Genomic DNA, 57,671 nt, shown 5'->3' with positions numbered 1-57,671 from the left:
TCTTAGTTCCCTGATTAGGGATGGTGTTAACCTCCAGGTCCAGTACGTCCCCAGGGTTGCCCATTAATTCGTGTAAGCCCGAATACGGACCACCAAACAAAATAGCTACGTGTTTGGAGCCCCTTAACCCCTCTCTAACTTCGTTTAAAACAGAAGTGATGGGTTCAGCATAGCGCGATGTACCCACCACCAGATCAGGTTGTGGTTTTAACAGATCTATGCTGTCATCTAAACTCTTATAAGTAGACAGTACATCATACCCCCAATAAAACTCAGGTTCATCAGGAGAAATTACTATTTCCTTTCCTAACTTATCTACCTTAAAGCTCATTACCCGGTTCACGCTGAGCTTTTCCTTGCACAACGCATCCCGGTCGGCACCTATATCAACTATGGTACCTTTCTTGGTCCTTTTTAATGTAAGTCCCTGTCTAAAATCACCCTGATGGAGTTCTCCAGTTGGGTGATGGGGAGTTCTAAGCGGAGGAAGTATTCCTACGTTCCGCAACTCCCGGGTTATAGGAAATACCTTTTTTCGAAGGTACTGTGGGGTATTCATATAAGTGAGGATATCACTAATAAACTTTACCCCTTTACGGTCTTCCGGGTCTTCAGTATCGCTGTAAATAACGATTTTTGTAGCCCGAAACAGGGCGGCTGATCTGCCAATCAACCCTACTTTGTATGTCTTTAGTTTTAAATCTTTTGTTTCCCTGAGAAAAGAAGAGGGTATAAAAATTGAAATGTTCTTAAGTGACATCTTTAAATTTCTGTTTTTGATCCTTATAATATATAGGGGCTGTATATTTTGAGTGAATCAATAATTGTACCATTATAAAAAAATGTGCAATTTATAATTAATATATTATTCAATTGAATATTCCTGAAAAATTTTATTTATTAAATTTTGAATTTAAATTTTGAAATATATTTGATAAAACACCACTGTTGATCAAACACCACTATTAAAACACCACTGAAATTATTTGATAAAACACATTGAAATTTTAATATGGGAAATAAAGGGATAGTAAAGTACTATTGTTTTTGTATTGAAAATAAAATTATAATATTTGAAAATAATTGATAATAAAGTACAATAGTGATCTGATATTGAAAATACATTGATTTAATATTGAAAGACCGTGATTTTATTGTTAAAACCGTAATTTTATTGTTAAATAATATGTTACTGCTCTTTTTGTTACTGCTCTTTTACTCCATTCTTTCTATCCTCAAAACAACCACTTCCACTTCACGTTTCTCATCCTGGTGAAAGTGATAGATGCGGGGTAGGGGGAAATTATAGTTAAAAACATGTGTTACATTGGAATTGAGAGCCTTTACTATCTGTTCTAGAAATTCCCTTGTCTTGGCCAGGTGAAACGAGTAAATAACTGGTGCTACTTCAAGGGCTTTTTCAAGGAACCTGCGATCAGCATCCTTCCGATGGGCTTTCTGTGCCCCAAATGGTGGGTTCTGGATAACTGTATCTGCCTTCTCATGGAAATCATTCATATCCATATTCAAAAACCGACATTTATCCTGAACTTCAAGCCTAACTGCCTCTGAGTTTGCCACTTGGAGTGCATCGATATCTACATCCACACCTACAACTTCCACTGCACCCATTAAAGCTACTCCCAGGGCCAGGATTCCGGTCCCACAACCAAGATCCACCACTTTCATATCCCGAAGATCACCGTAGGCCTGGGCATTCCATACAACATCAGCGGCAATACTGGCTGGGGTGTGGTACTGTTCCAGGTTTGGATCTGGATGGGGATGGGAGGGTATAGCCTGCAGGGCCATTTCCAACTGTCTTTTCTTGGTTATCATGATGATTCAGTTAAAGTATTCTATTGGTGTTCTATGGGTGTTAGAAATATGGGTGTAGAAATATTCTGATAAGGTAGATTATTCTGATGAGATTATTATGAAATATATTTTTTTATTCATTATTTGAATTATTTGAGATTCTATTTTGAGATTCTATTTTAAGATTCTATTTTGAGATTCTATTTTGAGATATTTTTTTAGAGACCTCATTTGGTTTTATTATCTTTTAGAGATCTATTTTTAGTTTTATTATTTTTTACCCAGTTTGAAGGATAACATAAAATCTTTAAGGAGATATAGATAATAGATATAATTTGAAAACAATGGAATATTATAGATTGTTGAATTTAGGTAATTAATATTGAAAAAACCATTAATAAACATACCCAGATTATAGATACAAAGGAAGATATCATGTTTGACAAGGTCCTGGTTGCCAACCGTGGAGAGATTGCCATCAGGGTGATGCGCGCCTGCAGAGAGCTGGACGTGAAGAGTGTTGCTGTATATTCAGAAGCAGATAAAAACTCGCTCTTCGCCAAGTACGCCGATGAATCATACTGTATAGGAGGACCCTCACCGGCAGATAGTTACCTGAATATTCCCCGGATCCTGGAAGTTGCCGAAAAATCAGGGGCAGATGCACTGCACCCTGGATACGGTTTCCTGGCTGAAAACCCCCACTTAGGGGATAAATGTGATCAGAATGGATTAAAACTCATAGGTCCATCGGGTTCGGTTATTGAAGCCATGGGGAGCAAGATTGAATCACGTAAACTTATGGAAAAAGCAGGTGTTCCTGTAATACCTGGTAACAGTAAGGGAGTAACTGATCCAGATGAAGCCCTTAAAATTGCAGAAGCCATTGGTTACCCGGTGATAGTTAAAGCATCCGCTGGTGGTGGGGGCATAGGTATGCGTACAGTCTATGAGGAAGATGAACTGTTACGTGCCCTGGAATCCACCCAATCCGTGGCAGCATCTGCATTTGGAGATTCCACTGTTTTTATCGAAAAGTATGTGGAGGAACCCCGCCATATTGAATTCCAGATCTTAGCAGATGAACATGGTAACACCATCCATGTGGCTGACCGGGAGTGCAGTATCCAGCGCAGACACCAAAAACTCATTGAGGAAGCACCTTCACCAATTATGACTGATGAACTCAGGGAACAAATGGGCCAGGCTGCTGTTAAAGCAGCTTCATCAATCGGATACACCAATGCCGGAACTGTGGAATTCCTTTACTCAAATGAAGAATTTTATTTCCTGGAAATGAACACCCGTATCCAGGTAGAACACCCCATAACCGAAGTGGTCACTGGAGTGGATCTGGTTAAAGAACAACTTAAGATCGCCTCAGGACGAGAGTTATGCTGCACCCAGGATGACATCCAGGTACGAGGTCATGCTATTGAGTGTAGAATCAATGCTGAGGACCCTTTAGCAGATTTCGCCCCCAACCCTGGTAAAATAACAGGTTATCGCTCGCCAGGAGGTCCGGGAGTGCGTGTGGATAGTGGGGTTTACATGAACTACACCATACCCCCATACTATGATTCCATGATCTCCAAGCTCATTGTCTGGGGACGTAACCGTAATGAAGCCATAACCAGGATGAGGCGAGCCCTCTCGGAATACATTATATTGGGAGTGAAAACCACCATTCCATTCCATAAGTCCATGATGTTAAGCCCTAGTTTCTGGGAAGCAAAATTACACACTCACTTTGTGGATGAATACCGTAAGGAAATAATGGACAACATGGAAAAAGTCATCAGGGAAGATAAAGAAAAAGAAGCCCGGCTTAAATCAACATTTTTACCATCTAAAAGAGTTGCTGCAGTTTCAGCAGCTGTTTCAAGCCACATCATTAGTTCCATGGCCAATAAAAAGAAATGAGAATTTAGGGATTAATATGGCCAAAAATTAGTATTATTATGGCAAATTTAGTAAAATAAACTTTCCAAAAAACTAATAAAAATGTTATATGAATCATAGGATTTAAAGGTGGTCCCATGCACCAGAAACAGATTTTAAAAACTTTCCATGCACAAAAGGATGAATATGTATCCCGTGACCAGTTAACATCTGATGTGGGTATATCAAATATTCAACTCAAAGATGAAATACATTCACTGAAAAAAGAGGGTTACATTATTGATTCATCCCCTGAACTTGGTTATCGTCTGATCAAAACCCCTAACAGACTCTTACCCTATGAAATACAGCTAGACCTGGCCACTAACTTTATTGGGCAGGAAATTCATCACTACTCTGAGGTGGATTCCACCAACGAAGTTGCCAAAGAACTTGCTGAGAAAGGCGCAGTAGAAGGAACCATTGTTATAGCTGAAAGTCAGCGCAGTGGTAAAGGCAGACGGGGTAAAAAGTGGTTGTCACCTTCAGGGGGGGTTTGGATGACTATAATACTCCGACCAGACATTCCCCTGTCTCAGGCCCCTTTATTAACACTGGTAACCGGGGTGGCTGTTGCTGAAACACTGGCCAAGGATTGCAGCCTGGATGTGGGTATAAAATGGCCCAATGACATATTAATTGGTGAAAAAAAGGTCTGTGGAATACTGACTGAAGCCAGTGCCATTGGCAAAAGACTGGATTATGTGGTGGTGGGTATTGGTATTGATCTTAATGTTGATGTAGAAGCTTTCCCTCCAAAACTGCGAGAAGGTGCAACATCCCTCAAAAGGGAACTTGATAAGGAAATCCAGGGAGTAGAACTGGTGCAGGATTTCTTGGTGAACTTCGAAACCCTTTACAATGATTTCACCAACGGAAAATTCACAGAAATACTTAACCAGTGGCGCAGACTCTCCAAAACCATTGGTTCTTATGTAGAAGTTCACCAAAAGGGTAGAACTGTTCGAGGAGAAGCTGTGGGTATAAGCAAAGAAGGTATTCTCATTCTGGAAATGGATGATGGCAGTCTGCACAAAGTTATATCCGGAGAATGCATACACTTTAAAGGGAATTAAACAACCACTAAAGGAAATAAACACCTATTATTTTTTTAGAAAAATTTTAAATGGTTTAATCAGGAATAACATTTAAATGTACTTTTATTGAAGGAGTTTTACATGAAGTGGAATTTTAAAATAATCCTATTAGCAGTTTTGATAGTTTCTTTGACTGTGATGGTTTATTCATACTCACAACTCCCATTTTACCCACCAGAATATCCTACAGGCCCCTCGATAAATGCAGGGGACAGGGTGCTGGTTGTAGCACCCCATCCTGACGATGAGGTTATCTGCAATGGAGGGATAATCAGTTACGCAGTGGAAAACAAAGCCCAGGTTAAGGTGGTGGTGGTTACTGATGGTAATGATACCAAAACTTCACCACTCATACGACATAATGAAACAATCAACGGAACAAAGATACTGGGTTTAGGTGAAGAGAACGTCACATTCCTGGGTTACAAGGATGGAAGTTTAAGGAATCTTTTAAATGATTACTGGGATTATAATAATCCTTTCACTGCTTCAAACGGTTCAAAACAGGTGACTTACCCCTATGCCTTCCAGAAGAACGCCATTTACTGTGGTGCTAACCTGGCAGAAAATCTGGAAACTGTAATCACCGATTTTAAGCCCACCATCATCATCTATCCCAGTGGGGATGATGAACAGTTTGATCATCAGGCCACCAATGGTTTCATTGAGTACGCCACCGTTCAAACCGGATATAATGGAAGTAAATACACTTACCTGTTACATTTACCCCCCAACTGGCCCAGTCCTAGGAGTTATTATCCAGAATATTATTTAGTTCCCCCAAAACAACTGGTTGGGGTTCCAAATGGTCCTGAATGGTTTGTATTTAATCTCACCACCCACCAGGAGCGTTTGAAAGAGGAATCATTACGGACCTATAAGACCCAAATTGTCCCCTCATCATATTTACTATCATTCCTGCGTAAAAATGAGTTATTCGCTGAATATCATACACTGAATGTGTCAAGGTCCACTGATAATCCATCACTTAGTGAATGTGGCAATGGTTCTAAAACTTTAAGCAATCTCTTTTATGATGCAGCTGGTGATGGAAAATATCATGGCAAAGAAGAATCACTGGACATAATATCAGTTGGAATAAATGTCAGTGATGGGACAACCAACGGAAATTCATTGCTATCTGTAAAAACAGTGGGTGAACCCGCACAAGATGCAGTGTATAATATTCGTATGAATATTTTCAATCCAAAGGGAACTGAAAGGGTGAAAATCTCAGTTCACAGTGGAAATGCAGAGATACAGAGGGAAGTAAATGGTAGTTCAACCCAGGATAATATTCCAGTAATTATCAAAAACAACACCATGGTAACGGAAATACCCTCTGATATTTTCAAAAACAGCCCTTATTTAATTTTAAGCGTTGATGCCACTAAATCCGGGGCAATAATTGATCAAACACCATGGAGAGTTATAAAAGTAAGCTGATAATAAACTGATAATTAAACTGTAATCAAACTGATAATTAAACTGATAAATCCATTCAAACTGTGATTGTGGTTACTTCCCCCAGACCACCGTCCACTTGGAATTTTTTGTCGGTGAACTTCTCGGCAGCGTAGATGTTGGTGAGGGTGTGCTGGGTCAGTTCTGATATTCTGACTGATGATGAGCCCGTAAGGGCCATGTAGGGAATGATCTGATCACCCATATATTTGTCCAGGGCAGCTCCTTTTGATAACCATGATAAAATCTCTTCTGCTGCTTGCCTTCCAACTATTTCTGCCCGCTTACCCACTTCTCCCCGGGAACTGGCACCCACACGGGGTGTGCTTTTATTTTTAAACTCGCTCCAGAGTACCAGCCCTGAACCTGGGCCTAGAGCATTATTATCATCTGATTTTATCTCGATTTCAGCTTCATAACCTGCACTGTGGATTTTTTTCTCGGCAGCCTGGGCTTGCCTGATGGCCACATGAGGCGGGAGCTTGGTGGCATGGGATATTCCTCTGATAACATCCACCTCCAGATCATGGAGCCTTAATGGTTTCAATTTCTCCACTGGCTCAATCAGGGCACGCACCATACCCCCACCACGAGGATAATATCCGCGCTGTAGTACTTCCAGATCAACAGCAGCACCCATGGAATTCAATACCGGTAGGGTTACATGTTCCAGATAATCCACTGGTGGGGCCCATCTAACATCAGTACCACCTTTGATATTAATTTCAACCCTCTGATCCGCAAATAACGAGGGTATTATCAGAGCTTGAAGGATCAGTGTTATGCTACCGGCAGTTTTTACATCCACCTCCAGTTTCCCCCCACTTATCTGGTCTGGAGTGAAAGTCATCTGGGTTGAACCTAATTCCAATCCAGTGACCTCTGCGTTGGAGAGTTGAGCCAGAGCCAGGGCTGCGTTTAAGTGTTGTGGCATCAGCCCGGGCTTTGGCCGGCTGCTCCTGATATTGGAAATGGCAAATGCATTCCCAGTTAAGGCTGAAAGGGCTGTTGAAACTCTTAAAAGAGCTCCTCCACCTTCCCCAAATGATCCATCGATTTCTATCATGTTAAACAGTTTTTTTAATCTTAAACATGAGAATTGATTGTTATGAGAATTGATTGTTAAAAATAGTTTATGGAGTTTATTATGAAAACATTAGCTTGGAATCATGTAAATTCATCTTTAGTAATTGATTCCACAGGATCAATTCACTTTATTCAGATCCCTTCATATAAAAGACTCAAACAGGCTTCATCATCATTTACAATTTCCCTTACTCGTTTTAATGAGTCCTTCAGAGCGTTTATTATTTGATTATCATCCACTCTTCCGGCATCAAGTGCAGCGAGATCCAGGCGGATGGTGGCCGATACCCCAGGCATTCCCACTGCAGGGATGGTAACTATGTGATGTTCTTTTAAGAGTATCATGGCCATTAAAGTGGCTAACTCGCGTGCGGAAAGGGTGGTGGTCCCTTCTTTTGAGGTGATTTCTTTTTCGAGGTTTTTTGCTGAAATCATGATCCCTGTGGGTGTTTTCTCAACACCATCCATCACATTCCTGGCCATAATATTGAGTTTATCCCTCCTATCCAGGGAATCTAAGAGTCTCTGGGGGTTGAAATCCTCCAGGGCCCTTACAATGCCTGCAACAATTGGTGGTTGGGCTTCCAGCCCAAACTGATGTGCCTTGTCTTTTATCCGATTAATTAATGTGGCTTTTCCTGCCATTAATCCTGCTCGTGGGCCGTTCATTAATTTGTCAGTACTGGTTACAACCAGATCCGCGCCCATGTCCAGTGCCCTGGGTTGATTATAGATAACGGTGCGTATCCGTGCTCCGGATGCATCATCAACCAGCACCGGGATCTGTTGCTGGTGGGAAATCTTGATGATCCTCTTAAAATCATTTAAAGGAAGCACCTGGTGATCCATGGTGGATCCGGTTATAATTACCAGTGCTGTTTCATCACTGAGCTGGAAATCAGGTAGATTGTCAAATTCCCGGTAAGATGCACCCCGGAGCTTTGCACTGCGGGGAATAGACGGGTGTGAAGGTAATTCTGGTAGGTAGTGTAGTACTTCTTCACCGGGTTTTACCAGGGCCAGTATGGCGGCCAGTATGGCGGCACTGGTGCGGTTGAATGCAGCTACTTTCTCCCCAGCCAAGTGTTTTTTTCCCTCTTTCTGGAGGTTTAATTCAAAAATAGCAGGACCGGAATAGGTTTCCAGTAGGTTAAGGTCTGATTTTTTAACTGGGAATCCTCCGGCTAGCCCTGAAAGGTCGTATAAACAGGATCTTCCCTCTTGATTTACCAGGGCTGCGATGAATCTTAATGCAGTTTCTCTTCTTTTTACTTCATCCAGGGAAGAACATATGAGCATTTCAGTCGTCCTTAGAATATTTTTTATGACTTTCTGCTTTCAGGATAATGGCATCGTCAGCCGAGTTTTGCAGGGCTGCGCTGAAACCAGGTTCAGCTCCAATAACTAGGGTTTCTTTCCCATTTTCCTTAGCTTTATTGATGATTGGTAAAAAATCAGCATCCCGAGTCATAAGGGCTACTACATCAATATTGGGATTGTAGATAAGTTCCATGGCCTCAACTGCCATGTAAACATCAGTATCTCCTGCCACCACAATAGGTGTGAATCCCTGGTTTACTATGGCTTCGATGAGTTTGTCTGAGGCATACTGGTTCAAAAGAACCTTACCCACCCTCATATTACCATATTCTGCTATTATCTCCCGTACCAAATCTAAATTAAGGCTGAATTCCTTCCTCAGCATGTTAGGGCCATCCACCAGGAGTCCTATATTTTTAGATCCCCCTGATTCTGACTTTCTAAGCGGGATGTAAGAAGTTAATTTTTCAAAACTTCGCATTTTTATCCTCCAATATAATCATGGTAAAAAACAGTTTAGGGGTGTGGTGAGTTAAATTGGATTATTATATTGACCTAAATGGATTATTTATTGACTTAAATGGGTAATCATTAAAAACCATGTTCAAACAATTTTTTAAAGTAAACATCTGAAATTAATCGAAAGTCAATAATCCCACCAATACCACAAAATCCCAATATTTGGCCTTTAAAAGGCAATTAGGCTGCTTATTTTTACCATCTTATTTAAATTATTTATATATTTATGAATTTTTACATATATAAACTTTGCAACATAAAGTTTGGGGCCTTAAACTCCCTTCACGAAGTTATTAAGGGCTACTTAAATGATTCGTTCAAAAATAATATCCCAATTTTGCATCCTTAATTAGCGGAATTACAATTACCTTAACAGATACAATTACATTTTAGCATATACAATTTACCATAAACCAGTGTGCATGCCACCTAAAATCATCAAAATAGCAGTGCGTGAAGTTTTTTAAGGTTTATTAGGGTGTTTAAAACTTTCTTTTAGTGAAAAAGAGTATTTTTGTTTACAATTTTTCTTATTAGAAAGATATTAACCCTATTTGTTTTTTTGGAAATCTATTTCCGATTTAAGACTCTGTTTTACATTTTTGGAAATCTGTTTACTCCACTTCCAGAGTAAATGCATCACCGAAAAGATCTTTTATTACAGGGAGATCTTCTTCAGATATGTTTATTACTTCCACATCAGCCATGTCTCGGAAGTAATATTCTGCATTGGCAATTTGACCCTCATCATTCATGTACAGGTATAGTCCGTCCACGAATTCCTCTGGATTTTGTGATGGGAGGAATATTTCAAAACGGATGAGGATTTGGGAACCTGGAATATTATCCTGAAGGTCCTGTTTCTTCTGTTCATCCTGCAAAGCTGCTCTAAATTCTTTCATCCGGGAATTAAGCTCCTTCAGTATTCTTTGTTCATCGTTACTCATGAATTCACCTAATCTCATATTTAATTTAACTCATATGTATTATACTTCTTATTGGTTTTTCTGCCTTTAAATATAACTGGAAGTGGATTTATACACTTCAGGAATATATAAAGAAACTTCAGGATATATATAAAGAAATAATAGGGTGAAGTATTAATAGTTTTTCCTCGAAGTAAAATTAGATTCTACTTGTATGAACTGTAATTCTTACTTGTATGTGTATTTCTTTTCTTCAAACTCAATGGTGAATTCTGTGCCTTTATCCCTTTTGAGTTCAATGTTTCCATCAATCTGATCAGTTAAAATGTTAACCAAACGTAAACCCAGTGATTTTGTGTTTTTATAGTCAATATTTTCCGGGAACCCCACACCATTATCAGTGACTGTTAGCCTGTATTTGGGATGGTTGTGATGGAAGCCTATATCTATCTGACCACTTCGATCATTGGGAAATGCGTGTTTCAGGCAGTTTGATAGAAGTTCATTCACAATGAGCCCTAAAGGAATCATGGTGTTGATGTCTATCATTACTTCCTCAACATTGAACTTAAGCTTCACACGATCTGGATCAGTGGCATAAGTCCGGAAAAGGTCGCTGGCCAGTGTTTGGATGTACTCCCCAATATCGATATTTTTAAGATGGCTGGACTGGTATAATCTGTCATGGATAAGTGCCATGGACCTGGCACGATTCTGACTGTCTTTGAAAACATTCAGAACTTCTTCATCCTTAATATAACGGGATTGAAGGTTCAAAAGACTGGATATGATCATCAGATTGTTCTTAACCCTGTGGTGAATTTCCCTTAAAAGCATCTCTTTTTCTTCAAGAGAAAGTTGTATCTTTTCTTTCATCTTGTTACGTTCAGTTATATCCCTGGCAATGGATAAAGACAGTTTATCCTCTTTTAAGGTGAAAATATGGGTGCTGATCTCAACTGGTATTTTAACACCATCCTTGGATATTAGAACTGTTTCAAAGGTGATTTTATCATTTTCATCCAGGTCTCTCATGTGGTTGGATCCAGTGAATGATTCAAGATCCTCAATATCCTTGGGTGACATTTCCAGGAGTTCTTCATGGGTGTACCCCAGTATCTGACTGGCAATACTGTTAACCTCAACAAAATTTCCGGAAATTCCATCTTCAGTGAGTTTATGCAGGAAAATAGCATCATTAGCATTGTTGAATAGGTTGCGGAATTTCTCTTCACTATCATGCAATGCCTCCTCAGCACCTCTATTTTTAAGTGCCACTGAGGATAGGTTCACCATGGTTTGAAGTGCACTGGAATCTAACACATCATTAACATCCAGGAATATGCTGGCACTGCCATATATCCGTTCATCCCACTTAAATCCAGTAACGTATATCTCCCCAATGTTCAGGAGCTTTTCAAGTTCTTGACATTGATTTTCAGGAACATTTCCCCCTAAGATCTCAAAAATACCCCCATTAACTCGGTAGGGTTGGTTTTTTAAAATGGCTCCTTTCCCCTTTTTAGTGAGTGAGGAACATTGAATGGTGAAATTATTTAAGTCTTTATCTGGGAAGTTATCCTGAAGGATTTTGATCTTTAGTGGATTTCCAGCTACATTTTTTACTTTAAAAGTATTCAGATACGGATTGTAGGTAGATATAATTACAAAACCTTCACCAATCAGTTTTTCTATTTTTTCACCTATGAACTGGTAAATATCAAATTCAAGGGGTAATTCCAAGAAATCAAGGGCAGTATCCGATATAAATGTCTCAAAGGATGGGAAAAGTCTTTTTTTGTCATTTCTGAGTTTGAAATTTTCTTCTTCCAGTGATGAAATTCTCTTGAGTGACTCTTCCAGCTCATTGACAAGGTGTTCTCTGGATTTATTGTGAATATTCATTTAATGCCTCCCCCAGATTTGTTTTAAGTGCAGAATTGAGGGTTAATTTTTTATTCAAGTCACCATGGGGATTTAAATTTTCAGTATTTAAATTTCAGTAACTTAGAATTTGCTGAAAACTTTTTTAATCCCCACACCTTTGTAGTCCCAATTCCAACATCTTAATTCCCCATTCTATATCCTAGTTGAATCTATTTTACTTTGATTTTCCGTATTTAGTTTCTTTGAATTTAATGCAGAATTCAGTTCCATTGGAGGTGTCCAGTTCTATTTGACCATCAATTTGACGAGTTAAATTGTTAACCAATTGTAATCCAAGTGATTCAGTGTTACGGTAGTCTATATCTTCAGGAAAAGCTATTCCCGTGTCACCGATTTTTAATTGGTACTGGTCACCGATTAATTTGAAATCAACGGTTATATCACCAGACATTCCATCAGGGAATCCATGTTTAAGGGCATTGGACACCAGTTCATTCAGGATCAATCCCAGGGGAATGGATGTGTTGATATCCATCATCACATCTTCAACATCAATATCCAGGTTGATCCGGCCAGAACCATCAGCATAGGTGTGGAAAAGGTCTTTGGATAGTGTTCGAATATAGTCACCGAAGTTGATCCGTTTTAGATCCGTGGATCGGTACAGTCTTTCGTGTATTAATGCCATGGAGTTTGCCCGGCTTTGACTCTCCTTAAAAATACCTAAAGCCTCTTTATCCTTAATGTACCGTGACTGTAAATTCAGTAGACTGGATATGATCATCAGATTGTTCTTAACCCGGTGATGAATTTCTTTAAGGAGCATTTCCTTTTCATGGAGGGACTGCTGTATTTCCTCTTCCATTTCCACCCTTTTGGTGATATCTCTACTAACCGCAAGCACACCAGTTATATTTCCCGCATTGCCGGTCATTATATTGGTTACAGCTTCTGTGGGAACTATGCTACCATCTTTACATACCTGGTCAACCCGGAATGTCTGCATTTTGACAGATTCATCTCCAGAAAGGAAGGCCTGAATTTTCAATGGTAACTTTTCCATTATGTACTGGTATGATTCCGAGGTTAACACATCTTCCAGGGATTGGTTTAACACTTCTTCTGCTGTGTATCCCCTTAATTTATAAACTGATGGACTTACATATGTAAATTTCTGAGAGTTTATGTCCATTACCCATATAACATCACCGGAATTCTCTGAAATGAGACGGTACTTCTCTTCACTTTCGGTTAAAGCTATTTCTGCTTGCTTGCGTTGGGTTATATTTTCGAAAACCGCCACAAAGTATTCCCGGGCTGGGCTGAATACGGATATGTTCAACCAGATTTGGAGGGGTTTGAAATAGGTTTCTATTGATTCAGACACTCCAGTCATGGCAACACGGCCGTATATCTCAAATAATTCTGGTTGCGCTTCTATGATTCCCGGAATGGCTTCTGTAATTTTTTTTCCTTCGATGTTTTCCAGACCGGTGAGTTTGTAAAAAGCACTGTTAACATCGATGTATATCCAGTCCTGGGGATGGCCTTCATCATCAAAGAGCATTTTACAGTAGGCAAATCCTTCCAGCATGTTTTCAAATAAGGTTCTGTACTTTTTCTCACTTTCCACCAAAGCTTTTTCAACTTTCTTACGTTCGGTGATGTCACGGGAAACAGCAATGGCAACTTCCTGGCCCTGAAGTTGGAAGAGGTGATTGCTCACTTCTACCTGTATTCGTTTTCCCTCCTTGGTAACGTGAATCATCTCAAAATTAGCATGACCATTTTTTCTGAGGGCTTTTGCATTTTCAGGCATTTTATCCCGGAAATCAGGGGCCACAATATCTGCTGGAGACATACTCAAAAACTCTTCCCTGGTGTAACCCAGTCTTTTTTGACCTACCTGGTTTACCTCCAGAAAGTTACCTGGAAGGCCATCTTCTTTCATAAGGTTCAAACTGATCATGTCATTGGCATTGTTGAACACTTCCCGGAACTTCTCTTCATTTTCCGTTAAGGCAACCTCCATTTGTCGGCGTTGTGTCACATCATGAGCTAAATGGATGCTACCTCTCAACTGGCCATCATCATCGATTATGGGTGAAACTGAGACACTGTAATCTCCGTGGAGTTTATCAATGAAGAATTCACTGCTGTGAGGTTGTTGATCCTGTATGAGCAAGGAATGGGGACAGAAAGAGGGTGGCTCGCTGGTGCCATGAACCACTGAATAACATTTCACACCAACCAGATTACTTGAGTCAGTATGTAGGCCCTGGGCCATGGCTTTATTAACCTTTTTTATGTTATGGTTCCCATCAATAATGGCTATGGGATCAGGCAAGGCATTAAAGGTGAGTTCCCACTCATCTTCAGAATGTCTCAGTTTTAATTCCGCATTTTTACGTTCAGTAATATCTTCTAATGTCTCTAAAACACCAATAATATCTCCTTTACCATCTCTGATTTCTGCAGCGGTGAAATAGAGCCATGTGCCATTTTCACCAACGTCCGGGAAGAAATCCTCGGCTTCAAAGGCATTTTCTACGTAGGGGGATTTTCTGCACTTGTCCTTGTACCATTCCCGGATCCCCTCTAGATCACGGTCCACGAGTAAATCAGCCATTAACGGTCTTTCTTTATGGTACAATATTGTACGGTGTTTATTTGTTCCCAGTATTTCACTGGCCATGCTTCCGGTGTATTTTTCAAGGGCTTTATTCCAAAAAATAACCTTGTGATTGTGATTTATGATAAATTGAGGAATGGGAGATGCATCTATTATTGCAAAAGTTAAATCAGCAACCCTAATATCTTTTTGCTCCATACATCTCACCCCCATATTCTACTTGAATTGTAAGTTTTTTTGATATTTACAGATTTTTTTTAGTATCCTAGAAAATAATTGATATTGTATCCTGCAAATAATTGAAATTGTATCCTACAAATAATATGAAATTTCTTATGTAGCCCCCAATCCAGGGCTATCCCATAGTATATTATAACTCTGTTTTTTAAAAAATTTATAACTATGCCCCTAACCCATTTCCTTTAGAAATAAATTGAAAAATTAAAATGTATTGATATACACTGCCCCTTTTTTTTAGTTTCCCTGTAAAGCTCTTATCAGCCCCGGCCCATCTCTTATCAGCCCAGTCCATGTGTTTCTTGATTTGGGGTACTTTAAATCGGTAAGGCTATTTAAAACACACTTTAAAATATATTAATAATGGGAAACATAAATAATACAACGTATAGGTGCTTGATTTCACTATTGATATCTCGGGGGTTCATTAATGAGCAGTAGTCCGTATAAATGGGGAGTAGTTTTAATTGCCTGCATGGCAATCTTTATCATTGTTTTAGATTCATCAGCAATGAACGTGGCCATAAGTACGCTGGTTGTAGAGTTAAACACAAGTTTATCTGTTATCCAAGCCATTATAGCATTATATGCCCTGATAATTGCTTCTTTTATGTTGTTGGGGAGTAAAATCCAGGATATTCTGGGTAGAAAGAAAACATTCATGGTGGGGCTGATGGTATATGCTTCAGGGACAATCATTGCCACCTTAAGTATCAATGCAGGGATGCTTCTTTTAGGATGGGCTGTTCTGGAGGGTATTGGTGCGGCGATGATTTTACCGGCCACCACCACCCTAGTGGGGGCCAGTTATGAAGGTAAGGATAAGGTCACTGCCTTTGGGATATGGGGAGGTATTGCAGCAGTGGGTGCTGCAGTGGGACCCATTGTGGGTGGGGTTTTCACCACCTACCTCAGCTGGAGACTGGTGTTTGGATCAGAGCTGATATTTGTTGTGATTATATTACTATTCCGGCACTACTTAACCGAATCAAAACCAACCCTCAAATGGAAAGATTTAGACATAGTGGGGGCGTTACTTTCCATAGTTTCTTTGATACTAATTGTTCTGGGTATTCTACTTCTCAGCAAACCACAGAACTGGGAATATGTATCGGTACTGGTGGTTTCAGGTTCAATTCTCTTTGTAATCTTTCTATTATGGGAGAGAAGAAGGATCAATAGGGATTTGGAACCATTATCAGATATAACCCTGCTGAAAAATCGTGTGTTTGGATTGGGAAACCTGAACTCGGTTATACAGCAGATACCCCTGGCAGGGTTTCTTTTCATCATCCCAGTATTCCTGCAGCAGGTAACCAAACTAAACGCCTTTGACACTGGTTTGGCCCTCTTACCTGCTTCGGTAACCATTCTAATCTTTTCACTCATTGGTGCCAAATTATCATCGGTTCTAGAGTCCAAGTATATCGTTATGATTGGATTTGTGGTTGCCGCAGCAGGGACCTATATACTTGGCGGGGTATTCAACCTGAACACCCAGATAATAGACCTGGTGCCGGGTACGGTTGTTTTTGGTGTGGGTATTGGTTTACTCCTCTCCCAGTTAACCAATCTCACCATGTCAGCAGCAGGTGATGATCAGGAAACTGATGCTTCTGGTTTGCTTAATTGCTTTAAAAATCTGGGTTACTCCCTGGGAACAGCTTTGATAGGGGTTTTGCTCCTGCTGGGCATATTTGGTGGATTGACCTCTGGAATAGAAACATCGGGGGTGGCTGGTAACATGTCCACTCAACAAATTCAGGATGGTCTTATGAGTTATGTGGAAAAGATGCAGACTGGTACTCCTCCCATACCACCAGAACTGGTGCCTTACTCTACCCAGATTATAAATTCATCCATAAGCTCTGCAATGAAGCAAACATTCACGGTATTATCCTTGATCCTGCTTTTAGGATTCATTACCAGCATATTCCTTCCATCAACCAAAAAGGCAGATTAATAACTGGAGGATGACCCGGAAACAGATAATAATAAAAGAAATGATTAATAAATTATATAATATGAACTGAAATTGCATTTGAAATAAAGAATTGATGGAGGTTGGGAAATTGAACAATCAAATAAACGGAATTATAATGATGGTACTGGGTGTAATACTGGCAATTCTCTACTTTGCTTTGCCCACGTTTCTACTGTACACCTACTGGCTAGCAGTAATAATATTCGTGGGATATGGTTTCTACACCTACCAAAAAAGAGGATAGTCCTGCACTACCCCCTTTTTTTCTTCTTTCGTGTAGGTTTACTTTTTTTAATATTTTCATTTAGGTTTTCTAAAAAATTATTATTTAGACCAATTTTTAATAGAAAAACATTTTTACCTGCAGAAATCCCTACCTGCAGAAATCCCTATTTATCAACTTTAAGCGCCTTTTCACCATACCAACTAACTCCCAGGGCACCTAGGGGTGCAGTGAATAATATGGCAATTACAGCTATGGCCAGAATCTCTTGCCCGGATGCAACACCCATTGAAAGTGGAATAGCACCTATGGCTGCCTGTACCGTTGCTTTGGGCATGTAAGCAATTATGCAGAAGATTTTTTCCTGTAAATTTAGATTTGAACCCAATAGTGACAAGTATACCCCTGCACTGCGTGCCATTAAACCTATTATGATTATGGTCAGACCCACCACTGCAAATGAAGCTGCCAGGTAGATGTTCACTTGTGCTCCCACCAGTACAAAGAGCAGTATTTCTGCAAATATCCATATTTTATCAAATTTACCCGAAATCTGCATTCCCAGTTCTGGCATTTTCCCCAGTATAACAAAACCAATCACCATAACACCTACCAGAGCTGCAATTGGAACCAAACTGCTTAATGCATCACCTAAATTCTTTAATATGATGGCTGAAGCGAGGATTATCAGTGTCTTCTCGGTGTTACGTATGTTAAAGCGTTTGAAGACATATATTAAGATAACCGCAATGATCAGTCCAAATAGAATTCCAAGAGCAAATTGTAAGGGAATACTCAGAACTGTCATTAGATAGTTTACCTGCTGGCCTCCGTATATTCCCAGGAATATGGAAAAGATGGTGATGGAAACCACATCATCAACTGAAGCACCGGTTAATATGATAAGTGGGATTCCTTTACTAGTTCCCATCCTTCTCTTGATGAATGAAAGCATTTGGGGGACGATAACTGCAGGGGATACCGCTGCAATGATAAAACCCAGCATTCCTGCTTCAACAAAAGGTAAACCTAAAAGATAGTGGGCTACGAACATTACAGTGAGTCCCTCAACCACATCCGGGATAAAACTCATTTTAACAGCGGACATTCCAACCTTCCGCAGGCTATCCATGTGGATTCCAAATCCTGCCCTCAATAGAATTATGATAAGTGCTATTGCCCTTAAATCCCCAGATATATTTAGTATGGCTTTATCAATGAGATTCAATCCATACGGACCAATAATTATGCCCAAAATAAGCATTCCCAGTAATCCGGGGAGTTTAATTTGTTTAAAGAGTTTGCTGAATAATAGACCAAGTAAGATTATAATGGCTACGCTAAAGGCCACGTACTGAAATTCCATTTAGATCAATCCTAATCTTTAAATAGTTGTTTAGGAGTTATTCCCAACAAGTAGTCAACTAAATTTGATTTAAATTTGTTCAGATAGTGGTATTTGAAAATAGTATTGTTTAGTGGGGTTTTTTCATATTCTAACATTTCGCTTCTTCCTTAGATTTTTTTTAAACAGGAGTCATTAGCTTGTTGTAAGCAGTTTATGGTGAACCCCATCACCGAAGGTAAGTGTTATAATTTTTTATTATATAATACTTTTGAATTTCACCATCCTTTTGAATTTCAATATATCTTACCTTTTTAATAATTTTCGTTGGTAAAAAATGTAAGAACTTAGGAAAATAAGCAAACCAAAAGGAAAATAAGCAAATCTAAAATTTTTCCAAAGAAAATAATGTTTTTTTAAATATTGTAATTTAAGTTAGTAGACCCGGTTATAATAAATCAAAGCAAAACAAGAAAGGGTTTTTTAGGGTTGAAATTCAATTATATAAGTTGAAATTCAATTAAAAAGTTTAATCCAATTAAAAAAAAAATGTATTCAAGTTATCATAACTTGAATTTATCCTGCTATTAGTGCAAAAAGGCCGGCAATAAACATTATGACTATTGCAATCCATAGTAACCACACCGTAAAAACAGGGAATAGCAGGAAAAGAATCAGGAAAATAATAGCAAAACCCACCAGTGACCCACCAGTTGCTTGTTGTTTTTCAACCATTTTTTTCACCTCCTCTACATAATTAATCTATTATTATAATCTCTTTTTTTAAATATAAGTTATTTTCGGGCATTAATTATATAAAAGGGCATGAATTATATTAAAATTCCATAAAATAATTTAAAATTTAACATTAACTTCACCTGAACATTTGTTCCTGCGGGGGTTTCCAGTTTGTCCATGTGCTCTTTTTAACAGTACTAAAAATTTATTTAAAACCAAAATATTTATATAGTGCTAGTACTGATTAGTCATATAACTGACTGGTGAGTCATAAAATAAAATAGCAGGTCATTGATCCATTAGTCACAATTGTTATGGTGAAACATATGGCACTGGCAAAATGGAAGGAAAGAGAAAAAGAACAACGTCGAAATGATATTATCGATGCTGCTAGGAAACTATTCGCTAAAAAAAACCTTGATGAAGTTTCAATGGATAAAATAGCAAATGAAGTTGGTTTTGGCAAAGGTACGCTTTATCTTTATTTTAAAAATAAAGAATCATTATACTTTGCTGTAACCTTACGCAGTACTCGAATTTGGGCAGAAATGGTTAAAAAAGAGGTTAAAAAGGGAAATACTAGTTTAGAAAAGTTAAAATTATATGGAAATGCAAATAGGGAGTTTTCTAATAAATACCCCGATGATTTCAGGCTATTGTATTCCCCTTCATCAATTAAAAAACAATTTGATATGGATAAAATGACGAGTAGTGACCAGTTCCAAGAAGAAAGGGACTTATTCAAAGAAATAATGTTCATAGGAATAGATTTGATACAAAAAGGAATAGATGAGGGTGAAATCAGACCCGATGTGGATCCTACTGAAGCTGCTATTCTCCTATCAGTAATCTTCAATGGTAATGTGAATATGGGGGACTGGAGTAAAGAGATACTGGAAAGCAAGGGGATTGGTGAACAAAAATTTACCAATGATATAGGGGACTTTTTTCTCCACATGTTAATGAAATAAAAGAAACTGGTGAATATCTCAAAGGGAATTAACTGATTAGCTAACTGAGATTTAAATGCGGACAAACATGATTGAATTGAGTTTTTATAGTAAAAAAAAGCTAAATGAGAATTATTATAGTAAAAAAAGAGCCAAATAAGAGCCATTATAGTAAAAGGAGAGATGAATATGGATTTTAATAGATTAGGAAATAATTTAAACCAACTTTTAAAATTGGAAAACGAACCAGTAGCCATAAAATGGTCTGTAAACGAACCAGAAAACGTTGAAAAGGAAGAGGGTAAATCAAGATTCTGCAGTAAACTTGAAAAAGCCATGAAAGGCGAAATGTTCTATGCAACTTTAGAAGAGGAGGAATGTATGGGTGGTGCCAGATACTCTGGACTTAAAAGTATGAGTGAATACCCGGCAAATGTACAAAGTGGTGCATTTATGGTTCCAAGGGGCCTATACAAGGATATTCCGGCAGTGCAGCGTTCAAGGAAAAATGAAACATACATAGAACCTGGAATTTTCAGTGCAATTATCTTCGCCCCGCTTAATAAGGCAGAATTTGAACCAGATGTTGTATTTATAGTCTGTAACGTGAAACAGGGAATGGAAGTACTCCATGCCAATGCATATGATTCAGGATCACATGGGCTGGGCGCTGACGCAGCCCCCATATGCAGTTCAATGGCTGCAGCTCCCTATATGACTGGAAAAGTCACTTATGGATTTGGTGACGTTGGAGCAAGACAAAATATGGATATAAATTCTGGAGAAATCATGGTCAGTATTCCTGGAAGTGATTTATCCCGTATTGTTTCTAATTTGAGTCAAATGAGAACTAAAATGCTATTTAAGGAAGAATAATGTTATTTAAGGAAGAACAATTTTAGGACTAATAAAAATTTCAGGGTATTGTATTTTATTTTATCTTTTTTAAAAGTCCATTTAGTAAAAAAAAGAATTTGACCCCCTCATAAATCGCTGAATCCCTTAAGAATGATAAATGTAAAAAAATAGACCCCAGTGATAACTATGGACTATGAAAACCATTATAAACTTCCTAAGAATAGAATAATCCTGATTATGGCCGGGTTAATGGTTGGGCTTCTGGTAGCTGCCTTTGATTATTCAATCATGGGAACAGCTATGCCTAAAGTTATTAACAGTTTACAGGGAATGGAATATTATACATGGCCCTTTACAGCCTATATGTTAACTTCAACCATTGCCATAATCCTTTTTGGTAAACTATCAGATATTTACGGTAGAAAACATGTTTTAATCCTTGGGATCATCACATTTGTTATAACTTCAGTTATGTGCGGGTTTTCCACCAGTATGTATCAACTGATCTTGTTTAGAGGGCTTCAGGGAATTGGGGGTGGAATTTTAGTATCCCTCCCATTTATGGTGGTTGGAGAAATTTTCTCTCCAAGGGAAAGAGCCAAATACATGGGAATACTGGGATCAGTATTTGGACTGGCAGATGTTTTAGGGCCGATTATTGGTGGAGTGGTCACTGATACTTTCGGCTGGAGATGGGTGTTTTTTATAAATATTCCAGTGGGGATCGCCGCTGTATGCATAATCTGTTATTCTCTTCCCAACTTCAAATTACCAGATGTTAAAAAAATCATTGACTACTCCGGGATCATAACCTTTACACTAACTTTAAGTTCACTGTTTCTGGCACTAACACTGGCTGGAGATTTAAATACATATTCATCAGCTGAGATAGCTGGACTTCTTGTATTTTTAGGAATCATGTTTATACTGTTCATCTCGGCTGAAAAAAGAGCAACAGAACCCATTTTACCATTACATCTATTTAAAAATCCAATATACAATGTATCCTCATTAGAAAGCTTTATAGCCGCAGCATTGATGTTCTGCGGGATAATTTACGTCCCCTTATTTGCACAGGGCGTTTTAGGTATTAGTGCAACAAATTCAGGTCTCCTCATGATCCCTATGCTTTTCAGTCTTACATTGGCCTCAGTAATCACCGGAGAAATAATTTCAAGGACAGGGAGATACAAAAAGCTGGTGATTGCTGAATTTATCATAACCGGAATAGGAGTTGTGCTTTTATCTTCAATGAATATTAATACACCGTATTACCTTTTGCTAGTCTATTCTACTGTTCTGGGTATTGGTTCAGGAATGGCCTATACAATATTCAATGTGGCAGTGCAGAATGCATTTCCACTACGAGAAATAGGTATTGTAACCGCTTCTATACGGTTTTTCAGAAATGTGGGTACCATTGTGTTCGTTTCAATATTTGGATACATAATGAATTTCACACTGGCTAGTTCTGCTACCGCTACTGTAAGTTATACTCAGGCTTTAGCACTTTCTATCCAGAATATTTTTTTAGTGGCCATAGTATTGGCCTTTGTAGGACTCGTTGTTGCATTCTTCCTTGAAGAAATACCTTTGGGTGATGAAAATGAATCAGATGAAGATGCATCCTAATAACTCAGGATAAATTTAAATTTTTAACAGGGAGACCGAATAAAGTTAAAAAGACCGAATAAATTAAAAAGACCGAATAAAGTTAAAAAGACTGAATAAAATTAAATTTTAAACAGAAAAACTGAGTAAATTAAATTGTTAACAGGGAGACTAACTAAAAAGGAAGATTGATAAAGTGATTAAAGTGGCTGTAACCGGCGCAGGTGGGAGAATAAGTTCCAAAATAATTAAAACCATACTCAAACAGGAAGATATGGAAGTTGTGGCAGTTATAGGGGCACCAAATACTCCACTTGAAGGAAAAGATGCGGGTGAAGTAATGGGCGTAGGAAAGATCGGTATCCCTGTAAATGGTGCACAAGGGCTTGCAGATGTCTTAAATGAAAAGAAACCTGATGTTCTTGTTGATTTTACCATAGCAAGTGCCACGGTGAGTACAATAAGAACTGCGGCAGAATGTGGTGTTAATGTAGTTGTAGGCACAACAGGACTTTCAGATGAACCGATGATAACTGAATCCATTGAAGAGAATAATATAAAAGCAGTTATCTCTCCAAACATGGCAGTAGGTGTTAATGTGTTTTTTAAAATCATCAAAGACCTTGCAAAGATTCTCCCAGATTATGATATTGAAATAATAGAAGCTCATCACAAACATAAAGTGGATGCACCTTCTGGCACAGCCTGTAAAGCTTATGAAATTATTGCTGATGAACTAGGGAGAGTAAAAGATGAATTCTGTGTCTGTGGTAGACATGGAATGGTGAGTGCACGAAGTCCTGGGGAAATAGGAGTACATGCAGTTCGTGGTGGGGATATTGTTGGAGATCATACCGTACTTTTTGCTGGTGAGGGTGAAAGATTGGAAATTATCCACAGAGCAGGAAGCAGGCAGGCATTTGTAACTGGAGCGATTAAAGCAATACGATATATTGATTTTGAAGCTCCTGAGGGAAAAATCAGTACCATGGCTGATGTTCTTGGTATAAAATAAAATAAAAAAAATAATAAAATAGTGCCTTATTTTTGCAAAAGGACCTACTTATTTTGCAAATGATACCTACTTATTTTGCAGATGAGACCTATTTATTTACAAATGAGCCTATTTATTATACAAATGAAACCTACTTATCCGTTAATTTCTCGGCATAGGCCCGTGGTCCGTAAAGCATGTACCCGATGCCCACAAAGATCAGAACATACTCACCGATGGTAACAGCAGGTGGAGGGGAGACCGTGAAGAAGAACAGTGCCTGGTCAGCGGGTGCGGTGAGAAAAAGGAGCGTCGCATCAATTACCGCCAAGACACCGGCGAGCCTCGGTCTTCGTAGCCACAGCGCAACCAGCCCGGCAAGTGGAATCAGCAAACCCACTGTTATGAAAAACCCAGCGAAAGCCAGGGTCCTTATTTCATTCATACGAGTCTCGACTCCCAACGGAGTCAACAGAAAGCCTAAAATGAATCCAAAACCAAACAAAACTGCCAATATGCGCTCTGCACTGGTGGAAAGACGTTTAGGCCGAGCTTTTGTTGATTGAGAGTTGTTTTTTTCCATAAATATACCCCCCTAATATTTCATTTTTTTTATGTTCTGATTATTTTCATTTTTATATTTTATATGGCTAGAAATAATAAATTTACTGTTTTCTCAAAAGATTTTGGCCTGAGAAAAAAGGTTTAAATTCTCTGAGTAGGCAGCTACAAAATAAAAAAGAGCTTATTTTTGCATAAGAACCACAATGGATATGACAGTTTTAAAAGGATTGATTGTGTTGAATTAGTGCTATTCTAGCCCCATTGGGATCTTCTATGAATGCCAGAGTCCCCACGGTTATAGGTATAGGTTCCATTATGATTTTAGCACCTTTTGCTTTAAGATCTTTAATGGTGCCATCAATGTGCGTGTTGAAGCATGGAATAATAAAGGCAGTACTCAGGATATGTTAGGAAAATACAAGGAATCTATTGAATGCTATGATAAAGTTTTAGAAATAAATCCAAATAACAAAACTGCCCAAAATAATAAAATGTTATCATATCAAAATTTAGAATTGAAGAATAAATATTAAATTATCCAGTTTTCTTCATAAAACCTTTTTATTTTTTCTAAAGTTTCTAAATTAATCATTCGGCGGTACTCATTAGGATCGTTTAAATTTAAAAGTTCATCAGTTTCCATATCTCCAATTATATTGAAATTATTTTTCAAATAATTCGAAAATACAGTTAAATCATTATGATCTTCAAAAATAATGAACGGGAATCCTGAAGTTCTAGTATCAAAATTAAAACTATTTTTTAATAATATACTTGCAAATAATCCATCAAATTCTTCTAAATTGTAACAATAAAATCCATGAGTGTCTTTGTCTTTAAATATGTACATAAAAGAAGGTGATGGAAATAATACTCGGCACCCATCACAATAAGCATATTCACATTCAAATATTACTGTTGAATTATGTTTAAAGAAAACTTTTCCATAAAACCCCGAATTATCTAAATAAAAAGCACAAAAAGGTTCCATACCTCTCTCTTCAGGTTTTGAAATTTCGATTGTGAATTCTGGATGTATTTTATGATATGCTGATCTCCGCTCGTCAAATTCACATTCCCAATTCTTATAATCTCCTAATAATTCTTTAAATCTATCTTCAATTTTTAAATTTAATCCAAATTGTTCTTTCCACATCATTTTTATATGATTATAATCTGCCGATTTATCAATACTAGTATTTTTATCGCCTATTCTAGTGTATATATAATTTGCTCTAACAATTTTCTCTTTTTTGCTTTTATTATAATCTTTAGTTAAAAAATATGGTTTAAATCTCTTATTTTCAATTATGATAACATCTATTTCTTTTTCATCAATTTTTAATGTTTGAACTTCAATTTCAGGACGGTTTTCCGCTGCAAAATGAACATTACTTAAAAAATCTACTAATTTCACTTGATTTTTCCTATTTTTTTGTTCTGAGGTTAATCCTTTTATTTCACAGCCCTTAGCAGGATCAGTAACTCCCAAAATTAAATATCTATCCCCTTCATGGTTACAATTAGCTAAACATATAAGATCATGCAATAATGATGCATTATCTTCGTGAGGTTCTTCTTTAAAATCCCAATATGTACCTTCACGTTTACTATCAATTAAATCTAGTATTATATCTTCTAAGTTATCCAAAAAAACACCCATTATATTTAATATCCTCAATTATAGATAAATTTACTGATTTAAAGATTTTGCCCGAGAAGAAGCGTTAAATTGTCTGAGTAGGTGATTATAAATAAAAAGAGCTTATTTTTGCGACGAGAACAGGAGGATAAGTAGTATTTAAAAAAAATAGGATTAATTGTGTTGGATTAGCGCTATTCTGGCCCCACTGGGGTCTTCTATGAATGCTAGTAATCCTACTGTTATGGGAACCGGTTCCATTATGATTTTAGCACCCTTAGCTTTAAGATCTGTAACTGTACCATGAACATCCTCAACATCCATTCCTATTGAAAATAGTCCAGGTTCATCTTCCGGGTTTTTAATGAGTTCTATCATAGCCTCCCCCTCACCCTTCAGCAGGGTGATTTCTCCGGCAGGCCCCAGATGGTACTGACTATCTATTTCAAACCCCAAAACATCGGTGTAAAACTTAATAGACTCATCCATATCCTTAACAATGATAGTAGTGTATTTAACTTTCATCTTCAAATCACCACTTTAATATCTGTTAACAAGGTTACTAATTTTTTTATTTTCATTTCTTATTCAAGACAATCCTGTATCAAACTTGGAAATACAATTGATTTGTCAAAACGAAGTGAAAACGATTATTTTTTCGAATATTCTATGTATTTACCTGCTCCATCAATTCTAGAGTTCTTAACATATACTGAAAGGTTTTAGGAATATTTTTAATCGCAATTCCTAAAATTACCATTAATCCATATCCAAAAATATAATGAATATTTCTAACAACATTTAATCACATTTCTTTCTTGAATTAATTGAACCTTATTTGGATCAATTTTAAATTTGAACCTAAAATGGATCATCCATCGTTTTTAGATAACTCATTTTCTAAAACCATTTTCTCCATACTATCATTGATAATTACCCATTTCTAAACTTTATAAATAGTTCTGGCAGATAATAAAGACTGCTCCCATTTTATATTTAATTTTAACGGTTTAAAGTTATTTTAAAAGTTAATGATTGGTTTTCTAAACAAATTAGAGATTAAAGCATGGATGAATGCAATTGGGGTTAAAATGGTTCCTAACATCATATTCAGCTCATAAAATATGCTGCTTCTGGGATCAGGCCGACCCCTTAATCTGTTGAAAAAGGAACTCCAGGGAATACCATAAATATTTCCAATCATAATCATGCAAGTAGCACCCAGGATGCCTATTGCTGTGGATATCCCATAGATTTCCACAATACGTTGCCATGATTCCAGGGTAGGGTTTCCTCGCATATCGGCATAGTGTTGTACAAACATAACTGCTGGAATTTCACCAGCAGGAACATCGTCCATGATTCCAGAAAGCATTTTCTGGATTTCTTCAGTGCTCATTCCACTTTCCAGAGCCCCTTTTGTATGGGCGTAGGAACATATTGCACATCCATTTACTTCAGTCACCGCAAGCATGATCCTTTCAATAAATTTTTGGCTCATATCCTTGCTCTTTTTAGCCTGAAGCATGTACCTCATAGTTCGGATTCCTTTATAAAAAATCCAGTAAGATTCTGAAACCGAGTAAAGTTTTTTACCAAATTCAGGTTCAACTTTTTTAATGTTGTCTTTTTCCACGAGTGTCATGACCTATTTCCTTAAAATTAGCAGATGGATATATTTAATGATTATTTCCTATTTATCTTCAGTGTTTAACGAAATATGAGTAGGATTTATAGTGAAAAAATGACGGTAATTGGACGACAAAGGATAGTTACTTTTGCTGTATTGTCGTTAAATTAATTCATGTACGACTTAACTCTCCTAATTTTATATTCCTTTTAAATTATTCACTTTATACTTAAAAGTAGCTACTCCAAGACTTAACTCAGATTCTCTAGATCCTAATTCTCTATACTTTTATTAAGATACGAACTGTTCGTATTGCATTTAGTGGTAAATCATAACTGTTGGGAGGAATTTGGGTCTGATCTGGGCATTAACTTGGAATATTCATTTATTAATTAATGACCATAGTGTAGTTTACACACATCAATTAAATGGAGGTGAAGTAGAGTGAACAAAACAAAAAAAGCAGCACTTATCTGTGCCATGGTCATGATGATTAGTATTGTACCTGTATTCGCATTGAACGACACATCAAATAACACAACGGATGAGAACGGACAATACCAGTATGGTCAGGATAACGGAAATGCTGGAAGTGGTAACTGCGGAAACTGTGATGGAGAACACAAATACATGTGTGGTCAGAAAAACGGAAATGCTGGAAGTGGTAACTGCGGAAACTGCCAAGGAATGAACTGTAACAACGCATCCTAAAAAAAACTTTAGAAAGGTTGATATTAACCTTTCATTTTTTTTCTTTTTATTTGTGGGAGTGTGAGGGGAGATCTCCATGTTCGTGGTTTGAAATGCTATGATATTTTTCCCCTGAAGCGGTCACTGGATCTATGTGGATTGTGGCATTGGATAGATATTGTAAATGATGTAGGAGTTGATGTCTGACTTCTTTTGCTATTTCATGCCCTTCTTCAACTGTTAATTTTGGATCTACTGCAATATTTACTTCTGCATGTAGCCTGTGCCCTAACCATCTCACCCTAACTTCTCCAATATCTTGCACACTTTCAATATGGCTTATGGTATGTTCTATTTCATCAATTACTTCTGGATCGACTCCATCAAGTAGTCTGGTGAAGACAGATTTAACAGAATCCCATACGACCTTAAAAATTACTATTGTAATGATGAGTCCAATTATCGGATCAGCTAATGGGAAGCCTAACCATACCCCAATGGCTCCGAATAGAACTGCTAGACTGGTGAAACCATCTACTCGTGCATGATTACCATCTGCAATTAAAGCTGCACTTCCTATTTCTTTGCCTATTTTAATTCTAAACTGTGCAACAATTTCATTTCCAACAAAACCCACTATGGCTGCCAGCATAACTGCCCACAAATAATCAATGATTTGTGGATGGAAAAACCGGTTAATAGATTCATATCCTGCCAGTATGGCACTCAATAATATTATTACAACTATTAGAACTCCTGCCAGATCTTCTACTCTCCCGTAGCCATAGGAAAAGCGTTTGTTGGATGCTCTTCGTGCCAGAATGAATGCTACCCATAATGGTATGGCAGTTGCAGCATCTCCAAAATTATGTATGCTGTCAGCAAATAGTGCTACACTGCCGGTAAATAGTACAATGAATAGTTGGATTAGTGCTGTGGGTAATAATCCGATAAATGACCACTTAACAGCCCAAATACCTCGTTCAGTTGTAATGATCGATGGATCTACAGCACCATGTGTGTGTCCATGTCCTTTAGGGTCTTGTTGATTGTTTAATTCATGATTTGACATAACTTCTCCTTTAAGTAAAATCAATATATACTGATTTTATTACCGAGTATTTAAACCTTTTGCCAAATAGTATTACTATAATTGGTTTTTAACCTTAAACAGACAGAAGAATCAGTAGATATGTAGAGTATTTTTTTGGAATATATTTTTTTATGCTATTAAAGTTCAAACTATTCTCAAAAATAATAAACAACTATAAAATGACAATTAAATAGCCATCAAAGCAAGGTATATCTAATTTAAAATTGGGGCTTCGGTTGGATATGAAGTGTTTTTATCATTACTTCGTAATATAGGAGTTTAACGAATTATACATAATTACGAATATCTCAACATTCAAATAAGTTAATATCAAAAAAAATATCATAAATGTTCATTTTTAAAACATGAGGGCTATATGTAATGATCATTTTTTGCAGACTTTAATAAAAAACGGAAATCACTTTTTGAAAAATGATGGTAGCAAATAAATAAAATAGGATTTGGTGTCATGTCAAAAAAAACTTCTATTAGGGTGGGTGTTCGTGCCTCTGATGGTTCAGTGTCAGGTAAATGGAAAATATGGGCAAAAAATAATGAAATATACTTATTAGATAGGGCAGCTGGTGAGTTATTTAAAGCAAGTCTTCATCAATCAGGAAATTGGCAAATATCTTTAACTTCAGAATTTATTGCTGATAAAAAGATAGCTAATCAAAACCGCCATATAGAAAGATGGAAAGCCCCTATTGATAATATCTGTAAGGGGGTGATGTTGGCTTTTAGAATAATAATTCCTGAATCTGAATTAAGAAAACCCGCTTCAACTATATCTCATAAAAATATTAATTGGATAAATTCCCCTAAAAAAGGTGACTTGGCTGAAATTGACCTCATTTTAACTAAACCTAATGTTAAGGTAAGTAATTGGCCTGGAAAAAATTCTATGCAAACTTCTCTGTTAAAAGAAATTAAACTTCTTAATGAAGATACTTTGTGGATAGTATATCGATATCAAGCTATGGACAGACAGAACATTACTCAATTAGATAAATATAGGGAAGATTGTCTGGAAAAGATAAAAGAAGGGAATCCTGAAAAACCTAAAGCAATCTTAATTGGGGATGAAAAAGACGGATCAAGAAAATTTATTGAATTATCTTTATTATAACATCAGATAGTGGTCTGCAAACATTAATAAAACTAAATATCTTCAATTATCGTTACAGAAACACCAAAAATATGAAACTTCAATTCAATTTAACCATAATACCCAATTATCCTCCAATAAAAATTAATACAAGTATACATGAAGTAATTAAATTTTTATAAATTAATCATTGATAATTAATATTAGAGTTAATATTATAGAATGGGGGAATACAAATCAAAAATCTTCCAACACTGCAAGAACTGTTTAATCATAATGTTTTTAAAGTTCCGGACTACCAACGGGGTTATTCATGGGAAAATAGGCATCGAACAGATCTATTAGAAGATCTTGAATTAATAAAAGATAAAAACCATTATACTGGCACAATTGTTATAAAAAACAAAGGCAAAAAAGAAGGTTTAGGTAAAGTATTCCAAATTTATGATGTAGTTGACGGTCAACAACGTTTCACGTCTTTAATAATTCTTTTAAATGTGATAGCAGAAGAAATGATAAACCTTAATCACGATAATGCTTCTGAAATTGCTGACAGTATTCTTACAACATATATTAAGGAAAAAGTATTGATGGGCCTATTATTTATAAACTGGAACTTGATGAAGACAATAATTCCTATTTTCGGGAAGCTGTTATTGAAGCTAAAGATGGTGTGGAAAAAAAGATTGAATCCCATAAACGTTTAGAAGCTGCTAAAAAACAATTTAAATCTTATTTAGATATTAAAAGAAAAGAATCGGTCTCTCCTTTGAATGATGAAGATTATTTTAAATTTTTGAATAATTTATTAAATAAAATTTCCCAATCACTTGTTTTTACCTTATATGAAGTAGAAGATGACGCAGAAGTAGGAGTTATCTTTGAAGTAATGAATGATAGGGGTAAACCATTATCAGAACTAGAAAAAGTAAAGAATTACTTAATTTATTTGGCTGGACGAATTTCAAATGATCAAGATACAGAAGGTTTAGTCAAAAACATAAATGAAAGCTGGAAAATCATTTTAGAGAACTTATCTATTGCAGGCATGTCTAAAAATTCAGATGAAGACAGGTTTCTCCGTTTGCACTATATAATTAATTATTATTCAGATATGAAAACCATTGTGAAAGATGGGAAGAAAATAGGCATCAACAGTCAATTAGCAGACATTCATAAACAATTAAAAGAGTATTTCAGAACATATGAAAGAAATGAGGCTTATGGCAAGTGTTACGATGAGATGCAAGAATATATTTATTCTTTAAAAAGCATGTCAGCCAGATTGAGAGACATATTAAAACCTGACTATTATCATGCATTCCCCAATATAGAAAATGAAAAAACAAGGCAAGATCTGTCAGTTCCTTTTTCACAAATTGGAAGATTAGAAGTACAATCAAATATTTTAGTATTAGCAGTCAGTATCTACGAAACATTCATTAAACAACCAGACGAACTTTTAACTCTAATGAAATTATGTGAAATATTAGCCTTTAGGATTTATTACATATGGGGATACATGGCTTCAAAGTTACAAACAAGAATATACAAACTTTCATGTGACATATACAGAGGAAAAAAGAATTATTCCCAAATAAAATCTGAAATAAACACAATTTTAGAACAAGAAGCCCCAGAAAACGAAATTGAATTAAAATTAACAAGCAATGATGATTTTTACGAATGGAAAGGTATAAAATACTTCCTTTATGAGTATGAACTCTACAAATGTCAAAAGAAAATTGTTGATGGAAAACCTGAATTAACATGGGAACATCTTAAAAACCAAATTAAAAAGGAGAGCATTGAACACATTCTACCCCAAACGATCATAGGAAGTGGGGGTGAGGTTAAATATTGGACAAAACGATTTAATGCTGTCGAACATTCTAAAAATGTCAGAAGACTTGGTAATTTAACTTTATCAACAACTCATTTAGGAGCATCTAATAAAGGGTTTGATGAAAAAAAGGAATACTACAAAAAATCTCAATGGTTTATAGAACGTGAATTACTGAATAATGATGAATGGACTATAAACGAAATTGACCAGAGAGAAAAAGAATTAATCAATTTTGCAATTAACCGATGGTCTTTATGAGAATAAAATTAATATGATTAAGGAAAAAAGAATTTGTAAGAATCATGACATTTCCTTTTAATTTTGATAAGGAGTCGATTTGCAACATCAACCTCACCCCACTTTTAACATACAATACGCACTTATTTTTAGGCATAATTCGTTTTAATATTTATAATTTTAGATTAAATTTTATTTAACAATTATTTTGTATCTTTAAAAGTTTTAAGACAGTTTCTACCATATACTTAAAATAATATAAATAAAAAGTTATCATATATTGTTTTTTTGACTTAAAAACAACTCATTACACAATTAAAGTTTAAATTTATATGCCCAATTTTCCTTATATTGTTTTTGTAGCTTGTTTTAGATCCTAAAATCCAAAAAAAGGTCACCAGGCCGAGAAAATATCAAGAGTTTAAGGAAGTAAAATTTCCATATGTATTCAATTTGCCAAATAATGAAAAATGCCAGTTTTTAATTAAATTGGAGTATATAAACTTTTTAAGTGAATTGAATGATAATTACTCACAAAGACGGAATAATTGCAAAATGATAGTTATTTTTTTTAACAATGGTTAAATCATGAAAATGTAATAAGCGCATAAGGCGGGAGTTATCTTGAAAAATCCATTAATTATTATTGAAAAAAGAAATAAATCATTTATCGAGAATATATGAATTACGGCCTGGTAAATCAATGAAAAGAATACTCCATTTCTTTCATTGTTAAAATAGTTTACATAAAGAGCATGATTTGTTTATAAAATCCTTGTAAAAAGTTTTTTAAATACTGCAAATAGTATCCGAATAGATATCATTAAACCATTTTCATATATTTGAATGCAGTAATCTTTTTTTCTTTCTTTTTATTGATTAATTCTTTAACCATTTCTGTTTCAAATCCCATATGTTCTAATAAATACAATTCAAACACTATTTTAAGAATTACTAAAATATTAAAAAGTTGTTTATAATCTATATCCCTATCCTTCTCTGGATGAACAAGAGAATTGCGGTTATTTAATATTTTATATATAAAACTATCGATTCTCCGTTTATCTTTAAAAATTTCCGTATAAGGCAACATAATTTCATACAATCTTGTTCTTAAATTAGGTTCATTACTATGAGTCAGTTTATGTGATATCCATGTTTTATAATCTTCAGGAGCTCCATCAATTATAGTATCAACTCTTTTTTTATGTAAATATTCGTTTATTTCAATGTTACTTGTAATAGATCGATGATAAGCTTCAAGAGTTGTTATAACGTTAAGAAATTGATTTTCAATAAACATTTCATCTCCCTTAAAAATGGTACCAAAATAAGTATTGTATATTATTTTAAATAGCGATGAATTCACGAGCCAATTACGTAAGAGAGAGTTAACGTTGGATTTAATTTGAGGATATGAAAAAAGCATGTCTTCTGCAGATAAGCTCTCTGAAAGTTCAGGAAATTTTGTACCGGTAATATAAATACCAATATCAGCATATCTTACTGGTTCATCAACTATTCGTCCAAGGATTCTTTTTTTACGAACTTTATCTTTTTTAATCTTTCCTTCAATTTTTAGCGAATATGAGGAGTCCATAATAGCCAAAGTAAAAAAATTCTTTAAAAAATTAATAGTTTCTTCATATTCTGCCCATGAATTTCCCGATTTCAAAGATTCTATCATTATATAAGCTGTTTGTTTAATCGTGAACTCTCTAAATGAAAAAAAAGGTGAAACTTTTTCAAAATCAACGTAAATTTTAAAATTGCCTTTTATTGTAAGTGGAATAGGTTCAGGCTTATCAAAAACATCCTTATCTGGCCCAAGTCGCACAGGTTTGTTCACCCATTCATCTAAAAAAGAATACTGGACTGAAACCAGCTTAAATTGAATTTTGTCTCTTTCCTCAAAATGATGGCCTACAAATACGTATCTAGATTTTAGTGATAAAAGGTAAACGTTGTCTCTTCCAGCCCAACTATGGTGGCCAGTACTATGAACAACATAATTTTGGTATACTGTTACTTTTTTCCCGTCTGATAAAACCCCCAATATTATATCATAATAAGTTGACGTGTCGAATACAGATTTAAAGATATCTACTCTATCAGAAAAATCAGATAATGTTAAAATAGCTCCTTCACCCGGGACATATTTTAAATTTCCTAAAAATACTTCATCAACATTATCTGGCCTCCACCAATACCCACAACATTCCCATGATTCCATGAAAAACCCCCTATGATTATAATAATTGTTAATAAAAAAGATTGAAGTTACAATAAATCACTACAAAATTACCTTCAATTAGGTATTCAATTGAAAAATTTTTGATATCCAAAAACTATTTTCCAAGATCCCCCATCTTCACCCCGAATCATTATTTTCCCATTTTTTTCTTCAAAGCAAAGTCTAAAAGTAGTTTTATCGGATAGGATACCATCAGTAGTTTGGATTTCTAATTCCAAATTCACTTCAGATATAGCTGCAGCTTCATCAATAACATCTAAAATTTTATAATTAATCAATTTTTGGCCATCAAAGGCTTTTCTGAACTCACCTGCTAGTTTTCCATGGGTTTTACCATCCAAATAAATAAATGGGACTTTATTAACCATCAATCCAAAATTTTCTCTCATCCAATAATCCAAAAACTCAACAGTGGCTCTTTCAGGACTATCTTTATCATAATCTTCAGGTTTGCCCGATTCCGGAAAATCAGCATTAACAACTAATTTTCGAGGTTCCCATCTAATCAAAGATTCCTTAAGCCGTTTAGTTTCAGCATATTGATTCATAATATTTTTCAAGGTTACTTTAGGTTTTTCTTCATGTTTTTTTCTTCTACTCAAAATCATATCATTAACCGAAAAAAGAGCTGCCCAACATTTTGCAGCTAATTTTCTGTTTGCATATCCTAAATCTCGCCCATGTAATATGCCATTTCGATAAGGAATATCAATTTCTTCTGCTGTTGTTTTTCTACGGGTTTTAAATAGAGTTTCTTTAAGCATTGCGAGGCCTGAACTATGACCTGCAATACTATCCCAAGCTTCAAGGTCTGTCCCATCAGCGAAAAATCCTTTTTGTTCAATATCCGCAACAACTCCATCCATCATCATAAGTACAACTGGGATGCATGCATGATACCTTCCTTCAAGATAATCCATTTTTGCATTTAAAATAAGATCCATACGTATCCTAAATTCTGGAACGCCGTTCAGTTTTATTAGTTGTAGTTTAAGATTATCTTCATCATAATACTCAACCAATAACTCTTCTGCTTTGTCTAAATCACCTTTTTCTGCCAAGTCAACAGCATTTTTCATTACTTCAACACTCATTGAATCATGTGCTACCCATCCAAGTTTAACAAAATGTTCATTAAACTGATCTGGAGTCTCAAACAATGATTCATATTCCGAAAAATCGGGTAATGCCGAAAATGCTTCTGAAATTTCAGGAGTTGTTAATCCAAACATAGATGTAAAATCATGTATGGCTTTTAAGGTTTTTATCCCATTCATCTGTTTACGCATTTCCACAAAAGAAGGATTATCTTTGATTTTTTTATTTGACATGAATATTGCCTCCCAGTATGAATAGTAATTTAATATACTTAAATATTTTATTATGGTAATATTATTAAAAAAGGAAAATTAGTGATTAAATGTGGTTTTAATAGTTGTTAACTCAATTTAATTATTTAAACATTAGATAAAGTCTCAAATGCATTTTTTAACTGTTGACATAGACATGTAAGAGAATCTTAAAAATAATATAAATAAAAATTTATTATCTGTTACTCTTTGTTTCAAATACTATTCCTTAAACAATATAAGGTAAATTTATATACTATGTTTTCCTTATATTGTTTTTTAGCTTGTTTTAGATCCTAAAATCCAAAAATAAGTTCACCGGGCGGAGAAAATACTATCCTATAACGAAGTGGTTCTTCACACAAGGTATAAATAAAAAATATTAGTTAATTGTAGAAATTATTGATTCAACAGTACATTTCTTCCAAGTATTGTTCAATGCAAATGGAATAATATTTATTTTCCTGGAAAAAATAATCTTGAAATGTTGTTTCATTGCGGGTCATATTGACACTCACATTAATGAAACTAATTCACCCAAAATGAATAATTAATTTTCGAAATTATACTATCCAGTTAATATGTAAAAATGATCGTAGATCAATCCCTAATTTAATAAAATTGTTTTAATTCTGATTCTAAAATAAAAGGATTATAAAGAGTATTAAGTAAGTTAGTACTTTATCTATAAGTATTTTCTGGATAAACCCCCAGATTACCCGAATATAATAAATAGGGGACCCTATAATTATTAAAGATGAATAGGTGATAACATGCTTGATATGTTTAATGCTAAATCAGTTGCAGTAATAGGTGCATCAGAAACTAAGGGTAAAATTGGTTATGACTTAATGATATCTCTTTTAAATTATTATAAAGGAAAAATTATCCCAATTAATCCTAAAGGCGGCGAAGTACTCGGAATTCCCGCTTACAAATCCATTAAAGAACACGGTCCAGTGGACCTGGCAGTAATTGTCATACCCTCCCACCTGATACCCTCAACAGTTGAAGAATGTGGAGAAACTGGAATAAAGAACATCGTTGTGATTTCAGCAGGATTTAAAGAGGTTGACACAGAAGGAGCCATGCTGGAAAACCAGCTGGTGGAAATATGCAAGGAATACCAGATTAAACTGGTGGGACCCAACTGTCTGGGCATAATGGACACATACAATGACATGAACGCGTCATTCTCATCAGACATCGCCCATATAGGTAAAATATCCTTCATGACCCAGTCCGGAGCTATCATGGCTGCTATCCTGGATTATGCTGATAAAAAGAATATAGGATTTTCCAGGATCGTTAGCCTGGGAAACAAGGCAGTGATCAATGAAAATGATTGTATGAAGGATTTCATGGATGATGAGAACACCGAAGTGATAACCGCCTACCTGGAAGGTATTGTTGATGGTCCCGGTTTCATAGAGGCCTGCAGAGCTGCCTCCCGAAAAAAACCAGTTCTGGTTATTAAATCTGGAACAACTTCCAAGGGATCAGAAGCAGTTTCCTCCCACACCGGTACCATTGCCGGATCTGACTCGGCCTATGAAGCAGCCTTCTCCCAGTGCGGGATCATACGGGTGAATTCCCTGGATGAAATGATGGACTACAGCAGTGCCCTGGCACTATCCCCCCTCCCTAAAGGGAACAAAATAGCCATAATCACCAATGCCGGTGGTCCGGCTATTATGACCACTGACGCTGCAATAAAGGCCGGACTTGAACTAGCTGAACTCACCACGGAAACTAAAGAAAAATTGAATGACGGACTACCCGCCACTGCCAGTGTTAAAAATCCTGTGGATGTGCTGGGTGATGCCAGCCCAGAAAGATACGCCTTCACCCTGGACACTGTCCTGGCAGATCCCAATGTGGATGGGGTGATCTACCTGGTAACACCCCAATCAGTCACTGACCCTGAGGGAATTGCCCAGGTTGCCATTGAACACACGAGTAAAACTGAAAAACCTATTTTATGCAGTTTCTTTGGAGGGACACGTTTTGAAGGGGCTGAAAAACTCCTGGCAGCTAAACAGGTACCCAACTACTTGTATCCCAAAAGGGCGGTTAAGAGTATGAAAACCCTTTATGATTACACCATCATCCGGGAACAGGAATATCCTAAATCTCCGGAATTTGATGTGGATAAAAATCTGGTGAAAAACATTATTGAAGATGCAAGGGAAAAAGGCAAGCACACCCTGGGTCTGGAGTCACTGGATATCTTAAAAGCATATGGGATACCCACAGTGGGGACTGCCATCACCAAAACATCTGAAGAGACAGTTAAAGCTGCTGAAGAAATAGGATATCCCCTGGTTATGAAGATAGTCTCCCCACAGATTTCACACAAATCAGATGTGGGTGGGATTAAACTTAACCTGAAGAATGCCCAGGAAGTTAAAGCCACATACTGTGACATGATGGAAAACATACCCCTGAAAGAGCCAGAAGCAGATCTGGAGGGGGTTCAGTTACAGAAGATGTTATCCGGTGGTACTGAAGTGATCATTGGTATGGTGCAGGACCCCACCTTTGGTTCCATGCTCATGTTTGGGCTGGGTGGTATATACGTGGAAGTCCTGGAAGATGTTAAATTTGCCATCGCCCCTGTAAATGAAGCAGAAGCAAAGGATATGATAAAGAATATCAAAACTCATGAACTCCTGGAAGGGGCTCGAGGAGCAAATGCCAGGGATGTTGAATCCATAGCAGATATAATCCTGAGAATCTCACAACTGGTAACTGACTTCCCAGAGATCAACGAGTTTGAAATCAACCCATTAATGGTATTTGATGAAGGAGAAGGGGCATTGGCAGTTGATATGAGATTGATGTTGAAAGAAGGAGAATCCAACGACCTGTTACAGAGCTCCCCCCATTCAACAAGGCTGAAATCAACCCCCTAAATACCTATTACTAACCCGAAATTAACATTTAATACCAGGGATTAACATTTAATGGATATTAATCCCTTTTTTTAAAAAAATAGGATCCTTCTAATATTTTTTTGGATAATTTTATTATAATACTTGTTTTTTTATTAATATCACCCAAAACCTCTGATTAACTTATTTTCAGTTTAATAAGGCTGTTTTTCCACGTTATCCATGTTATAAAATTATATTAAATATAATTACCATATTAAAATCAGGGAATGATAAGTAAGGAGAGAATTTAAAATGAAGGCTCAAGCAAGTACCTATGTACTGGTCCATGGAGGTAACATGTCCACTGAAACATGGAACAAACTTGCTAAAAGCAATATTCATACTCCTGACGGCAAGATGGGCGGTCGGATATGGGATCCCATTATCCCCTCCCTCCAGACATATAACAATCAGGTTTTTGCACCCACACTAAAGGATGAACACCAGAGCAATCTAACTGAGCATATTGAAGAGATTTCAACCATTATAACTGGAAATCATCTGGAGAATGTGGTACTGGTGGGGCACAGTTACGGGGGGATGGTTATCACTGGTGTTGCCACCATGATGCCGGATAAGATCAGCAGTCTGGTCTACGTTGATGCTGCATTACCTGATCCGGGACAATCACTCTTTGATCTGATTGCTCTTGGTGGTCGTGACCCCCTGTCCTTTGCTGGGCTGGAGCCAGCACCTCCCTATGTGGAAAAACTGGAATTCAACCCACAGGTACTAAACCGCTTACCTAAAATTTATATTCTCTGCACAGAAAGCGAGTTTGTAACTGTAACCCATGTAGCCCGGGAAAAAATTGCATCCCACCCCCAGGAATGGACTTATCTGGAGTTACCCACATCCCACGTACCCATGGCTTCCATGCCAGAACAAATTTCCCAGTTAATCCTGGAAAACACGGCAAATAGGTGAAACTATCTTAAAGTGTTAAAATGAATAAAAAACCATTGATATCCTTTAAAAATGCAGTTTTTTTATCAGTTATTATCGTAATTAGTTTTGTAGTTATTTCACTGCTCCTGCAGGACGAACCAACTCTCAGAATGATTTTCGGTGATCTGGCAAGCCCCATAATTGGATTACTGGTGAGTATTACTTTGTTCTATGCATCCTATTGCTCCCAAAAAGAGGGCCGGCATGTGCAAATTGCCTGGATGCTCATGGCAGTTGCAGTTTTATGCTATGCTCTGGGAGATATAACCTGGGGCGTTTTAGAGTTGGGGTATAATCATAATCCATTCCCATCGGTAGCCGATATTTTTTACCTGTTATTTTATCCTCTTTTTGCCCTGGGTATCTTTTTCCTGCCTAGAGATAACTTCAGCCACTTGGAAGAACTTAAAATCATTCTGGAAATGGGAATCGTGATATTGACAGTGGGCCTTATTTTCTGGATTTTCTTAATAGAACCTAATCTTTCCAATCCAGAAGGGTTTTTAGGTAGTTTAATAGCCATAACCTATATTATTGGTGATTTTGTCCTGTTTTTCGCCCTTATAAGACTCATATATGGTCGGTTTAAAGAAGAATACTACGATCCACTGATACTTCTTGGTTTGGGAGTGATCTGTCAAATTGTAAGTGATTGTATTTACTCCTACCAGACATTACAGGGAACCTACATTTCAGGGGGTTTACTGGACACCGGATGGATCCTGGGTTTGTTATTGGTGGGTTTAGCAGCCATTTTACAGGCCAGTGATAAAAAATATAACCTTTATAAATATATTGAATATTTACCCTACGCCACCAGATCAAGCCTCGATTCTTATTTACCCCTTATATGGGCCATGATTGCATTCATATTACTCGTATGGGCCAATAAAATCCAATCTCAACCAAATATAGGGTTAATGGAATTAGTGGTGGGAACAATCATTTTGATGGTGCTCCTTCGCCAGTTACTTACTGAAAAATCGTTATTTTTAAGTGAAAAAAGTTACAGGGAACTGGTGGATAATTCCATGGTTGGTATATATAAAACCAATCTAGCCGGGGATATACTTTTTGCCAATCAATCTGCAACTAAAATTTTGAAATTCGAAAGTGTGGAGGATCTCAAGGCAAACAAAATCACGGATTTATATAAAAATCCTGAAAAAAGGCAGGAATTCATTGGCAAACTTAAAACTGATGGTAAATTAGACCAATATGAATTAGAAATGGTTTCCCATATTGGTAACACAATTAACATGTTAATAAGTGCTAATCTAACAGATAAGATCATATCTGGTATGTTAATGGATATCACCCAGCGTAAATATGCGGAAAAAGCACTGCAGGATAATGAAGAGAAATACCGCACTCTTTTTGAATCCAATCCAAACTACACCATACTTGTGGATTTAAATGGTGTTATTCTGGATGTTAACAGTGCTGCCGCCGAATTTACCGGCGTATCCCCTGGAAAATTAATTGGTCGAAACTTCTCTGAACTGGGAATATTCCCCTCAGAAGACAGCACCTTTCAGCGGGAAAAATTTTCACATGCTTTAAAGGGAGAGACTGTGAAACCATTCCAGTACAAATTGATTAACAGAAAGGATGAGTACAGCTGGGTTGAATCACAATTAGTCCCCATAAAAAAAGATGGTGAAATTAATTCTGTCCTGGTGATTGCCACCGATACAACTGAAAGGAAGAACGCCATTGATAACTTAAAATCATCAATAAATGAGAAGAAGATCCTGATTAAGGAGATACACCACCGGGTGAAAAATAACATGCAGATCATATCCAGTTTACTCAGTCTACAAAGCCAGCATTTGAAAGATGATGAAGAAGTTGCTCTAGATGTTTTAAAGGAGAGTCAGAACCGGGTTAAGTCCATGGCCATGATCCATGAAAAACTATACCAATCCAAGGACTTCACCCATATTAAATTCGAAGAGTACGTCCAGAGACTTGTTTCCGATTTATTCTACTCATACAGCACCATACAGAATGTTAACTTTAAGGTAGAGGTGGATGATGTTGACCTGAATATGGAGACTGCGGTTCCCTGTGGGCTGATAATAAGTGAACTGTTTTCCAACAGCCTAAAATACGCATTCCCCCATGGTAGGGAAGGAGAAGTGTATGTATCCATTAAAAAAGACCATGGAGAATATAGGATGGTAATAAGTGATAATGGAATTGGTATTCCCATGGATTTCGATTTCAAACACCCAGTATCACTTGGCCTGCAACTGGTAAATAGTTTAACAGAACAACTGGATGGTGAGATCAAGCTCGATAGAAGCCATGGAACTAAATTTATAATCACATTTAAAGAATTATCCTATAAAAAAAGGATCTAAGTGATTTAGGGGCTCCACTCAATAAATACCTACTCAACTAAGTATATGGTTAGGAAATGGTAGAAATAAAGTATAGACTCTATAGAAGTATACCCCATAAAAGTATAGACCTCAATAAGGTACTGAAATTATGAATTGAATGAGTGGGGTCTGAAAAAGTTGAAATTGTTGATTGGAAACCTGATAAAAAGTTGAAATACTTAGACTTGATGTAAATAAAAAAAAAGGGGTGATTAGTTATGGATGTGGGTATGTTAACTGTGCATTATCTAGATGGTACAGAGGAATCCTTTGATATTTCCCATGATGATGTGGATCAAATAAAGGTTATGGAGGACCGGATGGTTATCAGTTTCAGTAAAACCAAGTCCACCCCTAGAAACAGGTGTAAAGTTATAATTACAGGTAATCTGGCAAGTTATGAGATCTCACCATGTGATTTGGAAGGATTAATCACCTCTTTCAGATAGATAATCAATTTTTAGATAATAATCACCATTCTCAGATAGAATAACAGGTTTTTGATGAAATAAGCAAATAGGTAAATCTAAAAAGTAAAATAGTATGATCTAAAAATTCTCGTGCTTCACTGCATCCTTGGGACAGTTATCCACACACATGCCGCAGAGTATACATTTATCAGTATCCACCACCAGGGGTACTGAATCATCATCCGCCTGCTGGAAGATACCCACCGGGCAGTTGGTTACACAGGTACCGCACTTGCTGCACAATTTTGGATCGATTTCGATTTTAGGCATAAATTTCCTCCTTGAAAATTAGATGATTTTTTAAATTAAAATAATTTATCACATTCGGACCCAAGATCAATCATCACCTTCAATAATTTCTATTAACACTAGTCTGAATCTGTTAGATTATCTGTCTGGAAGTATAGTCAAGGTAGGACTTGGGAGAAAATTGACAAAACAGGTGTTTTTCAACAACCACATGTATACTGACTCCCCAAAATAGAGTACTTTCTCAAATTAATCATTTTACAGTTAGCAGTATGAAGATTGGTTGGGCTAAAAAATTAAAGAAATGTGAAATTTGCATCTTGTTTTACCCATTTTTTTAAAGTAACCATGTTCCTTAAATTAAAGTAACCATTTTATTAAAGAAATCTTTTCAAAATTGTTTGTGAGTAAAATTTATCAAATGTTTTTTTTGAGTACCTAGTATTTTGAGTACCTAGTATTTTGAAGTACACCAATTAAAGTAGAAACACCCTCGGAAGTAGAAACCCTTGGTTTCATTTCCAACAAAAATATTCACCAATCATACCTGTGATTCTACATTAGAATATCAGTATATACAATTGATCACCCAGTAAATTGATCACCATCGATCACCATTGATCATCAGTCGTGCTGAATAAATTCAATGATGATACCAGTTAACTCTTCAATTGCCTTCAGGAACTCTCTAAATGTTGGGGGATAACTGTTGGCACCATGGGATTCAACTTTCAGGTCCCCGAATATAATATCAACTTCCCATTCATCATCCTCAACGCAACTATCCTCGCAGGTGACTCTGTACTCTTCATACCAGTCCCAGATTTTTATTTCATCAATGTAATGCCAGAAATCTTCCCATTCTTCATCACTGGGTATGATTTTCTGTTCATCTTGATTTTCATGTTTAGAAAACTGTTTTATAACTAAACATTGGTCTTCCCATTTTAAAGAGAAAAAATAGCCATTAGTTAATGCTTCGTATTTGATCCATAGGTTTGTGGGGTGTATGTGATTCATTCTAATCATGTAACAGATTATTTAACCATATTACGGTTAACTATACAGTTATTTACTATAATATTTAATCATATAACAGGTTTTTCGGGTTATCTCGACACATTAGGGTTATATCTTCCCAGGAAATTCCCTGCTTGATCATGCTGGCCATCATCATCTGCATCCCCAACACTGGTCTGGGGTTATGATCCTGTCCGAAGTCTGTGGCCAGAATGCAATGCTTAGCCCCCACCTCTTTTATAGCCTCAGCCATAACTTCAGGGTCCAGTTTATCATGTTGGGGCATGGTAGCCACCCAACAGTGCTCCAAGTATGCGTGGCAGGCCATTTCCTTCTGTTCATCCAGTGATGCTCCCACCACCCGTGTTAAGGGATGGTTTACCATTATTTTTTCTACACCCAAACTACGGCACTGATCCAGTACCTGGAAAATCTCCTCAGGATTTAGATGACCCGTGGCCAGTACCAGGTTATTATCCTTTATCAGGTGCAGTATTTCATTTAAAGCATTATGATCAAGTTTTATTTCCTGGTGATGGATGGTGGGGAGCCATATTATTTTACCACCCATTAAAGCAGTGGTCCTGACTGCTTCTGCGTTCAATCCCCCTACAGTTAGGTTAAGGGTTACACCACCTGTTACTGGGAGCCCGGTCATCCTGTGGGTTATGTAAGCCCGGCCAGCAGTAGATTCTACATGGGACTTAAGCACAATTCCAGCCATGCCCTTCTCCTGGGCCTCCAGGGCCGCCTCGTAATCATTCAACAATCGAGGTTTAACATCGGGACTGGTGTGGATGTGGGTGTCCATGAAACCCTTGAGGATTTCTGTCTGCTTTGTTTCTGGGTTGGTATTCATTATCTTCAAATCCTAATATCTTCAAATCCTATACCATCAAATCCTGATATTTTTGTAGGGAGGTTATCTTATTTTTTTAAAACTCAGGATATATTCCAGGAACCTACTGCACATATCAGGGTTATCTTTTTAAGGATTGCCTCTTCTTCGAACCTCTTCATACAGATTACCACCATTTGAGTCCATGGTAACTATCAGTGGTCCGAAATCTTTGACTTCCAGTTCCCAGACTGCTTCTGGCACTCCCAGATCCAGCCAGTGGACACTATTTATCTTAAGAACTGAACTGACATAGAGTGCAGCGCAACCACCTACCGCCGCCAGGAACACAGCACCATTCCTTTTTAGTGCTTCGGCAGTTTTTTCATCCATCCCTCCCTTTCCAATGACTGCCAGGGCTCCCTGGTCCAGTACTTCTGCCTGGTAGGGGTTCATACGGGTGCTGGTGGTGGGTCCTACTGCCACCATCTGGTAGGTATCATCGTCCTCTTTTTTTATTATGGGTCCGGCATGGAATATGACTGCCCCTTCCAGGTCAACAGGGGATCCAGTCTCGATTATGCGCTTGTGGGCACTGTCACGTGCAGTGTAAATGGTTCCGGAGATGTACACTGAATCTTTGATTCTTAATTTTTGAGTGTCTTCCTTGGTTAAGGGTGTTTTGAGATGAACGATCATGTTTTTTAGCACCTTTAATGAATTTTTATAAATTTATAAATTTTTTTAACAGACTTTTCTTGTTAGATATCCCTGTTTTAAATTTGTTGTACCAGAATTAACCCCTTTAAATAAAATAAATTTTTTATCCCAGAAATACCACCAGAACAAGAATAACAATCAGGATAAGTATAACCGCCCCCAATAAGATTAGGGGGTCTGTTTCTTCGTAAAAACGGATAATTTTATCCATAACGCCAGGGTTCTTAACTCTGGCCTTTTTTTCCCCAATAGCGGCCATTAAACGTTCTTCTTCCAGTATAATATTCAGATAATTCTTTTGACGGGTTAAATTGACTTCAAGGTCAATGACATCCCATAACTCCTCTTCTTCAAACATCTCATCAATAAAATCATCGCCAATCTCTATTTTGGGGAGAAGACTTTTAAGGGATTCTCTTCTTTCAGATAATCTGTCATGAAAGGAATCAAAAGCTTCTTTATTCCGGTTACGGTTATAACTTTTTAATTGCAAATCTTGATGGGTCTTGCAGAATTCTAAAGGGTTACCACACTCACACTTTACAAAGTCACGGGGTGACTCATCATTTTTTAGTTTATAGTATCCTCCACAGTAATTGCAGAAGAGGTAACCACCGCTGGTGGAACGAATGAATTTTTTGGTTTTAGTTCCCTTTAAAACCATTAACACACCTTGAACCCTTGGATTTATTCAAATGACAATTTTTGAAATTTTTTTAACAATTAGATGAGTGTGAAATGAAATTATTTTTCTTACCATTCTTAGTAATCCAGGTATAACCCCACCTAATAAATATAGGTTTATTATTTGTGTATTAATGTTTTTTGGAAACATGGTTTCAGAGAGGACATTGGAAGAAAAAAATGATTCAAAACTGTTTGAGAATCGTATTATTACATTATGAATCGTATTCTTACCGGATTATAACAAGATTGTGGAGAGTACTGATTAATGAGTTGTATTCATTAGATACATGTCATTACATTTATTTGCATTACAGATAAATTAAGATCCCTGGATTTTTTTAAAATTTTTGGTTGATTTAAAAAAAATTTGGTGAATTTCTCAAGGAAGATCTTTCAAAATAGTGGGGAACATGACTGGAAGTTCATCACTTCGCCTTATTCCAAAGGTATTACTTTTTTATATTTATATATTAAACTAATGTTAATCTTTAATTAACTTAAGGGATTTAATATAGAATAGTTTTATTAATTTTGATATCTATGTAAACGCTACTCTTAGAATCTTAGAAAATCAAGAAAAAATACTAAAACTATTTGTTAATTATACTAAACCCATAAAATTAATTAATAATCTATAAATAAAGAGAACAGACTAATATATTAAGTCAATTATACTGTTATATCCCAATAATTGTAACAATCATTATCATTGTTTTGAATCTATTAAGAGGTGAATTATGTCAGCTGTTGATAACATTACTGATCTTTCCAAGTACATGGTAACCCTTCCACCCAGCAGGATATCTATTTTAACCATGACATTTCTCAGTTTCCTTACTGGTGCTATTGCCGCCTATTTTGAACCATTATCATCCCTATTCGATAGTATAGTTTATGGTGGATCTGCAGGCTTCCTGATCTTCGGACTAACCTCCATAATGGATGGGGCCATAACCCAGCCACTGGTCAATGCCATGGAAGGAAGACACATGAAGATGAAGCAATCCATGTTCATATCCCTCCTGACCATGGTAGTGGTGGCTCTGGTTTACGTTGTGGGTAGTCTGGTGTCCACCTACACTGTCTACAGTTATGTTATTGATGCGCTGATACTGGGCTGTGCCCTGGCCTTTGGTCTGCGTATATTCATTATCTGGGGCACATCCAACATAGGGGCAATTAGATCCATTTTAATATCAGCTATCCAGCCGGTTCTCATCCTGAGCATGGTGGTGGTGATAGTATTTTTAACCAGCATCACCACCAACATCGGATCATTCAGTATCATAGCCGTGGCCCTGAAAGGACTCATCGCAGGGTTAATATTAATGATAGCTATTTACTCCTTCATGCTGGTGATTGAATCCCCCATCAGGCGAAACCTGGGGGTGGGGGGTCTGGAATTATTATCCCTCTTCATAGCACAGTACACCGAAGGGTCACGTGCCATGGAAACACTCTTCGAAGACATGGGAGAACCCATAGACACCCTGGTGGGTGTGGTTAGTTTTAAGGGTGAAAATGGAGTGAAAGGATTGTTCATATCTCCCTGTGTCCATCCCGGTCCAGTGGGAAACATTGGAGGGGGAAATATGCCCACGGTCCTGGCAAAGAACCTGGAACCATTCACCATGGTCAGCCACGGCCCTTCCACCCACGACTTTAACCCGGTGAGCTCTAAGGAAATCTGCAAAATCAAAGATGTGGTTCTAAAAGCACTGGACGATATGGAGTACTCTAAAAAAGCCAGCCAGTTCATTCAGGTTGAACACGAGAATGCTAAACTGGGAGCCCAGTACTTCGGAGATAATCTGGTACTCCTAGCCACATTCGCACCCCATGGCTTTGATGATATTGATTTTGGAGTGGGCCTGGCCCTTATTAAAGCAGCGCAGGGACATACCAAAGCAGAAAATGTGGTGCTGGTGGACTGCCATAACTCCTTCAAGGGAGAATCCGGACGGGTGCTGCCTGGAAACCCCGAGGTTTTCCAGCTTCTAGATGCAGTGGAAAAACTGGAAAAACCCTCAGAAAGCGAGCTTAAAATGGGATGTGCCAATGACACCATTTCTGAATTAAGTAAAAGGAGCGGTGTAGGTCAAAGTGGAGTTAAAGTCATGGTGCTGGATGTTAACAACCAGAAAACTGCCTACATCCTCCTGGATGCCAACAACATGGTCATAGGTTTCAGGGAGGAGATACTGGGTGAAGTGGAAAAACTGGGACTGGATAACGCTGAGGTGATGACCACCGACACCCACTTTGTCAACACCCTCTCCGGTGGCCATAACCCACTGGGAATTAGAGACAGGGACATAATAATAGAAAAAGTGGTAGAATGCACTAAAAATGCTTTAAACGATTTGGAACCAGTTATGGTTGGTGTTAAGACTGTGAAACTATCAAGTATAAACACCCTGGGCCCCACCCATGCCACTGAACTGGTAACCACCATCAGCTCCATAGTGGCGGTAAGCCGGATAGTAGCACCACTGGTGTTCGTGCTGGCACTGATCTTTGTATTTATCTGGATATTCTACTGGACCTTTTAAAGTCAACTTCCCACAAGTTTTATTATTACTACACACTAAATGAGGATAAGTAATGGGTTAAATAGAGGTAATTAATGGGCTAAATGATGGTAAGTAAGGAGTATCCTTACGTAGACTTGAGGTGAATTTGTTCAAAAGTCTAAAACAGCAATATAAAAAAAATTAATCAGGAAAATGATTTTTTGAAAAAATTAAGGGTTTTGAAAGAATTAAGGGTCAAATAAAAAGAGGTATGGTAAAATATCCTCAATACATATTGTAGAAGAGAACCCATACAATTACCCATACAAAGAAGAATGGTAGAATACCGCTCCAGAGCCATCCTTTCATCCCACCAACTTCTTCCTTGCCGAAGATTCGCTCAGAAAGCTGTCCAGTCAAATAAAGGATCAAAAGCCCTGATAGAACTGCCAGGAATTCGTTTTTACCCAGAGCACTTATGGCGCCGGTGGATAGTAAGAATGATATGGCTCCTGCAACTATAGCCAATGCAGAATGTATACTGGTTAACTTAATTTCAATGTCCATATTTTTCCTCCGTTTTAACTATGGTCACAACCATATAATATAGATAAAGGTGCACTCTCATGAAAGCAATGTCCAATGTTGATCTTTACGCCATCTCCCATGAACTTGATGAACTCCTAAAAGAAGCCAGGGTGCAGAAAGCATACCAGCCCACCAGGGACACTGTGATCATACGATTCCACGTCCCGGGAAAGGGACGGGTAGATGTAGCATTCCAGGCAGGTTTAAGGGTGCACACCACTCAGTATCCGCCTGAAAATCCTAAAGTGCCACCGTCATTTCCCATGCTTCTGCGTAAGCATTTGAAGAATGCTACAGTGAAGGGGGTCCGGCAACATAACTTTGACCGTATCCTGGAAATTGACATCCAGAAGGAACATCGCTTTACTTTGGTTGTTGAACTTTTCTCTCAAGGCAATATAATACTTTTGGATGAAGATAACCGAATTATCCTACCACTGAAACATCGCCATGCACAGGGTAGGAAGATAACATCTAAGGAAGAATACCAGTACCCCGAAGAGAGGGGCATTCATATCCTGAATGTTGAACTGGAAGATTTGAAGGATTTATTCGCAAATTCTGATTCTGACCTTATCCGTACACTGGCCAGGAGTGGTCTGGGAGGAATGTACTCCGAGGAAATATTCCTGCGTTCGGGTGTGGATAAAAAACTCCCGGCACATGAAGTCAGTGAAAGTGATGTTGAAGCCATTTATCAGAGCATGACCGAACTCTTCAAACCACTAAAAACCTTCAAATTCCAGCCACAGATCGTGAGGGAAGTCATTGAAGGTGAAGAAAATGAAGATGAAACCAGTAGCGGAGTAACAGAACCTAACCAACATGAAACATCCGAATCTACCAAAAATGAAGCAACTAAAACTACTCAAGACGAATCAGCGGAAACTACTCCAGATGAAGCAAAGGAAACTACTCCAGATAAAGTAACAGGAATTACCCAAAAAAAGTCTCCAGATAAAAAACCTAAAAAAGGCAAAGAGGATGTTCTACCCCTTGATATTTTAACCTACCAAGATTTCAAGAAGGAACGCTTTGAAACCTTTAACCAGGCCGCTGATGAGTTCTACAGTGGAAAGGTTGGTGCTGATATCAAAAAGGTTCAGGAGGATATCTGGGCCAAAGAAGTGGGCAAATACGAAAAAAGACTCCGTATACAGGAAGATACCCTGAAAAAATTCCAGAAAACCATAATTGAAACCAAAAAGAAGGGTAACCTTCTCTATGCCCACTACTCCGAGGTTCAGAACCTGCTGGACATCATCCACCAGGCCCGGGAGAAGTTCTCCTGGATGGAAATCGCATCAAAACTTAAAAAAGCACGTAAAGAAGGAATGGTTGAGGCACAGATCATTGAATCCATGGATAAAATGGGTGTGCTCCTTTTGAATCTGGAGGGTGAAAGGATAACCGTTGATGCCAACCTGGAGATCCCTGAAAATGCGGAGAAATATTATAACAAGGGTAAAAAGGCCAAACGGAAGATCAAGGGAGTTAACATAGCCATTGAACGCACCAAGAAAGATGTGGAAAGAAAACGCAACAAACGGGAAATGGCCCTGGAACGGGTGCAAGTGCCTCAGAAAAGGGTGCGCAAGGAGCTTAAATGGTTCGAGAAGCTCAGGTGGTTCCTGTCCTCTGAGGGACTCCTGGTTATTGGTGGTCGGGATGCCGGTACCAATGAACTGGTGGTGAAACGTTACCTGGATAACAACGATATTTACCTCCACTCCGACATACACGGAGCTCCCTCTGTGGTTATCAAAAAAGGTGAAGTTGAGGGAGAAATTCCTGAATCAACCATCCAGGAAGCCGGTACCCTGGCAGCATCCTTTTCCAGTGCATGGAATAAGGGTTATGGTTCCCAGGATGTTTACTGGGTACACCCGGACCAGGTATCCAAAACACCCCAGTCCGGTGAGTTCGTGGCCAGAGGGGCCTTCATAATCAGGGGGAGCCGTAACTATCTCCGGGGAATACCACTCAAGATAGCAGTGGGTATTGTGGATTATGAGGGTGAGCGGATCATGGCTGGTCCAGCTGAAGCTGTGGCTAAATACACTGATAACTACGTGGTGCTGAAGCCTGGTTTTACCAAGAAAGAGGAAATTGCACGGGCTGTTCTTAAAAAGATCGATCCAGAACGGATCCTGACCCTGGAAGATGTTATACGGGTATTACCGTCGGGTAAGTGTGATTTTGAAGGAAAGAAAAGGTATTAAAATATTAGAAAGCTTTTAAAATTATTAGGTTTCTAAAAAAACCTTTTTTTCTTACAATTCAATAAAGAAATCTCACTTCAATATAAAAAAACTTGCAGTTCAATAAAAAAAACTTTTCATAAAAAAAATTATTTATTTTTTTCTTTAATCTTCTTTTTCAGGATGTAATTAATATCAATAAGGTATTTTCCCTCTTCATCAGAGACTATGACTGATTCATCGGCCATCAGGGATTCCAGGTTAACCTCATAAACCCCGTGTTCCTTGACCATTATGGTCTCCACAGAACTGCCCTTAATTTCCTTGATCTCTTTGACTTTTCCTTCCTGGTGGAATTCAAAGAATTTACTACCACAGTTTGGGCAGCCTTTAAGGATGAGGTCTTCTGAGTCTTCGTATTCCTGGCCGCATTTAATACATCGATGCATCACTACCACCGAGGCTGGCCACCATTGACAGGAAGTTTGACTTCCTTTTCACTGCTTTCATGACATTTGCCGGGCCGATAATGGTAATACCCACTGTTTTCTTCTTGGAAAGTCCGAAAAAGGAGCTTTCATCCTTTTCCAGGGTGTAGATATCAATACCCATGAAGCTTTCCACATCGATCTCACGCATGGTGGTTTCGATTAGCTCTGCCTCTTCTTCAGGTTCCAATCCACCTTCAATTACCAGAAGTTCGCCCTTTTTAACCTTTTCCACGATCATGGATATTTTTTCAATGCTACTTTGGGCTTTAAGTGCATCTGATGAGAGAAAATCCATTTTGAGACTGTTGGTATCAGTGTCATCCATTTATATCACCTTTAGTTAAACTTGTCCACCATGGCCTGGTACAGTTTATCGGTGTTTTCACCGTGGAGGGCGGAGATAGACACCACTTTGTGCTGGGGGAACACTGAGAGAATCCTTTCTGGATTGGACTCCGGCAGATCCACCTTGTTGGCCACAATTACAAATGGTATTTTACGAGCTTCCAGGTTACCGATTATGGTTATGTTGGCCTGGGTGAGGGGATCCTTGGTGGAGTCCACCACGAGTAGAACACCAGTAACATCATCTAACCATTTAATAGCTTCTATTATGCCCTTTGTGGCTTCTTTAGCTCTTTCTTTGGCTTCCTCTTCAGATAGGCCATACTGTAAGAAGTTTTTATAATCGATTTTGGTGGCTATTCCCGGGGTGTCAATGATATCAAAATCCAGTTCCACACCATCGTAGTTAAGGGTTACTCGTTCCTGTCGGTACACCCTTCTGGTTTCGTGTGGTATTTCTGAAACCAGTCCCAGGGATTTCCCGGTCCAGTCCTTGGTCATCCGGTTGGCAAGGGTGGTTTTCCCTGAGTTAGGGTGACCGTAGAATCCTATTTTGAGTTTTTTTTCTTTTCCAATTAGTTTGTTGAAGATGTCTGTGAAAAATTTTTTTCTGAATATGCGCATGATATCGACCATTAAATCACTCTTGGTAAGTTTCACCGGGTTTAAGAACTGCAACTTTGGTCTCGGTGGTTTTTTCAACCATATCTTTGAACTGGTAGGGATCCTGTTCTATCACTGGGAATGTGTTGTAATGCATGGGTATTATGACTTCCGGTTCTATCCATTTAGCAGCAATGCAAGCTTCAGTAATCCCCATGGTGTAACGGTCTCCAATGGGGAGTAATGCAATGTGTGGCTGGTAAATATCATTTATGACAGTTTTCATATCCCCGAAAATACCGGTGTCTCCGGAGTGGTATATCTTCCTCTCATTTTCCAGTTCCAGTATGTACCCAGAGGAACTTCCCCCGGGACCTATACCCTCTATAAAGTCCATATCTGAAGAGTGAATGGCGTTGACCATGGTGATCTTTATTCCCGCCTCTTCAATGGTTCCTCCCATGTTCATACCACTTGTTTCCAGTCCCAGCTGGGAGAGGTAAACCGAGTGCTCATGGTTGCACACTACGAGGGCACTGTTTCTTTGTGCTAATTCCACTGCATCTCCGAAATGGTCTTTATGTCCATGGGTGACGCATATTATATCGGCCTTAACATCTTCTGCATTCACTGGGCAGGCAGGATTATTGCGCATGAAGGGATCAATTAAAATGTTAATATCAGTGTCAGTTGATATGTGGAAGGCTGAATGTCCCAGCCACCGGATCCTCATTTTTTCAGCTCCAGATCTATTTCCTGTGATATGCCCCAGGCATCTTCGAACATTCTTTCAATTTCCAGTATGGATTTTTTGTCCTTGTAGATAACTCCCACTTCATAGCTTTCGTATATGGGGTCAGTGGATATTATAAGACCATTAGCATCATCTGCTACAATGGCCACGGTGTGCACGTGGGGCATGGTCCTGATCTTTACATCTTTATCCTGGAGGAGTTTTATTAACTCCACCGATGCATCATCGTCCAGGCTTGCTTCCTGGATGATCATACGGCTCTCGGTGTCCATGAACTTTTTCAGGATGCTCACATCAATGTTACGCACCCAGGGGTACATCATCAGTAGCTTACTCTCGGCAGTTACTATGGTGTCCTTCATGGCTTCCTGAACATCCTGAGCCTCAAAAGACCATATTATGGATGGTTCAGTTGAATCTGTCTTTAATTTATCAATGGTTCCCTTAAATGAATCTAACCGTTCGTCGATGATGCTTTCAATGTCCTTGGCATTCTGGATATAGTTTTCCTTGAGTTTGTCCAGTCTGTTTTTAACGAACTGATCATCCCGTCCGGTACGGGTTTGGAGTTCCTTCAGGCGTTCCTTGTCAGCGGTTTCCAGTACAGATTTGGGGACAGGTACTACTTTTTCATCTTTTTTTTCTTTGATCTTAAAGGGTTTTACCTGGGGAAGTTCAGCTTCCTCTTTTTTGCCAATTTCCGGTTTTTCTGTTGCCTTATCTTCAGTGGCTTTTTTAACGGGAGCTATCTTTTTAGGTGGTGTTTTTGGTTTAGTGGCTAGATCAGGAGGTAGTGTGGTTGATTTCTGAGTTGAGGGGATTGTTTCATCCATTTTTTGTGTTGATGGTGTTTCTACCTTCTTTTTAGGGGTTATGGCCCTTCCAGCTGAGGTGTCCTTTTTGAAGGGTAGTGTGGATGTTGGTGCTGGTCCAAATTTAGGTTCTTCCCTAAGGCGTGGTTTTGGTTTTATAGCCCGCGGTTCCGGAGTTTGGGCTGGTTTTGAAGGTTTTTTATCCTTAACAGGCATTTTTTTCGGTTTTACAGGTGCAGTTACCGCTGCCTTTGGGGTTTTTGCCTTTTTTGGTTTGGGCATAGCCCCTTTTGAGAAGTCTATCCTGCTGCCAAAAAATATCAGTAAAATAAGTCCTAAAACGGATGCGATTAACCCTACAAAGAAAGCTACAGGGTTTGGTGGGATGTTAAAACCAAGGTACATGAAATAAAAACCACCGATAACCAAGAGAGCCCCAAAAACGCTGACAATTAAATTGATCATCTCATACCTCCAATCTTATTATGTTAAGGATTCTTTATAAATTATTAGTTTCATCACACACCAATTATTATCATCCTTTCAATATGGGTCTTAAAATATTGAATTTCTAATTCTAAATGGGCCTTAACAATTATTAATATTTTCCGGATTTCATATACCAGATCTTTGCCCAACCCCTCTAAAAAATAATAATTCTAGTCTGAAAATTCATCTCCAGTTTCCACACAACTCCGGATGATGCTCACTGCATCTTCGGTTCCGTTGTACTGTGAAAATATGTTCCTGGTTTTTTCTGCATTCTTCTTGAGATCCTGATCTTCCAGGAGGTGGTTGATGTTTTCCGATAACTTCTCTGATGTTAAAGTGCCCATGTTCTCCAGGTGGGCTATTCCATAGTTTTTCATTTTCATGGCGTTTTTCAGCTGCTCCGGATGATTTTCTATAGGGACCATCAGGCTGGGAATGCCCAGAGAAGCAATTTCCATAGAGGTGGTGTGCCCAGCCAGGCTCACCAGGAAGTCGGATAGTTTCATCCACTCCATGATGTCTCCCAGAAATCGTTTGCATATTATCCTGGGGGATGATTCCAGATCCAGTTTTATCTGGGGCCCGGTGACCAGTATTATTCGATCACAGTCCAGATCGGGTGCTGCCTGGTGCAGCAGTTTTAAAAGTTTGTTCCCGAATTCTGACCCCCCAACAGTGGCCATTACCATTTTTTCAGATTTTCCAAATCTAAATCGTTGCCTGAGCTCCTTTTTACTGGCCATTAGATGGGTGTCCATCTTCAGTATGGGTCCGGTGAAGTTCACCCGATGACGTATCGGGGCTGGTACCTCATAGGAGTTTTGAATGTCCGGTATGATAATTGAGTCACAGAGTCGGGAGACATCCTTTATGAAACGTTGCAAGCCGTTTTCCAGGTACTCCAGGGTACGGTCTTTCTGGTTAACTTCCTTAAGCTCCGGTGCCAGGTCGTTACTCACCAGGACGCAGGGTATGCCCAGTACCTTGCAGGTGATGGGAACTGAGTAGTGGGAGTCTGAGACAACCACGTCTGGGTTGAATTCCTTGATTATGCGGGATTCGTGGTAGATACTTTTCAGGAAAATGTAAGGTGCGTCTATGGACTTGAGGGCGGTGTGTTTGAAGTTCAGCTCACCTGAACTCCCGTAAAACTTGATAGTGGGGAGTTTCACCACATCGTAGTCACTGTACTCGTTTAGCATCTGGTAGCCAGAACCGTAACTGGCAAAGAGAACCTCATCACCATCTGCTTCTAATTTTTGAGCTAAAGCCACCGAACGGGAGGTGTGTCCCATTCCAATGCCACAGGGTATTAGGAGTACTTTCATTTAGTCCACTTTTATTTTTAGGTACACAATTTATAGATTCATGATCCTGAGTTTTGTGTAAAAGTAACTTGGTTAAAAAGGTCTTAACTGGTTTTAATAGTTGTAATTGCTTATACTTTGAATAAGATTATAAACCTTTATAAATGAATTTCATGATAACGAATTCAGTTACAAGTTTTGCTTTCTTCTTTTTACTAAAAATTAAAAAAAATAGGTTAATTCATCTTATAAAGATATGTAATAATTTTAATCAGCTTAAAATTCTGTTAAAAGAGTTATAATTTGGGGTGAACCCTGATAGTTAGGTTTTATAACATCTAATTGGGTTAATTTTTGGGATTAGGTGATGTTTTAGTCCTGTGATTCCACGAAAGAGACTATGCTCTTAAATAATTCAAGGGATCCTTTGTTATTACTTAAACTCCAGGCTAATTTGTTCCGGAGGGCTCTTTTTTGTTCTTCACCCAGGGAGTTCATGTAGAAAATGGTCTGGTTAAAAAGAGAGTCTGCTCCGTTGGGGTTGTTGAGGGTTCCTTCAGTATGAAGTTCCTCAATCTTCCTGCGGAAAATTCTTTTAAGGTTCTTGGATGCCCGGTAGACCTCCTCGTGATCCTTGCTTTCCATCTGTTTAAGGATGGTTTCTATTTCCACAAAATCCATTCTGGAAACACCGAAGACAATACCCTCTGGTCTTAGGGATTGTATCCTCTTAACACCATCATAAATTGTGAAATCATAATCTGCGATGTAGATCTGCCCTTCACGCAGAAGCACCATTAATGATTCGTTGAATGTCTTGTCTGATGTGCCTATCCCTGATTTGGATCTTATAACTTCCAAAATCTTTTTTTTGGATAGTTCATCATTTTCTAAAACTTCCATGATCTGTCTTCGTAAATTGTAGTTTTTGGGCATGGTCACAACCCTCTTAATTAGTATGTGATAATATGCACAAAGAAGTATATAAACGATAATTATGTGTGAATAGGATAGGAGAGATAATACAGAATAGAAGTACAAGAACAATGTTGTTTATAGCAACAATTATATTGTATTACAAAAACAGTAATAGTATATATATAAAAATATGTCCATGGAGGTAAAAATATATGAGCTTTTTAAAAGATGAAGGTGGACAAGGAGCAGCTGAATATATCTTATTGTTTGGTGGAGTTATCGTTATAGCAATAGCTGCACTACTAATATATCGAGCATACTTCAGCAGTAACTCTGGACTAAACGCAGC

At 37.6% G+C, this 57,671-nt stretch carries 52 protein-coding genes and 1 riboswitch (1 of these 53 running past the window's edge); of the genes, 21 read left to right on the top strand and 31 right to left on the bottom strand.

What is annotated here, in order from left to right; translation table 11 throughout:
- Nucleotides 1-760 carry the 5' portion of a putative RNA uridine N3 methyltransferase gene (locus HY987_RS04765; protein WP_292756152.1) on the bottom strand. The gene continues 62 nt to the left of window position 1, outside the view, so only the first 760 of its 822 coding nucleotides appear in the window; it begins with the start codon at nt 758-760; its stop codon lies beyond the left edge, outside the window.
- Between the two features lie 455 nt (nt 761-1,215).
- Nucleotides 1,216-1,839, bottom strand: a complete 624-nt coding sequence (locus tag HY987_RS04760) for an METTL5 family protein (protein ID WP_292756151.1) — start codon at nt 1,837-1,839, stop codon at nt 1,216-1,218.
- A gap of 414 nt (nt 1,840-2,253) precedes the next feature.
- Between HY987_RS04760 and HY987_RS04755 the strand changes: the two genes are divergently transcribed.
- From HY987_RS04755 to HY987_RS04745, 3 genes are all read left to right on the top strand, one after another.
- Nucleotides 2,254-3,741 carry an acetyl-CoA carboxylase biotin carboxylase subunit gene (locus HY987_RS04755; RefSeq protein ID WP_292756149.1) on the top strand — a complete coding sequence of 496 codons (1,488 nt, stop codon included), beginning with the start codon at nt 2,254-2,256 and terminating at the stop codon, nt 3,739-3,741.
- A gap of 116 nt (nt 3,742-3,857) precedes the next feature.
- Nucleotides 3,858-4,835: a biotin--[acetyl-CoA-carboxylase] ligase gene (locus HY987_RS04750; RefSeq protein WP_292756147.1), complete on the top strand. Its 978-nt coding sequence runs from the start codon at nt 3,858-3,860 to the stop codon at nt 4,833-4,835.
- A gap of 102 nt (nt 4,836-4,937) precedes the next feature.
- Nucleotides 4,938-6,302, top strand: a complete 1,365-nt coding sequence (locus HY987_RS04745) for a PIG-L family deacetylase (protein WP_292756144.1) — start codon at nt 4,938-4,940, stop codon at nt 6,300-6,302.
- Nucleotides 6,303-6,357: 55 nt separating this feature from the next.
- Here the strand turns inward: HY987_RS04745 and rtcA are convergent, their stop codons facing one another.
- The 6 genes from rtcA to HY987_RS04715 form a co-directional block, all read right to left on the bottom strand.
- Nucleotides 6,358-7,386: an RNA 3'-terminal phosphate cyclase gene (gene rtcA, locus HY987_RS04740; protein WP_292756142.1), complete on the bottom strand. Its 1,029-nt coding sequence runs from the start codon at nt 7,384-7,386 to the stop codon at nt 6,358-6,360.
- 152 nt (nt 7,387-7,538) lie between these two features.
- Nucleotides 7,539-8,705 carry a TIGR03576 family pyridoxal phosphate-dependent enzyme gene (locus HY987_RS04735; protein ID WP_292756140.1) on the bottom strand — a complete coding sequence of 389 codons (1,167 nt, stop codon included), beginning with the start codon at nt 8,703-8,705 and terminating at the stop codon, nt 7,539-7,541.
- Nucleotide 8,706: 1 nt separating this feature from the next.
- A complete protein-coding gene (locus HY987_RS04730; RefSeq protein ID WP_292756138.1) occupies nt 8,707-9,207 on the bottom strand; it encodes a TIGR00288 family NYN domain-containing protein in 501 nt (166 codons plus the stop codon).
- Between the two features lie 652 nt (nt 9,208-9,859).
- On the bottom strand, nt 9,860-10,192 hold the full coding sequence (locus tag HY987_RS04725; protein ID WP_292756137.1) for a hypothetical protein: 333 nt from the start codon (nt 10,190-10,192) through the stop codon (nt 9,860-9,862).
- A gap of 207 nt (nt 10,193-10,399) precedes the next feature.
- Nucleotides 10,400-12,076 carry a histidine kinase dimerization/phosphoacceptor domain -containing protein gene (locus HY987_RS04720; protein ID WP_292756135.1) on the bottom strand — a complete coding sequence of 559 codons (1,677 nt, stop codon included), beginning with the start codon at nt 12,074-12,076 and terminating at the stop codon, nt 10,400-10,402.
- Nucleotides 12,077-12,272: 196 nt separating this feature from the next.
- Entirely contained in the window at nt 12,273-14,888 is a 2,616-nt protein-coding gene (locus HY987_RS04715; RefSeq protein WP_292756134.1) for a PAS domain S-box protein, read from the bottom strand.
- A gap of 469 nt (nt 14,889-15,357) precedes the next feature.
- On the opposite strand from HY987_RS04715, the gene HY987_RS04710 reads away from it, so the two are divergent.
- A complete protein-coding gene (locus HY987_RS04710; protein WP_292756132.1) occupies nt 15,358-16,890 on the top strand; it encodes an MFS transporter in 1,533 nt (510 codons plus the stop codon).
- Between the two features lie 109 nt (nt 16,891-16,999).
- Nucleotides 17,000-17,155, top strand: a complete 156-nt coding sequence (locus HY987_RS04705) for a hypothetical protein (protein ID WP_292756130.1) — start codon at nt 17,000-17,002, stop codon at nt 17,153-17,155.
- A 145-nt stretch (nt 17,156-17,300) separates the two neighbouring features.
- Here the strand turns inward: HY987_RS04705 and HY987_RS04700 are convergent, their stop codons facing one another.
- Both HY987_RS04700 and HY987_RS04695 read right to left on the bottom strand, forming a co-directional pair.
- A complete protein-coding gene (locus HY987_RS04700) occupies nt 17,301-18,500 on the bottom strand; it encodes a cation:proton antiporter (protein ID WP_292756128.1) in 1,200 nt (399 codons plus the stop codon).
- Nucleotides 18,501-18,658: 158 nt separating this feature from the next.
- Nucleotides 18,659-18,722: riboswitch (Fluoride riboswitch) on the bottom strand.
- 333 nt (nt 18,723-19,055) lie between these two features.
- Nucleotides 19,056-19,214: a hypothetical protein gene (locus HY987_RS04695; RefSeq protein WP_292756126.1), complete on the bottom strand. Its 159-nt coding sequence runs from the start codon at nt 19,212-19,214 to the stop codon at nt 19,056-19,058.
- Nucleotides 19,215-19,543: 329 nt separating this feature from the next.
- On the opposite strand from HY987_RS04695, the gene HY987_RS04690 reads away from it, so the two are divergent.
- The 4 genes from HY987_RS04690 to dapB all read left to right on the top strand — a co-directional run bounded on the left by HY987_RS04690 (nt 19,544) and on the right by dapB (nt 23,651).
- Nucleotides 19,544-20,188, top strand: coding sequence for a TetR/AcrR family transcriptional regulator (locus tag HY987_RS04690; protein ID WP_292756124.1), 645 nt, complete (start codon nt 19,544-19,546; stop codon nt 20,186-20,188).
- Nucleotides 20,189-20,356: 168 nt separating this feature from the next.
- Entirely contained in the window at nt 20,357-21,043 is a 687-nt protein-coding gene (locus HY987_RS04685) for a DUF169 domain-containing protein (RefSeq protein WP_292756122.1), read from the top strand.
- Nucleotides 21,044-21,211: 168 nt separating this feature from the next.
- Nucleotides 21,212-22,657, top strand: a complete 1,446-nt coding sequence (locus tag HY987_RS04680; RefSeq protein WP_292756120.1) for an MDR family MFS transporter — start codon at nt 21,212-21,214, stop codon at nt 22,655-22,657.
- Between the two features lie 175 nt (nt 22,658-22,832).
- The gene (gene dapB, locus HY987_RS04675; protein ID WP_292756118.1) at nt 22,833-23,651 is read left to right on the top strand and encodes a 4-hydroxy-tetrahydrodipicolinate reductase; all 819 of its coding nucleotides are present in this window, start codon (nt 22,833-22,835) and stop codon (nt 23,649-23,651) included.
- Nucleotides 23,652-23,781: 130 nt separating this feature from the next.
- Here dapB and HY987_RS04670 read toward each other — a convergent pair whose 3' ends face one another.
- Entirely contained in the window at nt 23,782-24,213 is a 432-nt protein-coding gene (locus HY987_RS04670; RefSeq protein WP_292756116.1) for a hypothetical protein, read from the bottom strand.
- Between the two features lie 199 nt (nt 24,214-24,412).
- The gene (locus HY987_RS12735) at nt 24,413-24,544 is read right to left on the bottom strand and encodes a VOC family protein (protein WP_367146879.1); all 132 of its coding nucleotides are present in this window, start codon (nt 24,542-24,544) and stop codon (nt 24,413-24,415) included.
- Between the two features lie 12 nt (nt 24,545-24,556).
- On the opposite strand from HY987_RS12735, the gene HY987_RS04665 reads away from it, so the two are divergent.
- Nucleotides 24,557-24,727 carry a tetratricopeptide repeat protein gene (locus HY987_RS04665; RefSeq protein ID WP_292756114.1) on the top strand — a complete coding sequence of 57 codons (171 nt, stop codon included), beginning with the start codon at nt 24,557-24,559 and terminating at the stop codon, nt 24,725-24,727.
- Here HY987_RS04665 and HY987_RS04660 read toward each other — a convergent pair.
- From HY987_RS04660 to HY987_RS04650, 3 genes are all read right to left on the bottom strand, one after another.
- Nucleotides 24,724-25,845, bottom strand: coding sequence for an ATP-binding protein (locus HY987_RS04660; RefSeq protein ID WP_292756112.1), 1,122 nt, complete (start codon nt 25,843-25,845; stop codon nt 24,724-24,726). The genes HY987_RS04665 and HY987_RS04660 overlap by 4 nt on opposite strands.
- A gap of 165 nt (nt 25,846-26,010) precedes the next feature.
- A complete protein-coding gene (locus tag HY987_RS04655) occupies nt 26,011-26,361 on the bottom strand; it encodes a VOC family protein (protein WP_292756110.1) in 351 nt (116 codons plus the stop codon).
- Between the two features lie 496 nt (nt 26,362-26,857).
- On the bottom strand, nt 26,858-27,481 hold the full coding sequence (locus HY987_RS04650; RefSeq protein ID WP_292756108.1) for a carboxymuconolactone decarboxylase family protein: 624 nt from the start codon (nt 27,479-27,481) through the stop codon (nt 26,858-26,860).
- Nucleotides 27,482-27,910: 429 nt separating this feature from the next.
- Between HY987_RS04650 and HY987_RS04645 the strand changes: the two genes are divergently transcribed.
- Nucleotides 27,911-28,177 (top strand): hypothetical protein, encoded by a 267-nt coding sequence (locus tag HY987_RS04645; RefSeq protein ID WP_292756106.1) that lies wholly within the window; start codon nt 27,911-27,913, stop codon nt 28,175-28,177.
- 46 nt (nt 28,178-28,223) lie between these two features.
- On the opposite strand, the gene HY987_RS04640 is transcribed toward HY987_RS04645, so the two are convergent.
- Nucleotides 28,224-29,228: a cation diffusion facilitator family transporter gene (locus HY987_RS04640; RefSeq protein WP_292756104.1), complete on the bottom strand. Its 1,005-nt coding sequence runs from the start codon at nt 29,226-29,228 to the stop codon at nt 28,224-28,226.
- A 490-nt stretch (nt 29,229-29,718) separates the two neighbouring features.
- Between HY987_RS04640 and HY987_RS04635 the strand changes: the two genes are divergently transcribed.
- The 3 genes from HY987_RS04635 (at nt 29,719) to HY987_RS04630 (ending at nt 32,461) form a co-directional block, all read left to right on the top strand.
- Entirely contained in the window at nt 29,719-30,378 is a 660-nt protein-coding gene (locus tag HY987_RS04635; protein WP_292756102.1) for a hypothetical protein, read from the top strand.
- A 209-nt stretch (nt 30,379-30,587) separates the two neighbouring features.
- Complete coding sequence (locus tag HY987_RS12730) at nt 30,588-31,064, top strand: DUF262 domain-containing protein (RefSeq protein WP_367146878.1); 477 nt, start codon at nt 30,588-30,590, stop codon at nt 31,062-31,064.
- Nucleotides 30,956-32,461 (top strand): HNH endonuclease family protein, encoded by a 1,506-nt coding sequence (locus tag HY987_RS04630; RefSeq protein WP_367146877.1) that lies wholly within the window; start codon nt 30,956-30,958, stop codon nt 32,459-32,461. Before HY987_RS12730 ends, HY987_RS04630 begins: the two co-directional genes overlap by 109 nt.
- Before the next feature lie 802 nt (nt 32,462-33,263).
- On the opposite strand, the gene HY987_RS04625 is transcribed toward HY987_RS04630, so the two are convergent.
- Nucleotides 33,264-34,673 carry a HEPN domain-containing protein gene (locus HY987_RS04625; protein ID WP_292756100.1) on the bottom strand — a complete coding sequence of 470 codons (1,410 nt, stop codon included), beginning with the start codon at nt 34,671-34,673 and terminating at the stop codon, nt 33,264-33,266.
- Nucleotides 34,674-34,759: 86 nt separating this feature from the next.
- Nucleotides 34,760-36,025 carry a zinc chelation protein SecC gene (locus tag HY987_RS04620; RefSeq protein WP_292756098.1) on the bottom strand — a complete coding sequence of 422 codons (1,266 nt, stop codon included), beginning with the start codon at nt 36,023-36,025 and terminating at the stop codon, nt 34,760-34,762.
- A 791-nt stretch (nt 36,026-36,816) separates the two neighbouring features.
- On the opposite strand from HY987_RS04620, the gene HY987_RS04615 reads away from it, so the two are divergent.
- The 4 genes from HY987_RS04615 to HY987_RS04600 all read left to right on the top strand — a co-directional run bounded on the left by HY987_RS04615 (nt 36,817) and on the right by HY987_RS04600 (nt 42,763).
- A complete protein-coding gene (locus HY987_RS04615) occupies nt 36,817-38,958 on the top strand; it encodes an acetate--CoA ligase family protein (RefSeq protein ID WP_292756096.1) in 2,142 nt (713 codons plus the stop codon).
- A 273-nt stretch (nt 38,959-39,231) separates the two neighbouring features.
- Nucleotides 39,232-39,906: an alpha/beta hydrolase gene (locus tag HY987_RS04610; RefSeq protein WP_292756094.1), complete on the top strand. Its 675-nt coding sequence runs from the start codon at nt 39,232-39,234 to the stop codon at nt 39,904-39,906.
- A gap of 20 nt (nt 39,907-39,926) precedes the next feature.
- Nucleotides 39,927-42,293 carry a PAS domain S-box protein gene (locus HY987_RS04605; protein WP_292756092.1) on the top strand — a complete coding sequence of 789 codons (2,367 nt, stop codon included), beginning with the start codon at nt 39,927-39,929 and terminating at the stop codon, nt 42,291-42,293.
- Between the two features lie 239 nt (nt 42,294-42,532).
- Nucleotides 42,533-42,763 carry a hypothetical protein gene (locus tag HY987_RS04600; RefSeq protein ID WP_292756090.1) on the top strand — a complete coding sequence of 77 codons (231 nt, stop codon included), beginning with the start codon at nt 42,533-42,535 and terminating at the stop codon, nt 42,761-42,763.
- 99 nt (nt 42,764-42,862) lie between these two features.
- Here the strand turns inward: HY987_RS04600 and HY987_RS04595 are convergent, their stop codons facing one another.
- The 5 genes from HY987_RS04595 to HY987_RS04575 all read right to left on the bottom strand — a co-directional run bounded on the left by HY987_RS04595 (nt 42,863) and on the right by HY987_RS04575 (nt 46,275).
- Nucleotides 42,863-43,054 carry a ferredoxin family protein gene (locus HY987_RS04595; RefSeq protein ID WP_292756088.1) on the bottom strand — a complete coding sequence of 64 codons (192 nt, stop codon included), beginning with the start codon at nt 43,052-43,054 and terminating at the stop codon, nt 42,863-42,865.
- Nucleotides 43,055-43,657: 603 nt separating this feature from the next.
- The gene (locus tag HY987_RS04590; protein WP_292756087.1) at nt 43,658-44,062 is read right to left on the bottom strand and encodes a hypothetical protein; all 405 of its coding nucleotides are present in this window, start codon (nt 44,060-44,062) and stop codon (nt 43,658-43,660) included.
- A 55-nt stretch (nt 44,063-44,117) separates the two neighbouring features.
- The gene (locus HY987_RS04585) at nt 44,118-44,912 is read right to left on the bottom strand and encodes a DUF6282 family protein (protein WP_292756246.1); all 795 of its coding nucleotides are present in this window, start codon (nt 44,910-44,912) and stop codon (nt 44,118-44,120) included.
- A 129-nt stretch (nt 44,913-45,041) separates the two neighbouring features.
- Nucleotides 45,042-45,590: a FumA C-terminus/TtdB family hydratase beta subunit gene (locus HY987_RS04580; protein WP_292756085.1), complete on the bottom strand. Its 549-nt coding sequence runs from the start codon at nt 45,588-45,590 to the stop codon at nt 45,042-45,044.
- Nucleotides 45,591-45,714: 124 nt separating this feature from the next.
- Entirely contained in the window at nt 45,715-46,275 is a 561-nt protein-coding gene (locus HY987_RS04575; RefSeq protein ID WP_292756083.1) for a hypothetical protein, read from the bottom strand.
- Nucleotides 46,276-47,035: 760 nt separating this feature from the next.
- Between HY987_RS04575 and HY987_RS04570 the strand changes: the two genes are divergently transcribed.
- Nucleotides 47,036-48,850: a DUF2070 family protein gene (locus tag HY987_RS04570; protein ID WP_292756082.1), complete on the top strand. Its 1,815-nt coding sequence runs from the start codon at nt 47,036-47,038 to the stop codon at nt 48,848-48,850.
- Nucleotides 48,851-49,096: 246 nt separating this feature from the next.
- On the opposite strand, the gene HY987_RS04565 is transcribed toward HY987_RS04570, so the two are convergent.
- Nucleotides 49,097-49,378, bottom strand: coding sequence for a hypothetical protein (locus tag HY987_RS04565; RefSeq protein ID WP_292756080.1), 282 nt, complete (start codon nt 49,376-49,378; stop codon nt 49,097-49,099).
- 59 nt (nt 49,379-49,437) lie between these two features.
- On the opposite strand from HY987_RS04565, the gene rqcH reads away from it, so the two are divergent.
- Nucleotides 49,438-51,621, top strand: a complete 2,184-nt coding sequence (gene rqcH / locus HY987_RS04560; RefSeq protein WP_292756078.1) for a ribosome rescue protein RqcH — start codon at nt 49,438-49,440, stop codon at nt 51,619-51,621.
- Nucleotides 51,622-51,749: 128 nt separating this feature from the next.
- On the opposite strand, the gene HY987_RS04555 is transcribed toward rqcH, so the two are convergent.
- From HY987_RS04555 to HY987_RS04525, 7 genes are all read right to left on the bottom strand, one after another.
- Complete coding sequence (locus HY987_RS04555) at nt 51,750-52,049, bottom strand: Zn-ribbon containing protein (protein WP_292756076.1); 300 nt, start codon at nt 52,047-52,049, stop codon at nt 51,750-51,752.
- Complete coding sequence (locus HY987_RS04550; RefSeq protein WP_292756074.1) at nt 52,033-52,416, bottom strand: DUF2073 domain-containing protein; 384 nt, start codon at nt 52,414-52,416, stop codon at nt 52,033-52,035. The genes HY987_RS04555 and HY987_RS04550 overlap by 17 nt, the downstream gene beginning before the upstream one ends.
- Nucleotides 52,417-52,427: 11 nt before the next feature.
- The gene (locus HY987_RS04545) at nt 52,428-53,072 is read right to left on the bottom strand and encodes an Era-like GTP-binding protein (RefSeq protein ID WP_292756072.1); all 645 of its coding nucleotides are present in this window, start codon (nt 53,070-53,072) and stop codon (nt 52,428-52,430) included.
- A gap of 4 nt (nt 53,073-53,076) precedes the next feature.
- Nucleotides 53,077-53,772 (bottom strand): metal-dependent hydrolase, encoded by a 696-nt coding sequence (locus HY987_RS04540; RefSeq protein WP_292756070.1) that lies wholly within the window; start codon nt 53,770-53,772, stop codon nt 53,077-53,079.
- Nucleotides 53,769-55,070, bottom strand: a complete 1,302-nt coding sequence (locus HY987_RS04535; RefSeq protein WP_292756068.1) for a hypothetical protein — start codon at nt 55,068-55,070, stop codon at nt 53,769-53,771. Before HY987_RS04535 ends, HY987_RS04540 begins: the two co-directional genes overlap by 4 nt.
- 194 nt (nt 55,071-55,264) lie before the next feature.
- Complete coding sequence (locus HY987_RS04530; RefSeq protein WP_292756067.1) at nt 55,265-56,425, bottom strand: UDP-N-acetylglucosamine--N-acetylmuramyl-(pentapeptide) pyrophosphoryl-undecaprenol N-acetylglucosamine transferase; 1,161 nt, start codon at nt 56,423-56,425, stop codon at nt 55,265-55,267.
- Nucleotides 56,426-56,776: 351 nt separating this feature from the next.
- Nucleotides 56,777-57,340 carry a hypothetical protein gene (locus HY987_RS04525; RefSeq protein ID WP_292756065.1) on the bottom strand — a complete coding sequence of 188 codons (564 nt, stop codon included), beginning with the start codon at nt 57,338-57,340 and terminating at the stop codon, nt 56,777-56,779.
- A 194-nt stretch (nt 57,341-57,534) separates the two neighbouring features.
- Between HY987_RS04525 and HY987_RS04520 the strand changes: the two genes are divergently transcribed.
- On the top strand, nt 57,535-57,671 hold a 137-nt coding region (locus tag HY987_RS04520), incomplete at its 3' end, for a class III signal peptide-containing protein (RefSeq protein ID WP_292756245.1).

It is taken from the genome of Methanobacterium sp. (assembly GCF_016217785.1).
GTDB lineage: Archaea > Methanobacteriota > Methanobacteria > Methanobacteriales > Methanobacteriaceae > Methanobacterium.
Note: the sequence above shows the minus strand (reverse complement) of the source record. Positions and strands in the feature narration are given on the sequence as shown.

What these genes read in the sequence shown, in the direction of transcription:
- HY987_RS04760 (WP_292756151.1), bottom strand. Translation starts at nt 1,839, where the DNA reads ATGATAACCAAGAAAAGACAGTTGGAAATGGCCCTGCAGGCTATACCC.
- HY987_RS04755 (WP_292756149.1), top strand. Translation starts at nt 2,254, where the DNA reads ATGTTTGACAAGGTCCTGGTTGCCAACCGTGGAGAGATTGCCATCAGG.
- HY987_RS04750 (WP_292756147.1), top strand. Translation starts at nt 3,858, where the DNA reads ATGCACCAGAAACAGATTTTAAAAACTTTCCATGCACAAAAGGATGAA.
- HY987_RS04745 (WP_292756144.1), top strand. Translation starts at nt 4,938, where the DNA reads ATGAAGTGGAATTTTAAAATAATCCTATTAGCAGTTTTGATAGTTTCT.
- rtcA (WP_292756142.1), bottom strand. Translation starts at nt 7,386, where the DNA reads ATGATAGAAATCGATGGATCATTTGGGGAAGGTGGAGGAGCTCTTTTA.
- HY987_RS04735 (WP_292756140.1), bottom strand. Translation starts at nt 8,705, where the DNA reads ATGCTCATATGTTCTTCCCTGGATGAAGTAAAAAGAAGAGAAACTGCA.
- HY987_RS04730 (WP_292756138.1), bottom strand. Translation starts at nt 9,207, where the DNA reads ATGCGAAGTTTTGAAAAATTAACTTCTTACATCCCGCTTAGAAAGTCA.
- HY987_RS04725 (WP_292756137.1), bottom strand. Translation starts at nt 10,192, where the DNA reads ATGAGTAACGATGAACAAAGAATACTGAAGGAGCTTAATTCCCGGATG.
- HY987_RS04720 (WP_292756135.1), bottom strand. Translation starts at nt 12,076, where the DNA reads ATGAATATTCACAATAAATCCAGAGAACACCTTGTCAATGAGCTGGAA.
- HY987_RS04715 (WP_292756134.1), bottom strand. Translation starts at nt 14,888, where the DNA reads ATGGAGCAAAAAGATATTAGGGTTGCTGATTTAACTTTTGCAATAATA.
- HY987_RS04710 (WP_292756132.1), top strand. Translation starts at nt 15,358, where the DNA reads ATGAGCAGTAGTCCGTATAAATGGGGAGTAGTTTTAATTGCCTGCATG.
- HY987_RS04700 (WP_292756128.1), bottom strand. Translation starts at nt 18,500, where the DNA reads ATGGAATTTCAGTACGTGGCCTTTAGCGTAGCCATTATAATCTTACTT.
- HY987_RS04695 (WP_292756126.1), bottom strand. Translation starts at nt 19,214, where the DNA reads ATGGTTGAAAAACAACAAGCAACTGGTGGGTCACTGGTGGGTTTTGCT.
- HY987_RS04690 (WP_292756124.1), top strand. Translation starts at nt 19,544, where the DNA reads ATGGCACTGGCAAAATGGAAGGAAAGAGAAAAAGAACAACGTCGAAAT.
- HY987_RS04685 (WP_292756122.1), top strand. Translation starts at nt 20,357, where the DNA reads ATGGATTTTAATAGATTAGGAAATAATTTAAACCAACTTTTAAAATTG.
- HY987_RS04680 (WP_292756120.1), top strand. Translation starts at nt 21,212, where the DNA reads ATGGACTATGAAAACCATTATAAACTTCCTAAGAATAGAATAATCCTG.
- HY987_RS04670 (WP_292756116.1), bottom strand. Translation starts at nt 24,213, where the DNA reads ATGGAAAAAAACAACTCTCAATCAACAAAAGCTCGGCCTAAACGTCTT.
- HY987_RS04655 (WP_292756110.1), bottom strand. Translation starts at nt 26,361, where the DNA reads ATGAAAGTTAAATACACTACTATCATTGTTAAGGATATGGATGAGTCT.
- HY987_RS04650 (WP_292756108.1), bottom strand. Translation starts at nt 27,481, where the DNA reads ATGACACTCGTGGAAAAAGACAACATTAAAAAAGTTGAACCTGAATTT.
- HY987_RS04640 (WP_292756104.1), bottom strand. Translation starts at nt 29,228, where the DNA reads ATGTCAAATCATGAATTAAACAATCAACAAGACCCTAAAGGACATGGA.
- HY987_RS04635 (WP_292756102.1), top strand. Translation starts at nt 29,719, where the DNA reads ATGTCAAAAAAAACTTCTATTAGGGTGGGTGTTCGTGCCTCTGATGGT.
- HY987_RS04625 (WP_292756100.1), bottom strand. Translation starts at nt 34,673, where the DNA reads ATGGAATCATGGGAATGTTGTGGGTATTGGTGGAGGCCAGATAATGTT.
- HY987_RS04620 (WP_292756098.1), bottom strand. Translation starts at nt 36,025, where the DNA reads ATGTCAAATAAAAAAATCAAAGATAATCCTTCTTTTGTGGAAATGCGT.
- HY987_RS04615 (WP_292756096.1), top strand. Translation starts at nt 36,817, where the DNA reads ATGCTTGATATGTTTAATGCTAAATCAGTTGCAGTAATAGGTGCATCA.
- HY987_RS04610 (WP_292756094.1), top strand. Translation starts at nt 39,232, where the DNA reads ATGAAGGCTCAAGCAAGTACCTATGTACTGGTCCATGGAGGTAACATG.
- HY987_RS04605 (WP_292756092.1), top strand. Translation starts at nt 39,927, where the DNA reads ATGAATAAAAAACCATTGATATCCTTTAAAAATGCAGTTTTTTTATCA.
- HY987_RS04600 (WP_292756090.1), top strand. Translation starts at nt 42,533, where the DNA reads ATGGATGTGGGTATGTTAACTGTGCATTATCTAGATGGTACAGAGGAA.
- HY987_RS04595 (WP_292756088.1), bottom strand. Translation starts at nt 43,054, where the DNA reads ATGCCTAAAATCGAAATCGATCCAAAATTGTGCAGCAAGTGCGGTACC.
- HY987_RS04590 (WP_292756087.1), bottom strand. Translation starts at nt 44,062, where the DNA reads ATGATTAGAATGAATCACATACACCCCACAAACCTATGGATCAAATAC.
- HY987_RS04585 (WP_292756246.1), bottom strand. Translation starts at nt 44,912, where the DNA reads ATGAATACCAACCCAGAAACAAAGCAGACAGAAATCCTCAAGGGTTTC.
- HY987_RS04580 (WP_292756085.1), bottom strand. Translation starts at nt 45,590, where the DNA reads ATGATCGTTCATCTCAAAACACCCTTAACCAAGGAAGACACTCAAAAA.
- HY987_RS04575 (WP_292756083.1), bottom strand. Translation starts at nt 46,275, where the DNA reads ATGGTTTTAAAGGGAACTAAAACCAAAAAATTCATTCGTTCCACCAGC.
- HY987_RS04570 (WP_292756082.1), top strand. Translation starts at nt 47,036, where the DNA reads ATGTCAGCTGTTGATAACATTACTGATCTTTCCAAGTACATGGTAACC.
- HY987_RS04565 (WP_292756080.1), bottom strand. Translation starts at nt 49,378, where the DNA reads ATGGACATTGAAATTAAGTTAACCAGTATACATTCTGCATTGGCTATA.
- rqcH (WP_292756078.1), top strand. Translation starts at nt 49,438, where the DNA reads ATGAAAGCAATGTCCAATGTTGATCTTTACGCCATCTCCCATGAACTT.
- HY987_RS04555 (WP_292756076.1), bottom strand. Translation starts at nt 52,049, where the DNA reads ATGCATCGATGTATTAAATGCGGCCAGGAATACGAAGACTCAGAAGAC.
- HY987_RS04550 (WP_292756074.1), bottom strand. Translation starts at nt 52,416, where the DNA reads ATGGATGACACTGATACCAACAGTCTCAAAATGGATTTTCTCTCATCA.
- HY987_RS04545 (WP_292756072.1), bottom strand. Translation starts at nt 53,072, where the DNA reads ATGGTCGATATCATGCGCATATTCAGAAAAAAATTTTTCACAGACATC.
- HY987_RS04540 (WP_292756070.1), bottom strand. Translation starts at nt 53,772, where the DNA reads ATGAGGATCCGGTGGCTGGGACATTCAGCCTTCCACATATCAACTGAC.
- HY987_RS04535 (WP_292756068.1), bottom strand. Translation starts at nt 55,070, where the DNA reads ATGATCAATTTAATTGTCAGCGTTTTTGGGGCTCTCTTGGTTATCGGT.
- HY987_RS04530 (WP_292756067.1), bottom strand. Translation starts at nt 56,425, where the DNA reads ATGAAAGTACTCCTAATACCCTGTGGCATTGGAATGGGACACACCTCC.
- HY987_RS04525 (WP_292756065.1), bottom strand. Translation starts at nt 57,340, where the DNA reads ATGCCCAAAAACTACAATTTACGAAGACAGATCATGGAAGTTTTAGAA.